The organism is Pseudomonas sp. Pso3, assembly GCF_055393275.1.
Genome location: NZ_AP043687.1, coordinates 781,250 through 837,917 on the forward strand (window position 1 = coordinate 781,250; position 56,668 = coordinate 837,917).

Genomic DNA, 56,668 nt, shown 5'->3' on the forward strand with positions numbered 1-56,668 from the left:
GGCGGTGGCGGATGCCCTCGGCCAGGCGGGCAACCGCACCCTGTACCTCGCTCACGACCGCCAGCTCGATGGCGCCGCTTACGTCACCCTGGTGCCGATGGATGCGACCGGCTGGCAGGTCGGTCTGGTCACGCCCGAAGCTCAGGTCACCGGCCTGGCCACGCGCCTGACCAGCCAGATGCTGCTGTTGCTGTTGCCGCTCCTGGCGCTGCTGCTGGGCATAGCCTGGCTCGCCGGCCGGCGCCTGCTGGCCCAGCTGGAAGAGACCACCCTGCAGATCGAGCGCCTGGGCCAGGACGGTGCCAACGCGAGCGAACTGGACATCCGGCGTGCCGACGAAATCGGCCGCTTGCGCGGCGCGGTCAATCGCTACGCTGGCTCGCTGCGCGAGATGCTCCGCCGGATCGCCGCCGACGCCTCGCTGCTGCAGGGCCAGGCGACCGAGCTGGCGCAACTCTCCCATGGCCTGGCCGATCGGGCGGAAAAGCAGCGCGAAGACAACACCCTGCTGGCGACGGCCATCACCGAGATGTCGGCCAGCGCCGGCGAGGTGGCGCGCAACACCACCGACTGCTCGGACGTGGCCCGCGCTTCGCTCGGCACGGTGCATACCGGCCAGAGCCAGATGGCGCGCAACACCGACTCCATGCAGGGGCTGGCCCAGGAGATCGGTGGCGCTGCCACCGCCATCACCCGTCTGGGCGAGGACATCGAGCGGGTCGGCGGCGTGCTGGACGTGATCAAGTCGATCTCCGAACAGACCAACCTGCTGGCCCTCAACGCCGCCATCGAGGCGGCCCGGGCAGGTGAACAGGGACGCGGCTTCGCCGTGGTCGCCGACGAGGTGCGCACGCTGGCCGGGCGGACCCAGGCGTCCGCCAACGAAATCCAGGGGATGATCGCCAGCCTGCGCCAGGCGTCGAGCGCCGCCGTGGCCACCATGCAGGCCGGGGTGCAGCGTACCGAAGTCGCCGTCCGAGAGGCGACCGTCGTGGCCGGCACCCTGAGCGGGACCGTCGACAGTTTCGATGGCATCGTCGAGCGCGCTCAGCAGATCGCCGTGGCCGCCCAGGAGCAGAGCCACGTGACCCAGGAAATCAATGAACTGGCGGTGCGTATCCATGCGGCGAGCGAAGAGGGCGCCCGCGACGCCGGTGCCCTGCGTCAGCTTGGCCAGGAGATGCAGGGGCTCTCGACCCGCCTCAGCGCCCTCAGTCAGGGCCAGCGCTAGTGCCGACGGCGGGCGTCGGGCCCAGCGCCTTGCGCAGGAAATACCGCGCAAAGCCCGGCGGATAGTCCGCCAGCTCGCCGAATACCTCGTAGCCCAGGCGTTCGTAGAAGCCGCGAGCCTGGAATTCGTGGGTGTCGAGCCAGGCGCCGTGGCAACCGCGGGCCAGGGCTTCGGCCTCGGCGCGCCGCAGCAATTCGCGGCCGGCGCCCTGGCCGCGGGCGGCTTCCTCCACCGCCAGCAACTGCACATAGAGCCAGCCATAGCTGGTGTAGCCCCAGAGGCCGCCGAGGGCTTCGCCGCCGCGGGTCAGGCTGATGACCAGGGCCCGGTAACCGCTCGGGCCCGCCTGGCTGTCGTTGTAGCGCCTCAGCGGCGCGGCGATGGCCTGGCGCAGGTCTTCGCGTGCTTCGTCGGTCAGGTGGTAAACCAGGGGCGCTGCGGACATGGCGAAGGTCTCTGGAAGAGGTCTGTCCGAGCATAGCGCAGCAGCGCCGCGTGACCGCCCGGTTCTGCCGCTTTCGCGGGTACGACCTTGGGGTAGCATGGCCCTTTAGCCATTTCGCGAGGGAGCCATGGACATACGTGAAGGTCGCGCCCGGGTCGGCGCCCTCGAGCTGGCCTATGAGGACTGGGGCGATCCCGCCGATCCGGCGCTGCTGCTGATCATGGGCTTTGGCGCCCAGTTGCTGCTCTGGCCGGAAGGCTTTTGCGAGGCCCTGGTGCGCCGGGGCCTGCGGGTGATTCGTTTCGACAATCGCGACGTCGGCCAGTCCTCGCGGCTGAGCTGGCCGGGTGGACGGCCGCCTTCACTATGGCCGGTGCTGGGGCGGGCGCAACTGGGCAAGCCCAGCGCGGTGCCCTATCGCCTGGAAGCCATGGCCGCCGATGCGGTCGGGCTGCTCGATCACCTGGGGCTGGAACGCGCCTTCGTACTGGGCGGCTCCATGGGCGGCATGATCGCCCAGATCCTCGCCGCCCAATGGCCTCAGCGGGTCGCGCGGCTGGGCATCCTGTTCTCGTCGACCAATCAGCCGCTGTTGCCGCCACCCTCGTTCAAGCTGCTGGGCAGCCTGCTGCTGCGGCCGCCGGCCGATCTGCCGGCGGAGGCGGCGCTCGCCCGGCAGAAGGCCCTGCTGCGCGGTATCGAGAGTCCGAGATATCGCCAGAGCGAGGCCGATCTGGAACGACTGGTGCAGCGTATCCTGGCGCGCGGGGTGGATGTGGAGGGGGTGCAGCGGCAGTTGTTCGCCCTGCTCGGCAGCGGCGATCTGCGGCCCTTTGCCCGCCGCATCCAGGCGCCGACCCTGGTGGTGCACGGCGCGCGGGATCCCTTGCTGCGTCCGGCCTGTGGTCGCGCCGTGGCGCGGGCCATTCCCGGCGCCCGCTTCGAGCTGATACCGGACATGGCCCATGACCTGCCGGCACCGCTCTGGCCGAGGCTGAGCGAGTTGTTCGCCGAGTTCTTCCTGGCGGCCTAGGCCGGGCCGCCGGCGCGGGGCCTGAGCCCGTCGATGATCAGCGTCTCCAGGCCCTGCAGGACCTCGTCGAAGAACAGCGGATCCTTCAGCGAGCGGCCGCACAGGGTCTGCACCTGCACCCGGAAATCCGCATAGTGCTGGGTGATGGCCCAGATGCTGAAGATCAGGTGGTGCGGATCCACCGGCGCCAGCTTGCCGGCGGCGATCCAGGTACGGATCACGCGGGTCTTCTCGTCCATCAGGTCGTGCAGGCTGCCCTGCAATTCAGGCAGCAGCAGCGGTGCGCCCTGAACCATCTCCAGGCAGAACAGCCGGGACTCGGCGGGGTAGTCGCGGGACATCTCCAGCTTCTGGCGCAGATAGCCGCGCAGGGCGTCGAGGGGTTCCTGGTCTTCGCTGAAGGTGCGCAGGGGATTCAGCCAGGTCGCCAGCAGCTGACGCAGCACGGCGACATAGAGCTCTTCCTTGTTGCTGAAATAGTAGAGCAGGTTGGTCTTGGAGACGTCCGCCTGCAGCGCCACCTGATCCAGACTGGCGCCGTGCAGACCGAAGCGGGAAAAGATATCGAGCGCCGCGCTGAGGATCTGGGCGCGCTTGGCTTCTATCTGGCGCTGCCGGCGTTGCTGGGCGGCAGGGCTGGGTTGGCGGGACTTGCGTGGCGGAAGATCACTGGCCTGACTCACGAACTGCTCCTTGGGCCTTCTTGGACATCTGACGCGGGCCGGCTGCAGGCGCGGTCGTTGAGCTTCGCACCGTCCTGGTGACGAATCATCGGCGGACCCCGAAGGGTAGCGCGCCGGTCTCCGAACTCTAGCATGACGCGCCAGCCTGCATGCCCCGGATTCGGGCGCCTTGCACAAACTAGGTGCTCTAATCTGGACCAAATGGTCCAGTTTTATTCTCGAATAGATCCCAAGTGTTTGATTGGCTTGAACTTTCAAGACTTGGCAAGCTTTCTGCTCCGATCCTGCAGCAACGGCGCATCTGGATGCGCTTCGATTCCTGACTGCGGGAGAGTGCGAGCGATGAACATCGGTGTCTTCATTCCCATCGGCAACAACGGCTGGCTGCTGTCGGAAAACGCGCCCCAGTACCGGCCCACCTTCGAGCTGAATCGCGAGATCGTGCAGCGTGCCGAGCACTACGGCTTCGACTTCGCCCTGTCGATGATCAAGCTGCGCGGCTTCGGCGGTAAGACCGAATTCTGGGACCACAACCTGGAGTCCTTCACCCTCATGGCCGGGCTGGCGGCGGTGACCTCGCGCATCAAGCTGTTCGCCACCGCCGCGACCCTGACCCTGCCGCCGGCCATCGTCGCGCGCATGGCCGCCACCATCGACTGCATTTCCGGTGGCCGCTTCGGCGTCAACCTGGTCACCGGCTGGCAAAAGCCCGAATACAGCCAGATGGGGCTCTGGCCAGGCGATGAGTTCTTTGCCAGTCGCTATCAATACCTCGGTGAATACGCCCAGGTGCTGCGCGATCTCTGGGGCACCGGCCAGTCGGACTTCCAGGGCGCGCACTTCCGCATGGAAGACTGCCGGGTCAGTCCGCAGCCCCAGGCACCCATGGAGATCGTCTGCGCCGGGGCGAGCGATGCCGGCCTGGCCTTTGCCGCCGAACACGCCGACTACAGCTTCGTCTTCGGCAAGGGCGTCAACACGCCCAAGGCCTTCGCCCCGGCGGTGGAGCGGCTGCAGGCCGCCACCGCCAAGACCGGGCGCGAGGTCTCCTCCATCGCCCTGTTCATGATCATCGCCGCCGAGACCGACGAGGCCGCTCGCGCCAAGTGGGAGCACTACAAGGCCGGTGCCGACGAGGAGGCCATCGCCTGGCTGGGCGCCCAGGCGGCCGCCGACACCAAGTCCGGCAGCGACACCAATGTGCGGCAGATGGCCGATCCGACCTCGGCGGTGAACATCAACATGGGCACCCTGGTGGGCTCCTTCGCCAGCGTGGCGCGGATGCTCGACGAGATCGCCGAGGTACCCGGGGCCAGCGGGGTGCTGCTGACCTTCGATGACTTCGTCCAGGGCGTGACCGACTTCGGCGAGCGCATCCAGCCGCTGATGCAGAGCCGCCGTCACGTCGATCTGCTCAAGGAGAGTGCCTGATGAACGCTGTGGAAACCCTGGCGGGCTATGCCCTGCCTGCCGACGACGCCGAAGCCGTGACGCTGCCGGCGCGTCCCGAACCGCTGCGGCTCAAGGCCAGCGAGACCGCCCTGATCGTGGTGGACATGCAGAACGCCTATGCCAGCCAGGGCGGCTATCTGGATCTGGCTGGCTTCGACGTCTCGGCCACCGGCCCGGTGATCGAGAACGTCGCCGCCGTGGTGGAGACCGCTCGCGGCGCGGGCATTCAGGTGGTCTGGTTCCAGAATGGCTGGGATCCGGAGTATCGCGAGGCGGGCGGGCCGGGTTCGCCCAACTGGCACAAGTCCAATGCCCTCAAGACCATGCGCAAGCGACCCGAATTGCAGGGGCAGCTGCTGGCCAAGGGTGGCTGGGACTATGCCCTGGTGGATCGGCTGCAGCCGGCGGCCGCCGACCTGGTGGTGCCCAAGACCCGCTACAGCGGCTTCTACAACACCCACCTGGACAGCCTGCTGCGCGCCCGTGGCATCCGCAACCTGGTGTTCGTCGGCGTCGCCACCAACGTCTGCGTGGAGTCGACCCTGAGGGATGGCTTCTTCCTCGAATACTTCGGCGTCTGCCTGCACGACGCCTGCCACCAGGCCGGGCCCCGTTCGGTCCACGAGGCCGCGCTGTTCAACATCGAGACCTTCTTCGGCTGGGTCGCCAGCTGCGCCGATTTCCACACCACCTTCGCCAAGGACTGAGCCACCATGCCCAAGCAAGCCGTGATCCCCGCCGGTACCGGTACCCCCATCGCCCCCTTCGTGCCTGGCAGCCTGGCCGATGGGGTGCTCTATGTCTCCGGCACTCTGCCGTTCGATGCCCAGAACAACGTGGTCCACGTCGGCGACGCCGCGGCCCAGGCACGCCATGTGCTCACCACCATCCAGGGCGTGGTGGAGGCGGCCGGCGGCACCATGGCCGACGTCACCTTCAACATGATCATGCTCACCGACTGGGCGAACTACGCCGCCATCAATGCGGTGTACGCCGAATTCTTTCCCGGCGAGAAGCCGGCGCGCTACTGCATCCAGTGCGGCCTGGTGAAGCCCGACGCCCTGATCGAGATCGCCAGCATCGCCCATGTCGGCTAGGCCGCGCTCCGTCTAGCCCCTCTCCCCTGGGAGAGGGCTGGGGTGAGGGAAGCCTCAACCACCCAACCTTCAAGGACCGCCCATGCACTTCGAACTCCATGGCCGCCAGGATCCGGCGGCCGAGACCCTGCTGCTCAGCTCCGGGCTGGGTGGCGCCGGGGCCTTCTGGGCGCCGCAACTGGCGGCCCTCGGCGAAAGATTCCGGGTGGTGGTCTATGACCAGACCGGCACCGGCAGGAGCCCGGCCGAATTGCCGGCGGACTACCGCATCCAGCATATGGCGGAGGACCTGCTGGCGCTGGCCGATCGCCTGGAACTCGACCGCTGCCTGTTCATGGGCCATGCCCTGGGCGGCCTGGTGGGACTGCAGGCCAGTCTGCTGCGGCCGGGCCTGATCCGTCGCCAGGTGCTGGTCAATGCCTGGAGCCGGCCCAATCCGCACACCGGGCGCTGCTTCGCCCTGCGTCAACGGCTGCTGCGCGACAGCGGCGCCGCGGCCTATGTCCAGGCCCAGGCGATCTTTCTCTATCCGGCCACCTGGATCGCCGAACACGGCGAGCGCCTGGCCGCCGACGAAGCCCATGCCCTGGCGCACTTCCCCGGTGAGGCCAATGTCCTGCGGCGCATCGGTGCCCTGCTGGCTTTCGACGTGGACGCCGAACTGGCGCGGATCGAGGTGCCGACCCTGGTGCTGGCCAACCGCGACGATGTGCTGGTGCCCTGGACCTCGTCCCAGCGCCTGGCCACGGGCCTGCCCCGGGCCAGCTTCGAATTGCTGGAGTGGGGCGGCCATGCCTCCAGCGTCACCGACCCCGCCACTTTCGACCGGGTGGTGCTCGACTATCTCAGCCAATCTTCCGAGGAATAGCGCCATGTCCGTTGCCCATGCCTTGCCGCCTGCCACGACGCCCGCCGCCCCGGTCGAACGCGACCTCTTCCGTGGGGCCATGGCGCGCCTGGGCGCCGCGGTCAATCTGGTCACCACCGATGGTCCGGCCGGCCCGGCCGGCTTTACCGCCACCGCCGTATGCAGCGTCAGCGACAGCCCGGCGACCCTGCTGGTCTGCCTCAACCGCGGCGCCTCGGTGCATCCGGCCTTCAGCGCCAACGGCGTGCTCTGCGTCAACGTCCTGGCCGCCGGCCAGCAGGCGCTGGCCAACCTCTTCGGCGGCAAGACCGCCATGGCCGAACGTTTCGCCGCGGCGCGCTGGACCCGCCTCGCCACCGGTGCGCCGGTGCTGGACGGCGCCCTGGTGGCCTGCGATTGCCGCATCGCCGGGGTGCAGTCGGTGGGCAGCCACGACCTGTTGCTCTGCGAGGTGCTGGGGGTGGCCGAGCCGGGTGGCGAAGGCGGACTGCTGTACTTCGACCGGCGTTATCACGAGCTGGCCTAGCGGGGGCTGTCGGGCTTCGACGAGGGAGCCGTCTCAACCCAACCCATGACCGCCGTAGGTTGGGTTGAGCGCAGCGAAGCCCAACACCGCCACGCCGATCCGACACCCCAAAGCCTTCCCTGTCAGCCCTGACCGCACCCCCAGGCGCCACCCCGGTGCACGCTGACCGTTCGAGGTGCAGCGCACCAGCAGCGGATCCTGACTTTATCCGTTAACCCGCTGTTTTTATTGGCTTTTATAGTTTTTACCAAATGGTCCAAAGATGGCACAACGGTTGCAATTTCCCTGCTGCCGTCCTGCCCGGTGAACGTGCGTCGCGCTGTCTCCTTCCGTCCCACTCGTGAGGTCCGTCATGTCGCTGTCCAGTGTTCCCATCATCGATCTGGCTCCCTACTTCGAAGGTTCTGCCGCCGGCAAGCAGGCGGTGGCCAAGGCCGTCGACCAGGCCTGCCGCGACATCGGCTTTCTGGTCATCACCCACCACCAGGTGTCCGACGAATTGGTCGAGCGCGTCTCGCGCCTGTCGCGGGCTTTCTTTGACCTGCCGCTGGCCGAGAAACGCAAGGCCGATCGACCGCGCCCGGATCAGGTGCGCGGCTACAGCGCGGTGGCCGAGGAAAGCCTGTCCTACAGCCTGGAGGAGGCGGCGCCGGGGGATCTCAAGGAGTCCTTTTCGATCGGACCGCTGGATGTCCCGGAGACGGCCTACTACCGCGGTCCCGAAGCCGGACCGCACTTCGCGCCCAATGTCTGGCCCGCGGCCATTCCCGGCTTTCGCCAGGCCTATGCCGCGTATTTCGCCGCCATGAGCGATCTGGCGCGCACCCTGATGCGGCTCTTCGCCCTGGGGCTGGACTTGCCGGAGACCTACTTCGACAGCCGCATCGATCGCCACATCAGCATGTTCCGCACCCTCTGCTATCCCCACCAGAAGGAGGCGGCGCTGCCTGGCCAGCTGCGCGCCGGGGCCCATACCGACTACGGCAGCCTGACCATCGTCCGTCCCGACGACGCCCCCGGCGGCCTGCAGGTGCGCAATGCCGACGGCGAGTGGGTGGACGTGCCCAAGGTGCCGGGCAGCTTCGTGGTCAACATCGGCGACCTGATGATGCAGTGGACCAACGACCGCTGGGTCTCGACCCTGCACCGGGTGGTGAATCCACCGGCGGATGCCGGTTGCGACACCCGCCGCCAGTCCCTGGTGTTCTTCCATCAGCCCAACTACGACACCCTCATCGAATGCCTGCCCGGTTGCGCCACGCCCGGCACGCCGCCGCGCCATGCGCCCATCACCTCGGGCGACCACCTGAGATCCAAGTTCGTCAAGCAGACGACCTTTGGCGGTACCCAGACCGGCGTGCGGGTGGCCTGATGCCGAGTCTTTCCTACGTCAACGTCTTCGCCCAGGACGTGGTGGCCCTGAGCGGCTTCTACCAGCGGGTGTTCGGCTTCCCGGAGATCGAGGCGATCCGCTCGCCGATCTTCCGTGGCCTGGACACCGGCAAGACCGCCATCGGCTTCAACGCGCCGGAGGCCTATGAACTGCTGGGGCTGGGCGAATTCGCCGGCAGTGAAGGCTGCCGCTTCCTGCTCAATCTGGAGGTGGACAGCCGCGCCGAGGTGGACCGGCTGGTGCCGGTGGCCGAGGCCGCTGGCGCCCGGCTGCTGAAGGCGCCCTACGAAACCTACTACCACTGGTACCAGGCGGTGCTGCTGGACCCGGAAGGCAACGTGTTCCGTATCAACCACATGTTGTAGACCAGACTAAGGACGAGACGATGCTGAGCAGATGGCTGGGAAGAGTGGCGTGCGTGCTGGCGCTGGTAGGGCTGGGCAGCGTGGCGCGGGCGGACGACGAGGGTTTCACCCTCAAGGGCGAGCCGAAGATCGCCATGCTGTATTTCACCGCCAAGAACGACGGCGGCTGGACCCAGGCCATGGACGAGGCGCGGGTCAAGATCGAGAAGGAATTGGGCCTGAAGATCCAGTTCGTGGAAAACGTGCCGGAGACCGCCTCGGCCATCCGCCCGGCAGCCGAGCGCTTCATCAAGCGCGGCGCCAACATCGTCATCGGTACCGCCTTCGGCTATTCCGACACCTTCAAGCAACTGGCCGACCAGTATCCCGAGGTGGCCTTCCTCAACGCCTCGGGCACCACCAACGGCCGTAACCTGGAATCCTTCTACGGCCGTACCTACGAGAGCCAGTACCTCTGCGGCATGGCCGCGGGCGCGGCCTCCAAGACCGGCAAGCTGGGCTTCGTCGCCGCCAATCCCTTCGGCGTGGTGAACTGGACCATCAACGCCTACGAGCTGGGCGCCCGGCAGATGAATCCCAACGCCACCCTCACGGTGATCTATACCGGCAGCTGGAACGATCCGGTCAAGGAGCGCGCCGCGGCCGCTGCCCTGATCGACCAGGGCGCCGACGTCATCGGCCAGCACGTGGACACCCCCACGCCGCAGATCGTCGCCCAGGAGCGCGGCGTCTATGGCACCGGCCACCACCGCGACATGCGCCAGTTCGCGCCCAAGGCCACCCTCTGTTCCTCGGTGTGGGTCTGGGATCGCTTCCTGGTGCCCGAGCTCAAGCGCGTGATCGCCGGCCACTGGAAACCCGCGCCCAACGGTGCCCTGGTGTCCATGGCCGACGGCGGCACCGACATCGCCGGCTTCGGCGATGCCGTGCCCAAGGCGGCCCAGGAGAAGATCCTGGCCGAGCGCGAGGCCCTGCTCAAGGGCAAGCAGATCTACGCCGGTCCTCTGAATGATCGCGACGGCAAGGAGCGCGTCCCCGCCGGCCAGGTGCTGTCCGACCCGGCGCTGTGGCAGATGGACTGGTTCGTCCAGGGCGTGACGACGCAGAAGTAGCGGTTCACCCCTGGGTGCCGGGCCTCTCGAGGCCCGGCACCGGAGCTGATGCCTGAGTAGGGTGGAAAACCGCGCAGCGTTTTCCACGGAGGCGATCCCTGGACAAAGGCCGACCAGCATGAAAAGACACAACGCCCTGCAACTGCGTGGCGTCGGCAAGACCTTCGATGGCTTCCAGGCGCTGCAGCAGGCGGATTTCCTGGTGCGCTGGGGCGAGGTGCATGCGCTGCTCGGCGAGAATGGCGCGGGCAAGTCAACGCTGATGAACATCGCCGCCGGCCTCTATGCGCCGGAGAGCGGTGAGCTCCTGGTGGACGACAACCTGGTGCGGCTACGCGGTCCGGCGGACGCCGCTCGCTTGCACATCGGCATGGTCCACCAGCACTTCAAGCTGGTGCGACCCTTCAGCGTGGCCGAGAACGTCCTGCTTGGCCTGCCGGCGGGGGAGGGTAGCCATCGCCGGCGCCTGGCCGAGATCAGCGAGCGTATTCGCCAGCAGGCCGCCGCCCTGGGCTTCGCCATCCGCCCGGAGCAGCGGGTGGCGGACCTGTCCATCGCCGAGCAGCAGCGGGTGGAAATCCTCAAGGTGCTGCTGGCCGGGGCGCGCATCCTCATCCTCGACGAACCCACCGCGGTGCTTACCGATGGCGAAGGCGAGCGGCTGTTGCAGACCCTGCGCGCCCTGGCGGCGGAGGGCGCGGCGGTGGTGCTGGTGACCCATCGCATGCAGGACGCCCTGACCTACGCCGACCGCCTCACGGTGATGCGCGGCGGTCGCACTCTGCGCAGCCTGGACCCCGCCGAGGTGTCGGTGGACGAACTGGTACGCCTTACCGTGGGGGACGCCCAGCCGCTGGCCGATACCCCGCGCCGTGCTGCCGGGGCACCGCTGCTCAGGGTGCGCGGCCTGCGCACCCCGGAACGCGGCGGGCGGCGCGCCCTGGATGGCATCGATCTGGAACTGCGCGCTGGCGAGATCTATGGCATCGCCGGCGTTGGCGGCAACGGCCAGGGCGAGCTGGCCGATGTGCTGATGGGCCTGCCGCAGCCCTACGAAGGCGAGGTGCGGCTGGAGGGCTTCGGCGACCTGGCCGCGGCTGCCAGCGCCCGCCGCCGCGACCTGCGCATCGCCGCCATTCCCGCCGATCGCTATGGCAGTGCCCTGGCCGGGTCCCTGTCGGTGGCCGACAACTTCGCCATCGGCGCGGTGCACAGCGGTCGCTTCGGCGGCTTCGCCCGCCTGGATAGACGCGCCCAGGAAGCGGCGACCCAGGCGGCGGTGGCGCAATTCGATGTCCAGGGCGTGCGCTCGGTGCGGCAGAAGGCGGCGCTGCTCTCCGGCGGCAACGCCCAGAAGCTGGTGATCGCCCGGGAGTTCGGCCGCGAACCGCGGCTGGTGCTGGCCCACAGCCCCAGCCGTGGCCTCGACGTGCGTGCCGGTGCCGAGGTGCAGGCACGGCTGCTGGCTGCCCGCGAGGCCGGCGCCGCGGTGTTGTTGATCAGCGAAGACCTGGACGAGGTGCTGGCCCTCGCCGATCGCATCGGGGTGATGAGCGCCGGACGCCTCGTCGCCGAATTCCAGCGACCCGCCGATCGCCAGGCGATCGGCCATGCCATGGTGAATCATGCTTGAACCCCTGAGTGCTCCGCTTTCCCCGGTCGATGGCCCGCGACCACGGCAACCGCTGTTCAGCCGGCGCTACACCCTGGAGATCCGCCAGCAGCTGGCCTGGCCCTGGCAGGCGCTGATCCTCGGCCTGGCGCTGCTCTTGGGCCTGGGCCTGTCGGCTGCGATCCTGGTCCTGGCCGGGGTGCCGGCCGGCGAGTTGCTCAACGAATTCGTGGTCGCCACCCTGTTCGATGCCCAGAGTCTGCAGGCCACCCTGTTCCAGGCCGCGCCGGTGATCCTGGTCGGCCTGGCCGGCTGCCTGGCCTTTCGCGCGCGCTTCTGGAACCTGGGCCTGGAAGGCCAGATGATCTGGGGGGCCATCGGCGCCACGGCGGTGTCGCTGTTCGAGATCGGTCCGGAGGCCCTGCGCCTGCCGCTGATGCTGGTGGCGGCGCTGCTCGGCGGTCTGCTCTGGGCACTGGCGCCCTTGCTGCTCAAGCTGCGCCTGGGGGTGAACGAGATCATCGCCTCGCTGATGCTCAACTACATCGCCGCCAACTTCCTGCTGCACCTGGTGTTCGGTCCCTGGAAGGACCCGCGCGACGCCTTTCCCTATTCGCCGCTGTTCCGCCCCTTCGAGCGGCTGCCGGAGTTGCTGCCCGGGCTGAGCCTGGCGGTGCCCCTGGCGCTCTTGGTGGCGGTGCTGGCCTGGTGGTTCGTGGCCCTGAGCCGGGCCGGGCTCTACCTGAGATTCGTCGACGCCAATCCGCGGGTGGCCGGCGCCGTGGGGGTGCCGGTGCGCACCACCATCCTCGCCACGGTGCTGGCCTCCGGCGCCCTGGCCGGGTTGGCCGGCTTCGTGGTGGCGGCCGGGCAGGAGGGGCGGCTGACCCAGTCCTTCTACCAGGGCTATGGCTTCTCCGGGATCCTCATCGCCTTCCTGGCGCGCAACAACCCCCTGGCCGCCGCCGTGGTGGCCTTCCTGGTGGCGACCCTGTTCGTCGCCGGGCGCAATCTGCAGGTGTTCTACCAGATCCCCTTCGCCATGGTGCAGCTGATCCAGGCGCTGATCGTTATCTGCGTGGCGTCCTCGGATTTCTTCATCCGCCATCGGCTCAGACGCAGCCAGGGAGGTGCCGCTTGAACCTGCTCGCCAGCTGGCTGGGTAACGTCCCCGACTTCGCCATACCCTACGCCCTGGCGGCGCTGGGGCTGATCCTCACGGAAAGATCCGGGGTGCTGGCCCTGCATGCCGAGGGCCTGATGCTGGTCGGCGCGCTGTTCGGCATCGGCGCGCAACTAGCCCTGGGCAATGCCGGCCTGGCGCTGCTGGCGGCCATGGGCGCGGCGGCGCTGGTCTCGCTGCTGTTCGCGGTCATGGTGATCTGGCTGCGCATCAACCAGGTGATCGCCGGCCTGACCCTGGTGTTCTTCTGCCAGGGCCTCACCGGCCTGCTCGGCACCCTCTGGGGCTGGACCAACCAGCCGGTGGCCGGGCTGCCGGCGCTGGCGCTCTGGCCGCTGTCCGAGCTGCCGCTGGTGGGACGGCTGTTCCAGCAGAACCTGCTGGTCTACCTGACTCCGTTGATCTTTCTTGCCGTCATCGCCTGGCTCGAACGCACCACCCCCGGCCTGCGCCTGCGGGCGGTGGGCGAGAATCCCCAGGCGGCCGATGCCGCCGGTCTCTCGGTGGCCGGCTATCGACTGCTGGCGATCCTCGCCGGCGCGGCGCTGGTGGGCCTCGCCGGTGGCTACATCGCCGTGCTCAGCACCAAGCTGTGGATCGCCGAGATGACTGGCGGCCGCGGCTGGATCGCCGTCGCCCTGGTGATCTTCGCCCGCTGGTCGCCCTGGCGCGCCCTGGCCGGGGCATTGCTGTTCGGCTGCATCGAGGCGCTGATTCCGCAGCTGGCCGCCGCCGGGGTGCGGCTGTCGCAATACTTCATCCTGATGGCGCCCTATGCCGTCACCCTGGGCGTGATGATCTGGGTCGCCCTGGCCGGGCGTGACCGCCTGAGCCAACCCGGCGCCCTGGGCGAAGCCTATGTCCGCGAGGAGCGTCGATGAATTTGCGTGCTTTCGTCTATGAGGAACCCCGGCTGCTGGCGCGGACGGACTTCGCCGACTACCTGGACCCGAGCACCACGGCGGTGCTGTCCATCGATCTGCACCGCGGCCACCTGGACGCCTCGCCGGATTGCCCCTGCCCGGCGCCCCGCGCCCGCGATCTGGTGGCGCCGGTGGATGCCTTCCACCGCCAGGCCCGCGCCCTGGGCGTACGTATCGTCCATGTGAAGTCGGTACTGCGCGCCAATGGCGCCGATGACCTGGGCGGCATTCCCGCGGCCTGGCGACGGACCTTTCCGCTGCACGTCGGGCCGATTCCCAATGCCGACGCCCATGCCCTGGAAGGCTCGCCTTGGACCGAGTTGCTCACCGAGGTGCTGCCCGAGGATCTGCGGGTGGAAAACAAGCGGCGGCTGTCGGCCTTCTATCCCACCGACCTGGACTTCCTGCTGCGCAACCAGCGCATCACCACCGTGGTGCTGGACGGCGGCTTCACCGACTGCTGCGTGCTCAACACCGCCTTCGATGCCAGCAACCGCACCTATCGCGTCATCGTCCTGCGCGACCTGGTGCGAGGGACCGATGAAAGCCTGGAGCGGGCGGCGCTGAGCATGGTCTCCCTGCACCTCGGACTGGTGATGGAATCCCAGGATCTGCTCGCGGCCTGGGGTGCTGGCAGCGGCTCCTGATCGCGGTCCGTTGGGCTTCGACGATGGAGCCGTCTCGACCCAACCTGCGCGGGGAGCCGCCGTAGGTTGGCTTGAGTATCCAACACCTCAGGGCACCCTCGGCGACACCGTGAAGGCGCGGAAGCGCTCCTTGAGATTGCCGGGGCGGGCGCCCTGCCAGAGCAGCTGCCAGCCCAGCGGTACCGCCACGGCTTCGTGCCATTCGTCCTGCACCACCAGCACCTGGCAGGGCACCTGTCGCAGCGCGGTCAGCTCCAATGGGGGGTAGCCGCCGTAGACATGCAGCATGGAGCGTTCCGACTCGCCCAGGCCGTAGCTGGCCACGCAATCCGTCCGTGGCAGCACCCGCTGCAACTCGGTGAAGGGCCGGGCATAGCTGTTGCCCAGGTCGACCCAGGGCAGCCAGAGGCTGTTGGCCAGACTCCAGCTCACGGTGAGGCCGACGAACCAGAGACTGCCGGGTGCCAGGCGTCTGTGCAGCCCTAGCGCCAGGCCCCAGCCGAGCAGCACCAGCGCGGCGAGGGTCCAGGCCAGCAGGCCGACCGGCAGTCGTTCAGCGAGCAGCAGATGGTCCCGGACCAGCGCTGGCCAGGGTAGCGGCCACCCTAGCGCCAGGCCGAAACCGCCTAGCGCCAGCAAGGCGATGATCGGCGTCCAGAAGGCCAGGCCGAGGGTGCGCCCGAGGGCGGCGAGCGCGGGCGGTGGCTGCAATCGCGCCGCCAGCAGCGCCAGGGCCGGAAACAGCGGCAGCAGATAGAGGCTGCGGAACACCGCCGACTTGAGCAGGACCGCCAGGCAGACGATGGCATAGAGCACCACCGTGGCCAGTCCCGGATGCCGACCCAGGCGCTTCAGCGGGCTGCCGCCGCGGCGATACAGCTGCCAGAGCGTGGCGCCCAGCAGGATCATCCCGGTGGGAAAGGACAGCGCCAGCAGATCCGCCAGGCTGGAGGCCAGGCCATCGGTATCGCTGTTGCGCGCCTCCAGGCCGAAGAAGCGGCCGATGTTGTTGGTCCACAGCCAGGTATGGAACAGCTCCGGCGACCGGTGCCAGAGCAGCGCCGGCCAGACCAGCAGCCAGGGCAGGGCGGCCAGGCTGGCGGCGAGCAGCCAGTGCCGTCCTTCCGGCTCGACCAGCCGCCGCGGCCAGCAGAGCGCACAGAGCAGCCCGGTGAGGCCCAGCACCCCGGGGACCAGCAGGCCCTTGCTCATGAAGGCGATGCCCAGGCCGCTGCCGAACAGTAGGCCACGGCGCCAGGGATGGCGGTTGTCGTGCAGCTGCGCGGCCAGCCCGGCGAGGCCCAGGGTGGCGCCGGCCAGCTGGGGCACGTCGGCGATCAGCAGATGACTGTGCTGCACCACGCCGAGCATGCCCAGCAGGGCGAGCACGGCCTCGCGCCGCCGGCTAGGCAGCAGCCTCTGGGTCAGCCAGGCGAGGGCGGCCAGGGTCACCAGCATCCAGCCCAGCACCGCCAGCCGCGCGCCGTCGGGCGCACTCAGCCAGGGCGTGGCCAGTCGCGCGGTCAAGGCGCCGGTCCAGTACATCAGCGGCGGCTTTTCCATGAAGGGCGCGGTGCCGACTCGGGGCACCAGCCAGTCCGGGGTGGTGAGGAAATTCCACACCATGCCGAAGGAATAGGGTTCGTCGGCCTTCCACAGACCACGACCGAACAGGCCGGCGAGCAGGTAGGCGGCCAGGCAGCCGAGCAGCAAGGCCCGCTCCAGCTGTGCGGCTCTGGGGGAGGCGGTGGAAGAAGAGGGGAGCACGGCAGGAACTCTTGGCGGAATCCTGCCGGTATACGGGAGTTGGCTTAGAGGGGGCTTAAGAGGTTAGCGGGGGATGATTGCCATGGGGCCAATCGCGGCCGCTCCTGCAGGCTCGGATTGGGTCTGTAGGAGCGGCCCATGGCCGCGATTGCTGGTATTGGTGCCAGGGCTGGTTATCGAGCGCTTTGAAGGTTTTTGTTTCGCCCACCCGGGCGACTCACTTTTTTCAGTCGCCAAAAAAGTAAGCAAAAAAGCTTGCCCCGACCATCCGGCCCTCCGCTTCGCTCCGGGTCCGCTCACACCAGCGCCGTTCCGGGGTCGGTCCAGATGGGCCGTCCATGGCCCACTGGACCTCTCGCCGCATCCATGCGGCTCGACCCACTCCACGCCACTGGCGTTCGCCCTCCTGAACGGGGCGATTCGCTAGCCTGATGCCTTGGGTGCAAACCGGTAGGGTGGACAACGGCGCAGCCTTGTCCACGCGATAGGCCTTACTCCCTCAGTGGAAAACGCTGCGCGGTTTTCCACGCTACGAATCGCTCTGACTTTGCCTGTAAACACCGTAGTCTCAGGCTGGCCTCCCGTCCCCGTCAGTGAGGCCGAGTGCAGGTGTTGCGGAGGGAGGTGCGAGGCAGGACACCCCTTCGTGCCGTGCCCCTAGAGCGCCGCCGGAGCGAAGGGCCGAACGTGAGGCATGCGTTTTTGCATACTTTTGTCCGGGGCGCGCAGCCGCGATTGGCAAAAGTGACTCGCCCGGGTGGGCGAAACAAGAGCCATCAGAGCACTCAATAAGCAGCCGGGCACCTATAAAGCCAAGATTGCAGCTCCGTAATGTTGGGCTTCGCTCCGCTCAACCCAACCTACGAAGCCGTCTGCCAAGCCTCAGGCCAGGTGCTGCAACCGCTCCACCAACAGCGCATGCAACTTCGGATCACCGCAGGCGAGGATGGCGCCGCCCTGCTGGGCATCGCCGCCGTCCCAGGCGGTCATGCGGCCGCCGGCGCCTTCGATGATGGGGATCAGCGCCTGGACGTCGTAGGGCTGCAGGCCCGCCTCGATGATGACGTCGACGAAGCCCGAGGCCAGCATGCAGTAGGCGTAGCAGTCGCCGCCGAAGCGGGCCAGCTGTACCTCGGCCGCCACGGCGTCGAAGGCGGCCAGGCGCTCGGGGGTGTCGAAGATATCGCGGCTGGTGCACATCAGCCGGGCCTGGGCCAGGCTGGCGCAGGGACGGGTGCGCAGGACCGCGCCGTTGCGCCAGGCGCCGGCCGGGGTGCCCAGGTAGCGCTCGCCGGTGAAGGGCTGGTTCATCACCCCGATCACCGGGCGGCTGCCGTCGTTGAGCGCCACCAGGGTGCCCCACAGCGGCAGGCCGGTGATGAAGGCGCGGGTGCCGTCGATGGGGTCGAGCACCCAGCTCAGGGGACTGCTGCCGGCGACGTTTTCCTCTTCCTCGCCCAGGATGCCGTGATCCGGGTGCTCGGCCTGGATGAGTTCGCGCATGGCTCGTTCGGCGGCCTTGTCGGCGATGGTCACCGGGTCGTAGCGACGCCCGGCGACGGCGGCGTCGCCCTTGTCGTCCACCGCCAGCTGGGCGCGAAAGTAGGGCTGGATGGCCACGGCGGCGGCATCGGCCAGGCGCTCGGCGAAGCGTTCGTAGTAGGAAATCTCGGCAGCGGTCAGACTCATGCTCATTTCACCAGGCGGGCGTCGAGGCTGTTCTGCGCCAGGCGCCGGGCCTGTTCCTGGGTCATGCCCAGGCCTTCGTGCAGGGCCATGAAGTTCTCGGTGACGTAGCCGCCGAAGTAGGCCGGGTCGTCGGAGTTGACGGTGACCTTGAGGCCGCGGTCGAGCATCTTGAGGATGGTGTGCTGGCTCATGTCGTCGAACACGCAGAGCTTGGTGTTGGACAGCGGGCAGACGGTGAGCGGGATCTGCTGGTCGGCCAGGCGAGCCATCAGGCGCTCGTCCTCGAAGGCGCGCACGCCGTGGTCGATCCGCACCACGCCGAGTTGGTCGAGGGCTTCCCAGATGTACTCCGGCGGACCTTCCTCGCCGGCATGGGCGACGGCCGGAAAGCCTTCGGCACGGGCACGGGCGAAGACGCGCTTGAACTTGCTCGGCGGATGACCCTTTTCCGAACTGTCCAGGCCGACGGCGACGAAGTGGTCGCGGAACGGCAGCGCCTGATCCAGGGTGGCCTGGGCGGCGTCTTCGGACAGGTGCCGCAGGAAGCTCAGGATCAGCCCGCTGGTCACGCCCAGCTGCTTCTCACCGTCGCTCAGCGCCTGGGTGATGCCGCGCACCACCACCTCGAAGGGAATGCCGCGATCGGTGTGGGTCTGGGGATCGAAGAAGGGTTCGGTGTGGATGACGTTCTGTTCCTTGCACTTGAGCAGATAGGCCCAGGTCAGGTCGTAGAAGTCCTGCTCGGTGCGCAGCACGTCGGCACCGGCGTAATAGAGGTCGAGGAATTCCTGCAGATTGCCGAAGTTGTAGGCGGCGCGCAGGGCTTCGACATCGCCCCAGGGCAGGGCGACGCCATGGCGCTCGGCCAGCTTGAACAGCAACTCGGGCTCCAGAGTGCCTTCCAGGTGCAGGTGCAGTTCGGCCTTGGGCAGGGCGTTGAGCCAGTCGTACATGGGATCCTCGGGATAGCTTGAATCAGGAAAAGATGGACGATTGTCGCACGCTTTGCCCGGTTTTCCGCAGCCGTCCGGGTTCCCGCTGACCGATGTACGGTGGCTTCGTCGGTCAGAAATTCCCAGCATTCCACGCTTTGGGCCAGCAAAAGGCCATAACGCCTGCATCGGGTCTGGATCTGACTACAATCGGGACGCATGGCTCCAAACACCACGCGTGAGGTATCCGTGCAGACCGTTCAGGATCATGTTGGCGGCAAGAACAACAATCTCAATCTGATTCGCATGATCGCGGCGCTCGCCGTGGTCTTCAGTCACAGCTTCGCCATCTCCAGTGGCACCCCCACGGCGGAGCCCGGACGCGAGAGCCTGGGCATGACCCTGGGCGACATCGCGGTCGACATCTTCTTCATCACCAGCGGTTTCCTGGTCACCAAGAGCCTGCTCAGCCGGGCCGACATCATCGATTTCGTCTGGGGTCGCGCGCTGCGGGTGGTACCGGGGCTACTGGTGATGCTGGTGCTGACGGTGCTTGGCCTCGGCGCCTGGCTGACCCGGGCGCCCCTGCAGGATTATCTGAGCGATCCCCAGACCTGGTTCTATCTGTTCAAGAACACCGGCCTGATCGCCGGCGCCGAATTCGATCTGCCCGGGCTGTTCGAGGGCAATCCCCTGCAGGCCATCGTCAATGGCTCGCTGTGGACGCTGCCCTTCGAGGTAGGCATGTACGGCGCCCTGGCGTTGCTCTGGCTGGCCGTGCTCTGGCTGCGCCTGGACAGCCGCCACTTCCAGCGCGCCATCCTGCTGTTCGCCGTGGGCGCCGCCCTGTTCAAGCTGTTCGCCCACTACTTCTTCGCCAGCGAATCCCATCTGCTGCGGCTGTTCCAGATGTTCTTTCTCGGTGGCGCCTTCTATGTGCTGCGCGCCTACATCCCGCTATCGCGCGCGCTCTTCGTCGCCGCCGTGGCGCTGCTGGCGGTGGCCACGCCCGACCGTGACAGCTTCTTTCTGGTCTATAACCTGGTGCTGGGCTACGTACTGCTCTATCTCGCCTTCGTGCCGGCCGGGCGCATCCGCGCCTTCAACGAGGTGGGCGACTATTCCTATGGCCTCTACATCTACTCCTTTCCGGTGCAGCAGACCCTGGCGGCGGTGATCCCCGGCATCGAGGCCTGGACCATGGTGATCCTTTCCATCGGCATCACCCTCCCGCTGGCGGTGGTGTCTTGGTACCTGGTCGAGCGTCACGCCCTGGGCTATCGCCAGGCCTGCGCCACCGGCACCAAGGCGGTGTGGAAGCGCCTGGCGCCGCGCGCCCGGGTCGGCTAAGGGGCCGCCGCGCGGGCGATCAGGGCAGGGGCGTATCGAGGTGCGAGCGTTTTGCCGTCTATGGCGGTCGTAACAAGGCATTGCTCAACCAAGGACGCCCCTCTCCATGCTCGCCGCCCTCAAAGACGAAACCCTGCTGCTGGTCGCCATCGGTGCCACGGTGCTGGCCTATGTGTTCGAACACGCGCTGCTCGGCGGTGGCCAGACCCTGGCGCTGATCGCCGCCGGCGGCCTGATCGCCGCCATCATCTGCGCGGCCATGCGCGTCGCCCACCACGCCGAATTGCTCGCGGAAAAGGTCGGCGATCCCTACGGCACCATGATCCTGACCCTTTCCGCCGTGCTGGTGGAGGTGATCATCCTGGCGATCATGATGAGCCACGACCACTCACCGACCCTGGCCCGCGACACCATCTACGCCGCGGTGATGCTGGACATGAACGGCATCATCGGCCTCGCGGCGCTGCTCGGCGGCCTCAAGCACGGCGAGCAGCCCTACAACGACGATTCCAGCCGCAGCTACGGCGTGATGATCATGACCGCGGTGAGCATCTCCATGCTGGTGCCGGAATTCATCCCCACGGCCCAGTGGCATGTCTATTCCTTCTTCACCATCGGCGCCATGGCGCTGCTCTATGCGCTGTTCCTGCGCATGCAGACCGGTCCACACAGCTACTTCTTCAGCTACAACTACCCTGAGAAGAAGCGCAAGCGCCCGGCCGTGGAAGGGCAGGGCGAGGCAGGCGGCCATGGCGAGAGCAGCTCGGCGCTGTCCATCGGCCTCTTGATCGTCGGCATCGTCGCCACCGGGGCCCTGGCCGAGGTGATGTCCAAGTCGCTGGATACCGGCCTGGAAGGCCTGGCCGTGCCGGCCCTGGTGCCTGCCCTGGTGGTGGCGGTGATCTCCGCCAGTCCGGAGATCCTCACGGCCCTGCGCGCGGCCATGGCCAATCGCATGCAGTCGGTGATCAACATCGCCCTGGGCGCCAGTCTGTCCACCGTCATCCTTACCGTACCGGTGGTGGAAGCCATCGCCCTGTTCAATGGCCAGCCCATCCAGATGGCCATGACCCCCGTGCAGACGGTGATGATGGCCGTGACCCTGATCGTCGCCGCCATCAATCTCAACGACGGCGAGACCAACGCCATCGAGGGCATGACCCACTTCGTGCTGTTCGGCACCTTCATCATGCTGACCATCCTCGGTCTCTAGGGACGCGCCATGATCGACAGCGAGGTCATCAGCAACTACGGCTACGGTGCCGCCGTGCTGGGCGCCCTGATCGAGGGCGATGGCGTGGCTATCCTGGCCGGCATCGCCGCCCGCCACGGCTATCTGCTGTTTCCGCTCACGGCGGTCTGCGTGGCCCTGGGCGGCTTCATCGGTGACCAGACGCTGTTCTACCTCGGGCGGCGCTACGGCGATCGCATCCTCGGTCGTTTCAAGCGCCAGCAGGCACGCATCGACTGGCTGCGCAGCCGTATCCATCGCCACGAGGCGCTGTGGATCATCGGCATCCGCTTCGCCTACGGCTTCCGCCTCATCGGCCCGCTGCTGATCGGCGCCAGCGGGGTGCGCCCGCGGCGTTTCCTGATCTTCAACGTCATCGGCGCGCTGCTCTGGGGCTTCGTCATGACCGGCATCGGTTATGCGGTGGGCGAGATCCTGCGGGACTTCTTCGCCGAGCATCATGTGTCGAAGCGCTGGCTGATCGCGGCGGCGATCTGCGTGGCGGTGCTGTTCATCGGCGCCCGCGCCATCCTGCGGCGGCGGGAGGGGGTGTAGGGGAGGGTGGTTGTGTAGGTTGTGTTGAGCGCAGGCGAAGCCCAAGGCTTTGGGGTTGAGCTGTTGTACTGGCTTATTATCGTGGTTTGCTGATGGTTGCTGTTTCGCCCACCCGGGCGAGTCACTTTTTTCAAACGCCAAAAAAGTAACCAAAAACGCTTGTCCCCACGTTTCGGCCCTTCGCTGCGCTCCGGGTCCCCGCGCTCCGGCGCCGCTCCGGGGGCACGGCACGAAGGGGCTTCCTGCCCCTCGCGCCTTGCTCGGCGTCCTGCCTCGCATCCCCCTGCGCAACGCCTGCACTCGGCCTCACTGACGGGGACGGGACGCAAGCCTGATACTTGGGTGTTCACAGGTTGTAGCGTGGAAAACCGCGCAGCGTTTTCCACTGAGGGAGTAACGCTTAACGCGTGGACAAGGCTGCGCCGTTGTCCACCCTACCGGTTTGCACCCAAAGCATCAGGCACGTGAATCGCCCCGTTCAGGAGGGCGAACGCCAGTGTCGTGGAGTGGGTCGAGCCGCATGGATGCGGCGAGAGGCCTAACGGGCCATGGACGGCCCGTGTAGGCCGACCCCGGAGCGGCGCTGGCGTGAGCGGACCCGGAGCGCAGCGGAGGGCCGGATGTCCGGGGCAAGCGTTTTTGGTTACTTTTGTCCGGGGCGCGCAGCCGCGATTGGCAAAAGTGACTCGCCCGGGTGGGCGAAATCAAAACCGTCAACGCACTCGATAAGCAGCCAAGGCACCGACAAAGCCAAGCCTGTAGCACCGTAGCGTTGGGCTTCGCTTGCGCTCAACCCAACCTACCGCCAACCCCTTGTCCAACAAAAAAGGCGCCCTGAGGCGCCTTCTTCAAACCAAGCCAACCGCGAGTCAGACCTTGACGATCCAACCCTCCGGCGCCGGCTTGTCGCCGGTCTGGATGCCGGTCAGTTCTTCGTACAGCTTGCGCGTCACCGGGCCGACTTCGGTCAGGCTGTGGAAGACGTGCAGCTTCTCGCCGTACTGGATGCCGCCGATGGGGGTGATGACCGCCGCGGTGCCGCAGGCGCCGGCTTCGACGAACTGGTCGAGCTGGTCGATATGGACGTCGCCCTCGACCACCTCCAGGTTCAGCCGCTCGCGCGCCAGGTCCATCAGCGACATGCGGGTCACGCCCGGCAGCACCGACTCGGAGCGCGGGGTGACGAACTTGCCGTCGCCGGTGATGGCGAAGAAGTTGGCCGAGCCGACTTCCTCGATCTTGCGATGGGTCAGGGGGTCCAGGTAGATGCAGTCGGCGAAGCCTTCGGCCTTGGCCTGGGCGCCGGGCATCAGGCTGGCGGCGTAGTTGCCACCGACCTTGGCGGCGCCGGTGCCCTGGGGCGCGGCGCGGTCGTAGCTGGAGATGACGAAGTTGTGCGGGGTCATGCCGCCCTTGAAGTAGGCGCCGACCGGGATGCCGAACACCACGAAGTGGAATTCGGGGGCGGTGCGTACGCCGATGTTGTCACCCACGCCGATGACGAAGGGGCGCAGGTAGAAGGCGCCACCGGTGCCGTACGGCGGGATCCAGGCCTCGTTGGCCTTGACCACCTGCTGGCAGGCGTCGATGAACATCTCGGTGGGGACCGGTGGCATCAGCAGGCGGGCGCAGCTCTTGTGCATGCGCGCGGCGTTGCGGTCGGGGCGGAACAGGTTGATGGAGCCGTCCTGGCAGCGATAGGCCTTGAGGCCTTCGAAGCACTGCTGGCCGTAGTGGATGGCCGTGGAGCCTTCGCTGATGTGCAGCTGGTTGTCGCGAGTCAGCTCGCCGGGTCCCCAGCTGCCGTTGCGATAGGTGGCGATATAGCGGAAGTCGGTCTTGATGTAGTCGAAACCGAGGGTCTTCCAATCGATGTCCGCAGCGCTCATAGATCCTCGCAGTGCTCTCCGGCGGCTATGCCGGTCGTTTCGTGGTCGGGCCGTACGCCTCGCCGGCGACGGTTCAAGGGGGTGGACGAGGCGGGCTCGTCGCTAGACTGTGAAAGATACCGCTTATCCGGACCGGCGGGGGCACCTTTCAGCCAATCGGGTCTCCAAAGTCTGAAGCTGGCCCTTTGCCGCCTCGGCCTGCTGCCTCAGGCTAGACGCCAGGGTCATCACCAGGAGCTCGTTTTGAAAACAATGATGGCGTTGCTGGGTGCCTTGACCCTGCCAACGCTCACGGCGCAGGCCGCCGGTATCTTCACCGATGGATTCGACACGGCGCTCAATCGCCGGGTCATCGAATGGCGGGGCGCGCCCTCGCCGGAAGGTATCGTCTTCAGCGTCATCGCCAGCCAGTTCAAGACCAGTGCCGGCAATGCCACCACCGATTTTCGCACCCAGCTCTCCACCTTTGGCGACAAGGTGCGCTTCCATGGCTGCAGCGCCAGTCGCTGGGAGATGAACAACCAGATCTATCTGCCGCTCAAGGGCCAGTACCGCATGGCTGGGCTGGACGAGCGCTATGGCGAATACTTCGTCGCCCAGCCCACCCGCCAGGACCTGGAGTGGGTGGCCATGAACACCCGCGTTCACTATCGCCTCTGCCGCCTGCGCGAGACCCTGTCCGCCGAGGACCTCCAGGGTCTGCGCTGGGTGTTGCAGGCGGCGGAGGCCGACTAGCCCGGACTAGTCGAAGCGGGTGATGACGGTCACCCCGGTGCCTTCGAACTTGTCCATGTGCATCAGCGCCGCGCCGGATTCGGCCAGGCTGATCTCGCGGCCGATCAGTTTCTCCGGCGCCAGGGCGCCCTGGCGCAGCATGGCCATCAGCACGTCGTAGCGATGGGCCTGCATGCCGTGGCTGCCGAGGATCTCTAGTTCCCGGGCGATCACCAGGTTCATCGGCAGCGCCGGGGTCGCCTGGTCACCCAGCAGCAGTCCGACCTGGACGTGCCTGCCGCGCTTGCGCAGGCAGGCGATGGAATTGCAGCAGGTGGTGGGATGGCCGAGGGCGTCGAGGGAGAGGTGCGCACCGCCGCCGGTCAGTTCCTGCACCGCTTCGGGCACGCTGGCCACCTGGGTGGCATCGATCGTCGCCACCGCGCCAAGCCGACGCGCCAGGGCCAGTTTGTCGGCGGTGATGTCGATGGCCACCACCTGGGCGCCCAGGGCGCGGGCGATCATGATCGCCGAGAGGCCGACGCCACCGCAGCCGTGCACCGCGACCCACTGGCCGGCGCTGACCCGGCCCTGATCGACCACCGCGCGAAAGGCCGTCACGAAACGGCAGCCCAGGCTGGCCGCGGTGGCGAAGTCCAGTTGCTCGGGCAGGGCGACCAGATTGAGATCGGCCTGGTGGATGCCGACGTACTGGGCAAAGGATCCCCAGTGAGTGAAGCCGGGCTGGAACTGGTGATCGCAGACCTGCTGGTGGCCGGCATGGCACTGCGGACAGGCGCCGCAGCCACCGACGAAGGGCACCGTCACCCGGTCGCCGACGCGCCAGAGGGTCACGTCCCTGCCCACCGCCTCGACCACGCCGGCCAGTTCGTGGCCCGGCACATGGGGCAATTCGATGTCGCTGTCATGGCCGACCCAGCCGTGCCAGTCGCTGCGGCAGACGCCGGTGGCCATGACCCTGAGCACCACACCATGGGCTTCGGGAGTGGGGTCCGGCACCGTGCACAGGTGGGGTGGCGCGGAAAAGGCTTCGTAGACGACGGCTTTCATGGCGGGGCCTCGGGCGGGATGACGACTCCAGTATGGCAAGTCGCGCAGCGTTAGCCTGTCTGCCAGCCGGTACCTTGCCGCTCGGCTAGCCCGCCAGCGCCTGCAGACCCTGCCAGGTGGCCGGTGCCTCCCCGGCCAGCGCCTGCACCAGGGCGGCCTTGAGTCGGCAATCGGGCAGGGCGCGATGGGTTTCCTGCACCACGACGCCCTGCTGGCGGGCGGCCATGGCCAGGGACTTGCGGCGCCAGCCGTCCTGGCTGCGGCTGTCCAGACTCGGCTCCTGCCAGAAGTGCGCATAGAGCTGCATCAGGCAGTGCAGGCGGGTGCCATCCACCAGTTGCACCGGCGGCGTCTCGCGCTCCAGTTCCGGCGGCAGGGCCTGGCCGTGGAGGCGGGCATTGTGCGCCAGCAGGCGATAGTCGAAGGCCATGCCATAGGCCAGCACGGTGCGGCCCCGCAGCAGCGGCCAGAGGGTGGCGAACACCTCGGGAAAGCGCGGCGCCTGGGCCAGGTGGGCGTCGGTCAGGCCGTGGATCAGGGTCGCCTCGCGCGGTACGGCGATGCCTGGGCGGACCAGGGTATCGAGCAGCACCCGGCCACTGAGGGTCATGACCGCCACCTCGATCAGCTGGGCATCCTCGCCCAGGCCGGTCGCCTCGGTATCCAGCACCAGGACGTCCTGTTCCAGCCAGCGACGCGCCTGCTCGCGCACGCGCGCTTGCTGGGCGTTGTAGCGGGGTGCGGCAGCGGTGGGAAACGACGACGACAACGGATTCATGACACGGCCTGACAACTGAAAGCTAGGGTGCGCCCAGGCGCCGAACAGTCGGCTCTACGACGGATGTGGGCATTCGATGCAAGATCATCGCCACAGGACACAGGCTATTCGGCGGGGGCGACGAGCGGACCACCGGGCGCGCCGAGGTCGCCTGTATCGGCTGGCCTTGCGAGAATGGGTCTTTCATCCATGTCGAGGAGCGCCACCGCTTTGGCCGCCGTCCAGGGTTTCTTGCTGACACGCCTCTGGCGCGAGACTTCCACCGGGATGGAGCTGGTGTTCTGGTTCGCCACCGACAGCGGTCCGCACCAGCTGCGGGTGCCGGGGCAACAGGCGGTGGCCTTTGCCCCGGCCGCACGACGGGCGGACATCGAGCGCCTGCTGCCGGCCGGGGTGGAGATCCGCGAGCTGGCGCTGCAGGACTTCCAGCGGCGCCCCGTCCTGGGGCTCTATGCGCCGCGCTATCGCACCCTACGCGAACTGGAGCAGCGCTTCCCCGCCGCCGGCATCGACGTCTACGAGACGGATATCGCCCCGGCGGATCGCTTTCTCATGGAGCGCTTCATCACCGCGCCGGTGACGCTGCCCACCGCCGACGGCGCGCCCTTGCGGCCGGATCCCGACTACCGCCCCACGCTGCGCACCCTGTCGCTGGATATCGAGACCAGCGAGCGCGGCGAGCTCTACAGCATCGGCCTGCACGGCTGCGGCCAGCGCCAGGTGTACATGCTCGGCCCGCCTACCGGGGAAGATGCCGCGGTGGACTTCGACCTGGAATATGTCGCCGACCGCGCCACCCTGCTCGAACGCCTCAATGCCTGGATGGCGCGTCATGATCCCGACGTCATCATCGGCTGGAGCGTGCTGCAATTCGACATCCGCGTGCTCCACGAGCACGCGCGCAAACTGGGCGTGACCCTGCACCTGGGCCGCGGCGCCGTCGAGGACGATCGCTACGAACCCGGCGGCCAGGGCCGGCCCTTCCACGCCCTACTGGCCGGGCGGCCGATCATCGATGGGGTGGAGGCGCTCAAGTCGGCGACCTGGGTGTTTCCCTCCTACAGCCTGGAGAACGTCAGCCGCACCCTGCTGGGCGAGGGCAAGGCCATCGACAATCCCCACGACCGCATGGCCTCGATCAATCGCATGTTCGCCGGCGAGAAGAGCGCCCTGGCGCGCTACAACCTGGTGGACTGCGAGCTGGTCACCCGCATCTTCGAGAAGACCGGCCTGCTGCGCTTCCTGCTGGAGCGGGCCAGCGTCACCGGCTTGCCGCTGGAGCGGCATGGCGCCTCCATCGCCGCCTTCTACCACCTCTATCTGCCGCTGATGCACCGCCAGGGTTTCGTCGCGCCCAATCTCGGCGCCCAGCCGCCCGAGGCCAGCCCGGGCGGCTTCGTCATGGATTCGCGGCCCGGGCTCTACGACTCGGTGCTGGTGCTGGATTACAAGAGTCTCTATCCCTCGCTGATCCGCACCTTTCTCATCGATCCGGTGGGCCTGGTGGAGGGCCTGGCGCTGCCCGAGGCGGAGACGGTACCGGGCTTTCGCGGCGCGCGCTTCCATCGCACCCGGCACTGCCTGCCGGAGATGGTGGCGCGGGTCTGGGAGGGGCGCGATGCGGCCAAGCGCGCCGGCAATGCGCCCCTGGCCCAGGCGCTGAAGATCATCATGAACAGCTTCTATGGCGTGCTGGGCACCCCGCACTGCCGCTTCTTCGATCACCGCCTGGCCTCGTCCATCACCCTGCGCGGTCATGCGGTGATGCACCAGACCCGCGAGCTGATCGAGGCGCGTGGCCATCGGGTGATCTATGGCGACACCGATTCCACCTTCGTCTGGCTCGGCCGCGCTCACCAAGAGGCCGAGGCCGAGCGCATCGGTCGCGACCTGGTGGCGGCGGTCAACGCCTACTGGCGCGCGCAGCTGCAGACCGAGCTGGGGCTGGAAAGCCACCTGGAGCTGCAATACGAGACCCACTTCAGCCGCTTTCTCATGCCCACCATCCGCGGCGCGGAGGAGGGCAGCAAGAAAAGATACGCCGGGCTGCGACCCGGGACGGACGGTCAGCCGGAACTGGTGTTCAAGGGCCTGGAGACGGTACGCAGTGACTGGTCGCCGCTGGCCCAGCGCTTCCAGCGCGAGCTCTACCTGCGCATCTTCACCGGCGAGCCCCATGAGGACTATGTGCGCGACTTCGTCGCCCGTACCCGCGCCGGCGACTTCGACGACCTGCTGGTCTATCGCAAGCGCCTGCGCCGGCCGCTGGAGGAATACCAGAGCAACCTCTCGCCGCAGGTCCGCGCGGCGCGCCTGCTGGAGGCGGAAGGCGCCCGCCTGGGACGCCGCAGCCGCTTTCGCCGTGGCGGCTGGATCAGCTACCTGATCACCACCGCCGGCGCCGAACCGGTCGAGTTGCCCCATGCGCCGCCGGACTACGACCACTACGTGCAGCGCCAGCTGGCCCCTGTGGCCGACGCCATCCTGCCCTTCGTCGGCGACCGCTTCGACCGGCTGTTGGATCAGCAGATGGGGTTGTTCTAGGGGGGGCTGGAGTGATGTTGCCGCGTAGGGCGGATAACGGCGCAACTCATCCACGCGTAGTTTCCGGTGTGGCCACTCGCGTAGCCTGGAACACCCTTCCTCACCCCAGCCCTCTTTCGCAGGCGGGAGAGGGGGCGGATCGGCGTGGGTGGTGGGTCCTGCGTAGGGTGGATGACGGCGCAGCCTCATCCACGCGTAGTTTCCGGCGGGGCCAATCGCGTAGCTTGGAGCACTCTCACCCCAGCCCTCTCCCGCAGGCGGGAGAGGGGGCGGATCGGCATGGGTAGTGGGTTCGGCGTAGGGTGGATAACGGCGCAGCCTTATCCACGCGTGCTTCCTGACGTGGCCACTCGCGCCGCCTGAAGCACCCTCACCCCCGCCCTCTCCCGCAGGCGGGAGAGGGGGCGAATCGGCGTAGGGTGGGTCCTGTGTAGGGTGGATGACGGCGCAGCCTCATCCACGCGTAGTTTCCGGTGTAGCCATTGGCCGAGCGTGGGACACCCTCACCCCGCCCCTTTCCCGCGTTTCGCTCGCACTTGCCCGACGCTCGTCAGTCCCATTCAGGCGGTACACCCCGATCTACGCCTTCTTGCGGCAGGATGAGGGCCGCCCCTTTGGCGTGCGCTCGTTATACTCAGGCCGGCGGCAGGCCTTTTCCGGGTGAAAGGGAGGAGGGCCTGGCTGGATCGGTGCAGGTGCGGCGATCACGATTTCTTGCGGATTTTCTGACGGCGGATAGATGAGCAACCAGGCAGATGTGGCCAAACCCAATAGTTCCAAGCACCTGACTCCCAGTGATCTGCCGTTTCCGGTGGTGGGGATCGGGGCTTCCGCCGGGGGGATCCAGGCCCTGCTGCGCTTCTTCGAAGCCCTGCCGGCCGACTGCGGCATGGCCTTCGTGGTGGTGATGCACCTGTCGCGGGAACACCAGAGCAACCTTGACCAGATCCTGCAGCGCGCTACCCGCCTGCCGGTGCATCAGGTCACCCAGCCGGTGCCCATCCAGGCCGAGCAGGTCTATGTGATTCCGCCAGGCCATGACCTGACCATGAACGATGGCTATCTGCGCCTGAGTCCAGCGGAACGCCCCCAGGGCGATCATGTGGCGGTGGATCTGTTCTTTCGCACCCTGGCCGATGTGCACCGGACCCATGCCGTGGCCATCGTCCTCTCGGGCAACGGCGCCGATGGTGCCGTGGGCCTGGGGCGGATCAAGGAGCAGGGCGGGGTGACCCTGGCCCAGGCGCCGGAAGATGCCGAATTCGACTCCATGCCCAGCAGCGCCATTGCCGCGGGCGCCGTGGATTTCATCCTGCCCGTGGTGGAGATGCCGCAGAAGCTGCTGGAACTGGCCACCACCATCAGCAGCCTGAGCCAGAGCGAATTGCGCCAGCTGGACTATGAGTCCCGGGTGCCCGGTCCGTCCAGCAAGGCCATGCAGCTGGCGCTACGCGACATCCTCACCCTGCTGCGCACCCGCACCGGACACAATTTCAAGCAGTACAAGACCGCCACGGTGCTGCGCCGGGTGGAGCGGCGCATGCAGGTCAACGCCATCGCCGACATGCCGGCCTATGCCGGCTTTCTCCATGAGCATCCGGAAGAGACGCCGGCGCTGCTCAAGGACATGCTCATCGGCGTGACCAACTTCTTTCGCGATCGCGAGGCCTTCGAGGCCCTGGAACGCGATGTCATTCCGGAGTTGTTCGAGCACCTGCCGGTCAACGAAGACGACCAGGAATTGCGCGTCTGGAGCGCCGCCTGTTCCAGTGGCGAGGAAGCCTATTCGCTGGCCATGCTGCTGACCGAACAGGCCGAGTTGCGCCAGTCCGGCGCCCGGCTGCAGGTGTTCGCCACCGATCTCGACGAGCATGCCCTGGCGGTGGCCCGGCATGGCGTCTATCCGGGCTCCATCGTCACCGACGTCGCCCCCGCGCGCCTGCGCCAGCACCTGCTCAAGGAGCAGAATCAGTACCGGGTGAAAAAGGAGCTGCGCGAGAAGGTGCTGTTCGCCCAGCACAACCTGCTCAGCGATCCGCCGTTTTCCCGCCTGGATCTCATCAGCTGCCGCAACCTGCTGATCTATCTGGATCGCGAGGTGCAGGCCGAGATCCTGCACACCTTCCATTTCGCCCTCAAGCCGGGTGGCTATCTGTTCCTCGGCAGCTCCGAGTCGGCCGACGTGCAGAGCAGCCTGTTCGCCACGGTGGACAAGAAGAACCGCATCTACCGCGCCAAGCACACCACCAGCGTGGTGCGGCCCACGCCGCTGCTCAATCTCAATCCGGGCATGCACAGCGTGCGCCTGCCGCCGCACCAGGTCGGCCGGCGCAAGAAGGTCTCCTTCGCCGAGGTGCATCAGCGGGTGCTGGAGCAGTACGCGCCGCCGAGCATCATCGTCGACCGCGAATCCAATATCGTGCACATGTCCGAGCGGGCCGGGCGCTTTCTGCGCTACGTCGGCGGCGAGCCCAGCTACAGCCTGCCAGCGCTGGTGCTGGAGGAACTGCGCCTGGAGCTGCGTACGGCGCTGTTCCAGGCGTTGCAGAGCAACAAGAGCGTCGAGGCGCGTCGTGTGCATATCCAGCGCGACGACCGCAGCTACTACATCAACATGGTGGTGCGCCCCTTCCGCGACAGCGACACCAGTACCGACTACATGCTGGTGCTCTTCGACGAAGTCGAAGACGTCATGAGCACCGACGCCGGCGGCGATCACACCGAGGCCAAGGACAGCGTGCTCACCCAGCTGGAGGCCGAGCTGCAGCGCACCAAGGAGCAGTTGCAGCTGACCATCGAGCAGTCCGAGACCTCTACCGAGGAGCTCAAGGCGTCCAACGAAGAGCTGCAGGCGATCAACGAGGAATTGCGGTCGGCCACCGAGGAACTGGAGACCAGCAAGGAAGAACTGCAATCGATCAACGAGGAACTGATCACCGTCAACTACGAGCTCAAGTCCAAGATCGAGGAAACCGGCAAGATCAACGACGATCTGCAGAACCTCATCACCTCCACCGACATCGCCACGGTGTTCGTCGATCGCGGCATGCGCATCAAGAGATTCACCCCGCGCGCGGTGAGCATCTTCAACATGATCGTCAGCGATACCGGGCGTTCGCTGCTCGACATCACCCATCGGCTGGACTATCCCGAGCTGGCCGCCGACGCCAACCAGGTCTTCGAATCGCTCCGGCTGATCGAGCGCGAGGTGCGCAGCCAGGACGAGCGCTGGTATTTGGCGCGACTGCTGCCCTATCGCACCGCCGAGGATCGCATCGAGGGCGCGGTGCTGACCTTCATCGACATCACCGACCGGCGCCTGGCCCAGGATCGCGCCCGCGCCGGCGAGGAAAACATGCGCCTGGTGGCGCAGAACATCCAGGACTACGCCATCGTCACCCTGGATGCCGCCGGCATCATCAACAGCTGGAACGGCGGGGCCACCCGGCTGTTCGGCTACAGCGAGCGCGAGGCCCTGGGCCAGCCAATGGGCCTGATCTTCACCCCGGAAGACGTCGCCGCCCAGGTACCGGACGCCGAGATGCGCCAGGCCCGGGAAGCGGGCGTCGCCCACGACGAACGCTGGCTGAGACGCAAGGACGGCAGCCGGCTGTACTGCACCGGGGTGCTCAGCCGTATGAGCAACGCCTCTGGCGGTGAGGGCTACGCCAAGATCGCCCGGGATGCCACCGCCGATCACGTACGCGCCAGTGAAACGGCCAACCACCTGGCCCAGAGTCAGGCGCTGGGCAAGCTCAAGGACGAGTTCTTCGCGGTGATGTCCCACGAACTCAAGCACCCGCTCAATCTCATCCAGCTCAACAGCGAGCTGCTGACCCGTTCGCCGGTGCTGCGCGAGGTACCCCTGGCGCGCCGTGCTACCGAGGCCATCCAGCGCGCGGTGCGCAGCCAGGCGCAGATCATCGATGACCTGCTCGACCTGTCGCGCATCCGTACCGGCAAGCTCAAGCTGGAGCGCCGGAGTCTGGACCTGGCCCAGCAGCTGCGCGAGATCGCCGACGTGATTCGTCCGCTGGCAGGCGAGGTGCAGGTGAGTTGCACCCGGCTGCCGGAGACGCCGCTGCATGTCCAGGCGGATGCCACCCGCATTGGCCAGATCGTCTGGAATCTGCTCAACAACGCCATCAAGTTTACCCCGGCCGGCGGCCAGGTGGAGATCAGCCTGGGGGTGGACGGCGACGAGGCGCGGCTGGACGTCACCGATACCGGGCAGGGCATAGCAGCGGATTTCCTGCCGCGGGTGTTCGACATGTTCGGCCAGGCGGAAATGAAATACACCGCTCGCGCCCAGCATGGCCTGGGCATCGGCCTGGCGCTGGTCAAGCAGCTGGTGGAGGCCCATGGCGGGCGCATCGAAGCCCATTCCGAGGGCCTTGGCCTGGGCGCGCGCTTCAGCGTCTGGCTGCCGCTGTGCCAGGACGACGAACGCCAGCTGGACGAGGCGCAGGCGGAAGGCCAGTCCGTCGTCGGGCTGCGGGTGCTGCTGGTGGACGATTCCCCCGATATCGTCGAGACCCTGCAACTGCTGCTCGAAGAGGAGGGCATCCTGGTCACCGCCGCGACCGACTCCCAGAGCGGCCTGGCGCTGGCCCAGGCGCAGGATTTCGACGTCATCCTCTCCGACATCGGCATGCCGGAGATGGACGGCCACGAATTCCTGCGCCAGATACGGGCGGGCGATCGCAATGTCGGCACGCCGGCGGTGGCGCTGTCCGGCTACGGCACCCGGCTGGACATCGACAAGGCGCGGGCGGCGGGTTTCGCCCGGCATCTGAACAAGCCGGTCAGTTTCGAGGCGCTGATCGCCATCCTGCAGGAGCTGCAGGCGTCCGGTTGAGGGCGCGCGGACGGTAGCTTAGTCAGACGATTCGCGGCACACTCGGGAGCCATCGGGGCGCCCGCCCAACCGGGCCGGCGGCCCCGTTTCCCGCCAGAGGAGCGCCGCGATGACCCGTCTCACCGCCAAGGATTTCTCGCCCGAACTGCTCGAGCTCTACGACTTCTATGTGCACGGTCGCATCAGCCGCCGCGACTTCCTCGACCGCGCCGGCGCCTGCGCCGCGGTGCTGGGGCTGTCGGCCACCGGGGTGCTGGCGGCCCTGACGCCCAACTATGCCCTGGCCACCCAGGTCGAGTTCACCGATCCGGACATCGTCGCCGAATACGTCTACTACCCCTCGCCCAAGGGCCATGGCCGCGTCCGTGGCTATCTGGTGCGCCCGGCCAAGGCCAGCGGCAAGGTGCCGGCGGTGGTGGTGGTCCACGAGAATCGCGGCCTCAATCCCTATATCGAAGACGTCGCCCGGCGCCTGGCCAAGGCCGGCTACCTGGCCCTGGCGCCGGATGGCCTGACCGCCATGGGCGGCTATCCCGGCAACGACGACAAGGGTCGCGAACTGCAGCAGCAGGTCGATCCGGAAAAGCTGATGAACGATTTCTTCGCCGCCGTGGAAACCCTGATGGGCCACGAATTCAGCACCGGCAAGGTCGGTATCACCGGCTTCTGCTATGGCGGCGGGGTGGCCAACGCGGCCGCCGTGGCCTACCCGGAACTGGCTGCGGCCGTGCCCTTCTATGGACGTCAGCCGCGCGCCGAGGAGGTGGCCGCGATCAAGGCGCCGCTGCTGATCCACTACGCCGAGAACGATCCGCGCATCAACGAGGGCGCCGCCGCCTACGAAGCGGCGCTCCAGGCGGCCGGCAAGACCTACGAGGTGCATCGCTATGCCGGCACCAACCATGGCTTCCACAACGATTCCACCCCGCGCTACGACGAAGCCGCCGCGCGCCTGGCCTGGGACCGCACCCTGGGCTGGTTCGGCCGCTATCTCGCCTAGGCACCTGACGGAGACCTCTGATGCCGCAACTGCGTATCCCCGCCGTCTACATGCGTGGCGGTTCCAGCAAGGGCGTGTTCTTTCATGCCCGCGACCTGCCGCCGGCCGGTCCGGCGCGCGATGCGCTGCTGCTGCGGGTGATCGGCAGCCCCGATCCCTACGGCAAGCAGATCGATGGCCTGGGCGGGGCCACCTCCAGCACCAGCAAGGTGGTGGTGATCGCGCCCTCCTGCCGCCCGGACTGTGACGTCGACTATCTGTTCGGCGCCCCGGCGATTGAGGTACCGGTGATCGACTGGTCGGGCAACTGTGGCAATCTCAGCGCCGCCGTGGGCCCCTTCGCCATCAGCGAGGGCCTGGTCCAGGCCTCGCGCGACGGCTTGGCCAGGGTGCGCATCTGGCAGGCCAATCTGGGCAAGCGCATCCTCGCCCACGTTCCCATGGCCAATGGCGAGGTGCAGGAGGAGGGCGATTTTCGCTTCGACGGCGTGGCCTTTCCGGCCGCCGAGGTGGTGCTCGACTTTCTCGATCCGGCGGGCAGCGACGGCAGTGTGCTGCCCACCGGGCGGGCGGTCGACGAACTGGACGTCCCGGGACTGGGCCGGCTGCCGGTGACCCTGCTCAATGCCGGCAATCCCACCGTCTTCGTGCGCGCCGAGACCCTGGGCCTGAGCGGCACCGAAACCCAGGCGCAGGTCAACGGCGATGGGCCGCTGCTGGCGCGCCTGGAGGCCCTGCGCGCGGCGGGCGCGGTGGCCATGGGGCTGGCCGCGACCGCCGCCCAGGCCACGGCGGAGCGGCCGCATACGCCCAAGCTGTGCCTGATCGCCCCACCCCAGACCTACCGGGTGGCGGGTGGCAAGCAGGTCCAGGCCGAGGAACTCGACGTCATCGCGCGGATGATCTCCATGGGTAAGCTGCACCACGCCATCCCGGGCACCGGCGCGGTCGCCGTGGCGGTGGCCGCGGCACTGCCGGGGACCCTGGTCCACACCCTGAGCGGCGACCTGGACGGCCGCCAGGTCCGCATAGGCCATACCGCCGGCACTGTGGCGGTCGGCGCCCGGGCGCGCGAGGTCGGCGGCGTCTGGCAGGTGGAAAAGGCCAGCATGAGCCGCAGCGCCCGGCGCCTGATGGAAGGCTGGGTACGGGTACCGGCAGAGTAGGTTGGGTTGAGCGCAGCGAAGGCCAACAGCGGGGATACCTCCGCGCTGGAGCGCCCTCACCCCAACCCTCTCCCAGGGGAGAGGGGCGGTCGAGCCTGGCGCGACCGCTTCCCGTAGGAGCGCCCCATGGCCGCGATCCAGCCGATGTCCTGGCGTAGCGTGGAAAACCGCGCAGCGTTTTCCACTGGGCAAGCCCCGGCTCCATTCGTGGATAAGGCTGCGCCGTTATCCACCCTACGGCCGCGTAGGTTGGATTGAGCGCAGCGAAGCCCAAGAGCGGGGATACCTCTGCGCTGGAGCGCCCTCACCCCAGCCCTCTCCCAGAGGGAGAGGGGGCGGTCAAGCCTGGCGCGACCGCTTCCCGTAGGAGCGGCCCATGGCCGCGATCCAGCCGATGTCCTGGCGTAGCGTGGAAAACCGCGCAGCGATTTCCACTGGGCAAGCCCCGGCTCCATTCGTGGATAAGGCTGCGCCATTATCCACACTACGGCCACGTAGGTTGGGTTGAGCGCAGCGAAGCCCAACGGAGGGGATACCTCTGCGCTGGAGCGCCTTCACCCCAGCCCTCTCCCAGGGGAGAGAGGCGGTCGAGCCTGGCGCGACCGCTTCCCGTAGGAGCGGCCCATGGCCGCGATCCAGCCGATGTCCTGGCGTAGCGTGGAAAACCGCGCAGCGTTTTCCACTGGGCAAGCCCCGGCTCCATCCGTGGATAAGGCTGCGCCGTTATCCACACTACGGCCGAGATCGGCCGCGTAGGTTGGGTTGAGCGCAGCGAAGCCCAAGAGCGGGGATACCTCCGCGCTGGAGCGCCTTCACCCCAGCCCTCCTCCAGGGGGAGAGGGGGCGGTCGAGCCTGGCGCGATCGCTTCCCGTAGGAGCGGCCCATGGCCGCGATCCAGCCGATGTCCTGGCGTAGCGTGGAAAACCGCGCAGCGTTTTCCACTGGGCGAACCTTCCCGCCATTCGTAGATAAGGCTGCGCCGCTATCCACCCTACGCCTCTCAACCGCCCCCTCTCCCTCCGGGAGAGGGCTGGGGTGAGGGATGATCCACTCCGACGCTGACCTCAGGTCCCTTCGATCAGATCGCGGATGCGCACCGCCAGGGCGTCCATGGCGAAGGGCTTGGTCATCACGTGCATGCCGGGCTCCAGGTGGCCGTTGCCGACTACGGCGTTCTCGGCGTAGCCGGTGATGAACAGCACCTTGAGGCCCGGGCGGCGCTGGCGGGCGGCGTCGGCCATCTGGCGGCCGTTCATGCCGCCGGGCAGGCCGACGTCGCTGATCAGCAGATCGATGCGCACGTCGGATTCCAGCAGGCGCAAGCCGGAGCTGGCATCCGCCGCTTCCAGGGCGGCGTAGCCCAGTTCCTCCAGCACCTCCACCACCAGCATCCGTACCGTGGGTTCGTCATCCACCACCAGCACCGTCTCGCCGTGGCCCTGGCGTGGCAGGGTCGGCTGGCTGGCGGCGAGGTCGACGCCGGTGGCCGCTTCGCGATGACGCGGCAGGAAGAGGGTGACGCTGGTGCCCTGATCGACCTGGGAATGGATGCGCGCCTGGCCGCCGGACTGGCGCACGAAGCCGTAGATCATCGACAGGCCCAGCCCCGTGCCCACCCCGATCGGCTTGGTGGTGAAGAAGGGATCGAAGGCCTTGGCGATCACCTCGGGCGGCATGCCGCAGCCGTTGTCGGTCACCGAGAGGGCGATGTATTCGCCCGCTTCCAGGTCGCGGACCCGGGCCATGCGCGCATCCAGCGCCCGGTTGGCGGTCTCGATGAAGATGCGACCGCCCTCGGGCATGGCGTCGCGGGCATTGATGCAGAGGTTGAGCAGGGCGTTTTCCAGTTGCGGCGGATCGACCAGGGTCGACCACAGCTCGCTGCTGGCCACCACTTCGATCTGGATCGCCGGACCCACCGTGCGACGGATCAGGTCTTCCATGCCGGCCACCAGGCGATTGACGTCGGTGGGCTTGGGATCCAGCGTCTGCCGGCGGGAAAAGGCCAGCAGCCGGTGGGTCAGGGCGGCGGCGCGGATGGCGGCGCCCTGGGCGGCGGTGGTGTAGCGCTCGAGATTGTTCAGCCGGCCCTGGCCGATGCGTACCGTGAGCAGGTCCAGACTGCCGACGATGCCGGCGAGCAGGTTGTTGAAATCGTGGGCCAGGCCGCCGGTGAGCTGGCCGACCGCTTCCATCTTTTGCGACTGGCGCAACTGCTCTTCCAGCAGCGCCTGGGTCTCCGCGGCGTCCCTTTCCCGGGTGATGTCGCGCCCGGCGCCGGTGAGGCGATCCTGTTCGGTGTCCATCGACAGCGTCCAGGACAGCCAGCGCCAGCTGCCGTCCGCCGCCAGCACGCGATTTTCCACCCGCGCCGGCAGGCCGCTGCGGCGCAGTTCGTCCAGCGCCACCAGCACCCCCGGCAGATCGTCGGGATGGATGAGTTCCCGGTAGGGGCGGCTGAGCAACTCGGCTTCGGAATAGCCCAGGCCGCGCGACCAGGAGGGACTCACCCGTAGCAGCTGCCCGTTGAAATCGGCGGTCAGCAGCAGATCCTCGCTGAGCGCCCAGAGCCGGTCGCGCTCGGCGGTGCGCGCCTGGACCTCCTGGCTGAGGCTGAGATTCTGCGCCTGGATCAGCGTCTGGGCGTCGCGCTGGGCGGTGACGTCCTGGGCGAAGACATAGAAGCCATCCACCGCCCCGCGCGCATCGCGCCGCGGACGATAGTGGATGTCGGCGATGCGTCGGCGGCCGTCCGGCCAGGCCCAGGGCAGGTCCAGCCGCGCCGGGGTGCCGTCCAGGGCGGCCTGGATGGCCGGACGCCGGGCCGCGAACAGCTCCGGCGCGAAGACCTCGGCCATGCTGCGACCCAGGATGCTTTCCGGAGCGTCCTTGAACCACTTGGGCGCCTCGATGTTGGCGAAGCGATAGACAAGCTCGCGATCGACGAAGGCGATCAGGCAGGGCAGGGTGTCGGCCACCAGCCGCAGATTGAGTTCGCTATCGCGCAGGGCGCGCTCAGCGGTCAGCCGCGCCGTCGCCGAGCGGGTTCGATTGGCGACCTCGCGGATGAATTGCACTTCGGCCGGCGTCCAGCACCGCGCTTGGCTGGCGCTGACATAGAGCAGGGCGACGAAATGGCCGTGCTCGAACAGCGGGGTGCTGACGAAGGCGCGGGTGTCCAGCCGTTGCATGGCGGCGAGGTTGTGGCAGGTGCGGGCATCCTCGCGCACATCTTCGATGGCCACGGTCTCGCCGCGCTTGAAGTCCTCGATGCAGCTGCCATAGTCGCGGAAATTCAGGGTGCCCATCAGGCTGCCGGCGGCCGGGATCGTCCAGTCGCGTTCCACGCTGATGGTCTCGGCGTCGGCGTCCACCAGGCCGTAGCCCACCCGCTGGGCGTCCAGCAGGGTGCCCAGCACTGTGCAGGCCAGCTCGGTGACCGCCTCGATGTCGTTGAGGTGGCTGAAGCCTTCGCCCAGTTCTGCCAGGGCGCGGCGATAGCGCTCTTCGTCGCGGGTCGCCTGGGCGGCCTGCTCGCGTTCGGTGACATCCAGGAACAGCACCAGGAAGCTCTCCGCGCCGGCCTTGTGCGCATGACCTTCGTACCAGCGCCCGTTGGCCTGGAATTGCCGCACGTAGCTGAACGACTGGCCGGTATCCACCACCCGGGTGAAGTCCTCCACCCAGAGGTCTTCGAGTTCGGGAAACAGGGTCCGGGCGGTCTGGCCGATCGCCTGCTCCGCGCTCAGGCCGAAGTGCGTGCACCAGGCTCGGTTGACCTGGTCATAGCGCCAGTCGCAGCCGCGACCTTGCTCATCGCGCAGAATGGTGCCGAGGATGAAGCCCTCGTCCAGTTGCTCGAACAGACCGCGCCAATAGCGCTCGCTTTCCGCCAGTTTCTGCTGCACCTCGCCCACGTGGCGCTGGCTGTCACGCAGGGCCTGGCCGGCCAGATGCTGGGGCGTACGGTCGCGCAGGATCTTGACGAAGCCGGTATGGCGGCCGGCGTCGTCGTGCAGCGGATGCATCTCGCCGCTGGCCCAGAAGCGGGTGCCGTCGCGTCGCAGGTGCCAGCGTTCGTCTTCGGCGCGACCCTCCTGCAGCGCCAGCCGCATTTCCAGCGCGGCCCGGCCGATCTGGTTGTCCTCGGGGGTGAAGAAGCGCTCGACCGGCGCGCCGCGAATCTCTGCGGCGGTCCAGCCCAGCAGGCGTTCGGCGCCGCTGTTCCAGTCGGTGATCACCCCGGCCGGATCGAGCACGATCATGGCGAAATCGATGGCACCATCAAAGATCGCCAGACGCCGCTGGGCGTCCTGGGGCGGCAGCGCGGTGCACTGGTCGAGCGCGGCGCGGAGGCGACGGACTTCGGCCTGGAGTTCAGCGTGGGAGAGAGCGGATTCAGCCATGGGGTCGTTCGAACGCGTGAGCAGCGGAAGCGGACGGCGGTGACGTCCGGCGAGAGCCTTAGAGTAAGAGAGTCGGGCGATGGCTAGCGATCTGCCAGCACCTTTTTCCGACAGACAGGGAATTAAGTAGCCGTTACGGCATCAGACAAGTGCCGGCACCCGGCTGCCAGCCGCCCATCCGAGCCTTGTGATCCAATTCGAGAAATTTCGGTCTATTTAGTCGTACTAATGAAGTAGCGTTGCCATGACCGATGTAGTTTCTTCCGCTGCTGTTACCACCGTGCTGGTCGTCGAAGACGATCCGGTGCTGAGATCGCTGGCGACGGAGGTATTCGAGATGGAAGGTTATGCCGTCCAGTCCTTCGATACCGCCGACGCCGCCTGGGGTTGGCTCGAGTCCGATCCCTTACCGCCCGATCTCCTGTTCACCGACGTGCGCATGCCGGGTCGGCTGGACGGACTCGCCCTGGCCAAGCAGGTGCGTCAGCGCTTTCCACAATTGCCGATCCTGGTGTCCTCCGGCTATACCGGCCAGCAGTACGCCGAGCGCGAGGAGCGGGCGCTGTTCCTGCCCAAGCCCTGGACCATCGACCAGTTGCTCAAGGCCTGCGGCCAGCTGGGTGTCTAGCCCGCCGCCTGGCGCGCCCGTGCCAGGCGTACCGCCGAATCCACCTCGTCCAGCGTCCAGGGCTTCTGCAGGAAGATCACCTGCTCGGGCAGCGCCGTGGTGATCTCGTAGCCGTAGCCCGAGGTGATCACCATGGGCAGCGCGGGCCAGCGCTGCAACAGCATCTCCGCCAGTTCGCCGCCACGCAGCTGGCCGGGCATCAGGTGGTCGGTGATCACCAGCCCGGGGCTTTGCTGCTGCTGGAGCAGATGCACCAGGGCGTCGTCGGCGTTGTCGAAGCGAACACAGGTCCAGCCCAGTCGCTCTTCGAGGTGATTGCTCAGCAGTTCGGCGAGCAGCCCGTTGTCTTCGATGACGACGAGATAGGGGAGGGGATCAGGCGAGGTCATCGGGACTTCCGGAACGCGATGAGACGATTCCGGAAGTCTAGCAGAGGCCTGCTGGGCTCAGTCTGGCTTTCGTCTGACCATTATCAGAACTCCAGGACGATCTTGCCGAAATGGCTGCCGTCCTTCTGGAAGGCGAAGGCCGCGGCGATCTCGTTCAGCGGGTAGCTGCGATCGATGACCGGCTTAATCCCGGTGCTTTCCAGGGCGCGAATCATCTCCTGCTGATGGCGACGACTGCCGACGATCAAACCCTGCAGTCGCTGGTGGCGGCGCATCAGGTTGGCGGTGGGGACCTGGCCCTCGACGCCGGTGAGCACCCCGATCAGCGCCAGGTGCCCATGGATGCGCGCGGCCTGGATGGACTGCGCCAGGGTCGCCGGACCGCCCACCTCCACCACGATGTCGACGCCACGGCCGCCGGTGATGGCCTGTACCTTGGCGCCCCATTCCGGCTCTTCACGGTAGTTGATCAGGTGATCGGCGCCCAGGGCATAGGCGCGCTGCAGCTTTTCGTCCGACGATGAGGTGGCGATCACCGTGGCGCCCATGGCCTTGGCCATCTGCAGGGCGAAGATGGAGACGCCGCCGGTCCCCATGACCAGCACGCTGTCACCGGCCTTGAGGCCACCGTCCACCACCAGGGCGCGCCAGGCGGTGAGTCCGGCCGTGGTCAGGGTCGCCGCCTCGGCATGGCTGTAGCCCTTGGGCGCGCGGGTGAAGGCGGTGGCTGGACGTACCACCACCTCGCAGGCGAAGCCGTCGACGCCATCGCCGGGCGTGGTGGAAAAGTCATCGATGGGCGGCGCGCCGTCCAGCCAGTGGGGAAAGAAGGTCGAGACCACGTGATCGCCCACGGCGAATTCGCTGACCCCCGCGCCCACCGCCTCGACCACCCCGGCGCCATCGGACATGGGAATGCGCCCATCGGCGGTCGGCATCTTGCCCAGCACCACGCCCAGGTCATGGAAATTCAGCGAGCTGGCCTTGATCCGCACCCGGATCTCGCCAGCCCCCGGCTGCCCGGGATCGGGCAGTTCGCAGGGCTCCAGCTGGTCCAGACCACCGGGTTTGCGTAGGCGTATGGCGTGCATGAGAAATCCTCCGGACTGTGGCGAGCAGGACGCTCGCGGGTCAGTAGAGGACCACGGCAGGGGGCGCAGGATTCCCGCCAGGGGACCTGCGCCCTGGACCTTACTTGATCGCCTTCTGCAGTTGCTGCAGCTGCTGGGTGCGGGTGTTGAGGCGGGCTTCGCCGCGTTCGGCGTCGACCTTCTTCAGCTCGGCTTCGGCCATGCGCAGCTTGATGGTCTGCATGGCGGTCTGGATGCGTTGCTGGGTCAGGTAGGCCAGCTGGTCGACGGTGCGCTCGTTCTCACCGTCCTTGTAGGCCTTGTCGGCCTTGGCCAGCCAGGTGCCGGCGTCCTTGGTTTCCAACGCCGCCAGCTGGGTGGCCTGGGGCTGGGATTCGAGGGCGGCGTAGTCGTTGCGCGCCTTTTCCAGGTTGGGGTTGGGCGGCGTGGCGCAGGCGGCCAGGGTGAGGGTCAGCGCCGACATCAGCGGGAGCAGAAAACGTTTACGCATGGTTTCGTCCTTCAAGAGAGCGGGCAGCCTTACTGCTGCACCTTTTTCTGTAGATTCTGTTGCAGCTGGAGGTTGATCTGACCTTCCTCACGGATCTGCTGGATGCTGTTCTGGGCATCCTGCAGCGCCGCCTGGGCCTTGGCGGCCTGGGTCTTGCGGGTCGCCAGACGGGCATCCCACTCGGCCTGCTCGGCCAGGCGCTTGGCCTCGTCGTATTTCTCGTTGGACAGGGCGGCCTGGGCCTGGGTCCACTTGTCCTGGGCCGCCTTGGTCTCGATGGGGGCGAACTGGTTGCCGCCGCCGCTCACGGCTTCGTTGACGGCGGACTGGGTCACGGCCATCTGCGCGGTCGGCGGGTTGCCGGCGCAGCCCGCGAGCAGCAGACCGCCGCCCAGGACCAGGCTGGCGAGCAGCGCACGAGGCGCGGAGAACGAAGAGGCACGAGCGGGACCGGTTTTCATCCGAACATTCCTGGCAGGTCGCCCGGAATGGGCGACAGTGCCTTTGAGACGACGAAAACGCGGCGAGGTTCGCTGCAGAACCCCAGCCGAGGGCGGCTCGCTGCGGTCAGGCCCGTACCGCCTGGTACAGCGCGCGGATCAGATCCGACTGGGTGATGATGCCCACCAGGCGGCGCGAGCCGTCGATGATGGGGATGTGGCGGTGGCCGTTCTCGGAAAACACCGGCACCAGATCGATCAGCAGGCGGTCGGCGCTGGCCACCCGCACGGTACGGGTCATGATGTGACCGACGCTGTTTTCCTCCTGGCGCGTGCGCGGGCGGACCAGCGATCTCAGGCGCCAGCCGAGGCCTTCGTGGACGTCCAGATCGATCTGCCGCATGAAGTCGGCGACGGTGACGATACCCAGCAGATGACCCTGGCGATCCACCACCGGCAGCGCCTTGATGCGCCGGGCGCGCATCAGCGCCCAGGCTTGCTGCAGCGGCATCTCGGCGCGGGCCGTCACCGGTTCGTGGCTCATGACGTCGGCGCAGCGCAACTCGCCCATCTTGCGCTGGTAGGCGCGCGCCTCCACCTGTTCGAGCAATTCGGCGAGGTCGTCGCGGCTGATGTCCAGCACCTGGTTGTAGCGTGCCAGCACGGCGTCGAGGTCGGCGCGCTGCAGGCGCGTCTCGCCACTCGGCTCGGCCGGGCGTGGCACATGGGGCCAGGGGCGGCGGGTCAGGTTGTTGTAGAGCAGGCCGGCGCTCACCAGCAGCAGCGAATCCAGCGCCACCGGACTCCAGGCGTAGCTGAAGTCCTGGGCGCCGATCAGCACCATCAGCAGCGCCGAGGCGCCACCCGGCGGGTGCAGGCAGCGCAGGGTGAACATGGCGGCGATGGCGAGGGCGACCGCCACGGCGGCGGCCAGGTTAGCCTCGGGAATCCACAGGGCGCAGGCGATGCCGATCAGCGCCGACAGGGTGTTGCCGCCCACCACCGACCAGGGCTGCGCCAGCGGACTGGAGGGCAGGGCGAACACCAGTACGGCGCTGGCGCCCAGCGGAGCTACCAGCGCCAATGCCAGGGCGCCATGCTGATGCACCGGCTGGCCTTCCAGCCACCAGGCGGCGAGCAGGGCCGCGAGCAGGATGCCGAGGCCGGCGCCGAGGCTGGCGCGCAGCCGCTCGCGTCCGTCGATGGGCAGCGGCGCCGGCCAGAAGGCGCGCAGGCCCTGGGCCAGGCGGGCGAAGAGAGACGGCGAAGGCGAGGGCGTAAGGGGTTCCTGGGACATGGGAGAGGCAGCTGCTGGGCAGAACGAGGGCGCTGATGGTCCCTCCTGGACGCAGCCCTGGCAAGACCGGCGCGGCGCGCTCGGCGCCCGGGTCGACGGCCAGGCGGCGACCCAGAGCGGCTGCCGTCTCCAGGCGATTTTCTGCTGCGACCGCCGCGGCCGTCGTAGTAGGATCATCGGCTGGGTGTCGCCGCAGCCACGCGGTAGGACAGGTTGAATCGAGCGCAGGTCGGGCCGCCGCGCGGAGTACGGCTGCCCATGAACTCTCCCCTTTCTCCGGCCAGGGCCCTGGCCTATCTCAATCGCTTCGTCGCGGCCGAAGCGGCCGGTGGTGTCGTGCTGATGGTGGCCGCCGCCATCGCCCTGATCGTCGCCAACTCGCCGCTGGCCGAGGGCTATTTCGCCAGTCTGCACTGGTATGTGGGTGGTCTGTCCCTCGGTCACTGGATCAACGACGGCCTGATGGCCATCTTCTTCCTGCTGGTGGGGCTGGAGATCAAGCGCGAGATGGCGGTCGGCCAACTCGCCAGCTGGGGCGATCGCGCCCTGCCGGGGCTCGCCGCCCTGGGCGGCATGCTGGTGCCGGCGCTGCTCTATGCCCTGGTCAATCGCCACGATCCCCAGACCCTCTCGGGTTGGGCGATTCCCGCCGCCACCGACATCGCCTTCGCCCTGGGCGTGCTGTCGCTGCTGGGTTCGCGGGTGCCGGTGTCGCTCAAGGTGTTTCTCTCCGCCCTGGCGATCCTCGATGACCTCGGCGCCGTGCTGATCATCGCGCTGTTCTACACCAGCGACCTCTCCAGCAGCATGCTGCTGGCCGCGGCCGGTCTGGTGGCGGTGCTGTTCGTGCTCAATCGCCTCAAGGTCACCGCCCTGTTGCCCTATCTGCTGGTGGGGGCGCTGCTATGGTTCTGCATGCTGCGTTCGGGCATCCATGCGACCCTGGCCGGGGTTATCCTGGCGCTGTTCATTCCCCTGGGCGACACCGAGGCCGACGACGCCTCGCCGCTGCTGCGGCTGGAGTCCGCGCTGCATCCCTGGGTGGCCTTCCTGATCGTGCCGCTGTTCGGCTTCGCCAATGCCGGGGTCTCCCTGGCCGGGATGTCACCGGCCAATCTGCTGGATCCGGTGCCCCTGGGCGTGACCCTGGGGCTGTTCCTTGGCAAGCAGATCGGGATTTCCCTGATGGCGGTGCTGGCCATCCGCAGCGGTCTGGCGCGGCTGCCCGAGGGTGCCAGCTGGCTGCAGCTCTACGGCGTGGCGCTGCTCTGCGGCATTGGCTTTACCATGAGTCTGTTCATCGGCGCCCTGGCCTTTCCGGGGGCGCCCTTCCTGGTCGACGAGGTCAAGATCGGTGTGCTGCTGGGGTCGCTGTTGTCCGCCCTGGCGGGCGTTGCCGTCCTGCTCCTCGCCGCCCCTCGTCGTTGAGAGGAGTCTGAGATGCCCTATGCGCTGTTCGCGGTGATGTTTGGCGGTGCCCTCGGCAGCGCCTGTCGCTGGTGGGTCGGTCTGCGGCTGAATGCGCTGTTTCCGCTGCTGCCCCTGGGCACGCTGCTGGTCAATCTGGTCGGCGGCTTCGTGATCGGCCTGGCGCTGGGGCTGTTCTCCCGTTATCCGGGGCTGGAAGCCCAGTGGCGCCTGCTGCTGGTGACCGGCTTCTGCGGCGGCTTCACCACCTTCTCGACCTTTTCCGCCGAGGTGGTGGGACTGCTGCAGAGCGGCCGCCTGGGCTGGGCGGCGCTCACCGTGACCATCCATGTGCTGGGCTCGCTACTGCTGACCCTGGCCGGTTTCGCCCTGGCCGGTCGCCTCGGCTGAGACGCCCGGCCAGCTGGCCTCAGGCCGGCGCCACCGGGGCCTGGCGCCGCGGCTTGAATCTCAGCGCCGGCGCCTCGATCAGGTGCCAGGAGAGCACCGCGAACCCCAGGGTCAGGACATAGCTCACCAGCAGGAAACCAGGCAGCGAGAAGCTGTCGGGAAACCAGTGCATGAGCAGTTGCTGGACCGGGAAGTTGAACAGGTAGAGGCCGTAGGAATAGTCGCCGAAGCGGCCGAAGCCATGCAGCAGCGGTACCTGCACCTGGGCCAGGTAGATGATCACATAGGCCAGCGACACCAGGTGGATCACCGGCAGGACATGCCAGACGATGGCCGCCAGCGACAGCAGGCAGAGCGCCAGGGCGATCTCCAGGCGCCAGGGGATGCGCGGTCCCGCGAGTTGCAGCAGGGCGCCGGCGAAAAAGAACATGCCCAGGCTGAACACCTTGTGCAGCACGAAGCTGGCGATGCCCATCTGCGGCAGCAGCAGGAAGTTGCCCAGCACCAGCACCACCAGGGTGGCCATGACCACCGAGCGGGTCAGCAGCCCCAGCACCCCGATGATCAGCAGCGACAGGTACATGAACACCTCGTAGGGCAGGGTCCAGTAGCTGCCGTTCACCGTGTCCGGAAAGGGATTGCCGGTGAAGACGCCGGGCAGTTCGAAGCGCGTCATCAAGAGGATGTTCTTGAAGAAGCCCAGGGTCTGACGATCGCTGAAGTAGGCGCTCGTTTCCCGGCTGGTGGCCAGCCAGCCCACCACCAGCACCGAGAACAGCACCGAGACGATCAGCGCCGGAAAGATCCGCAGGGCGCGCTTGAGCAGAAAGTCCAGGGGATTGCGACTGCGCTGGAAGGACGCCGTGATCAGGAAGCCGCTGATCACGAAGAACACATAGACGGCGATGTTGGCCGCGTCGGTGAAGCCGGTGAAGTTGAGGATCGGCTCGGCGCCGATATGCCCCGAGAGCCAGAAGCCGTGGCCGATCACCACGGTGGAGGCCGCGGCGAATCTCAGGAAATCGAAGTTGTTGCGTCCCTGGGGGACGTGGGCGGTAGTCATGTCTGCTCCTCGCAGCCGTGGCCCATGCCGCGGCCACCCTCCGGGAGCGGACTCCGGCTGGACGGCGACGCGAACGGCATCGGCAGAGACGCTCGTCATGAGACGCGCGCAGGCAAAGGCCGCTGCCGGCTGGGCCGGCAACGAAAGGACGACAGCCGACGCGATCAGCGAGATCGGCCGGCCGGCGAGGGCAGGGGTGCTATGGGGGGCTGAGCGGCGCGAAAGCGGGCGTCATGCGCCAGGACTCCGGAAAAGCGGTACCGCACGCGGGAACGGGGGCGGCGAGACGCGCGCAGGCGAGCGGGGTCTGGGGCCTCCCGGCCGCCCCGGTCATTGCGTGCGCCTCGCTCATCAGGCGCTGGCCTGCAGCGGCTGGTCGTGCACGTCTTGCGACGGTTCCAGGGCGAAGGGTTCCTGGGCGAAGTAGAGGGCAGCGCTCTGGCGGGCGTGATCGCCGAATTCATGGGGATGGCGCATGACGATCCGCTCGAAGGCGCCCGGCTCCAGGCCGTCTTCATAGAAGCCGTTGTGGCACTGCAGGATGCCCGAGGCGCAGACGCTGCGCTCGACCGCGGCGATCAGGCCGCCGGCCCTGAGGCTCTTGACGATGTTGTGCGGCAGCCGCTGGCGGCGGCGCAGACTGGCGGCGGTGTCGCTGAGGGTGTCGAGGATCTCGGTCTCGGCGGGCGTCAGCTTGCGTACGTCCAGCTTGGACTTCTGCACCAGGTAGCGACGGGAGAGCAGGCGGGCCTGGTCATTGAGGGCCTTGAGCACCGCGCCGCTGAGTTCACCCCGGGTGAACAGGCCGGTTTCCAGGGCGATCAGGTAGGACCAATCGTTGATGAGCGGAATCTTGCTGATGTCACGTTCCATGTGAGTGCCTGCGTCCATTTAAGTTGGCTAATTGAGGATAGGACACCCTCAATGGTTCCAGATGGCCAGTATAAGGTGACGAGTGGCATGGAATTTGACGCTCCTGACAAGAATTGTCGGTTTTTTGTCGAAGTGGGTCACGCCTTGGGGATGCAACCTCAACGTTGCGCTTGGGGTCCCTTGCTGGAGACCTGGCGCGAGTCGGGTAACCCTTCACAACGTCAGGTGATGAGATGAGTGACCCTGCAGCCGCTACGACCCCCGCCGATCTCGAATGTGATGTCGCCGTGATCGGGGCCGGAACCGCCGGCCTCGCCGCCGAACGCGCCGCCCGCCGCCAGGGCGCGCGCACCCTGCTGATCGACGACCGCTGGGCCGGCACCACCTGTGCCTCCGTGGGCTGCATGCCCTCCAAGCTGCTGATCGTCGCCGGGGAGGCTCATCATGCCGTCCGCCGCGCCGGCAACTTCGGCATCGAGGTGGGCAGCGTCAGCGTCGATGGCGCGGCGGTCATGGCGCGGGTGCGGCGCGAGCGCGATCATTTCGTCGCCGCCACCAAGGAGGGTTTCGCCAAGTTGCCCGAGGGCGTGGCCCAGCGCGCGACGGCGCGCTTCGTGGCGCCGGATCGCCTGCAGCTCAGCGATGGTAAGACGATAAGCGCCCGTAGCGTGATCATCGCCACCGGCTCCTACCCCCTGGTGCCGGAACCCTTCGACGCCCTCGGCGAGCGGGCGCTGACCAACGAGACGATCTTCGAACTCCCCGATCTGCCGCGTTCGCTGGCGGTGATCGGCACCGGTCCGGTGGGCCTGGAACTGGCCCAGGCCATGGCCCGCCTCGGTGTGGCCGTCACCCTGTTCGGTCAGGACGATGGCCTGGGCGCGCTGGAGGACCTGGAGGTCAAGGCCGAGTTGCGCAAGATCCTGGAACAGGACCTGACCCTGTACCTGAACGTCGAGGTGGATGCCCGGCGGGAGGGCGAGGGCGTGCGACTGTCCTGGTCCGGCGCGGCGAGCGGCGAGGGCGACTTCGACTACGTGCTGGTGGCCGCCGGACGACCGCCGCGGCTGAAGGGCCTGGGGCTGGAGACCACCGGCATCGAGCTGGACGACCATGGCACCCCGGTCTACGACCCCGAGACGATGCAGTGTGGCTCCTCGTCGATCTTTATCGCCGGCGATGCCGACCATGACCGGCCGATCCTCCACGAGGCCTCCGACGAGGGGGCCATCGCCGGGCACAATGCCGCCTGCTATCCCGAGGTCCGACCGACCCCGAGATCGCCGCTGTTTTCGCTGATCTTCACCGATCCGCCGGTGGCCGTGCTGGGCAGTCCGCCCGACCGGGGCAGTCTGATCGGCACCTCTTCCTACCACGACCAGGGCCGCGCCCGGGTCGAGGCGCGCAACCAGGGCATCGCCCGTTTCTATGCCGAACCGGGCACTGGCAAATTGACCGGCGCGGCCATGGTCGGACCGGGCATGGACCATATTGGCCATCTGCTGGTGCTGGCGCTGATCCACGGTGAGACCGCCAGCTCGCTGCTGGACATGCCCTTCTACCACCCCACCCTCGAAGAAGGCCTCAAGAGCGGCCTGCGCGAGATCTGCCAGGCCGCCCACAGCAACCTGCGCGGCGATCGCGACCAGGGTCTGCCGTCCGGGGCTTGAGGGGGGCTGTTGGGCTCGATCCGCCAGTGGAAAAGGCTGCGCCGTTTTCCACGCTACGGTTTGGCTGAAGGCACCCTCACCCCAACCCTCTCCCAGGGGGAGAGGGGGCTGTCTTGCGCAGCAGGGAGGTTCAACGTCCGTAGGGTGGATAACGGCGCAGCCTTATCCACGCGCTCCCGAACGCCCGGTCTACAAAGAGTCCCGCTGGAGTAACCCGAGCGGCGTCTGCTACCACCAGTCCCGTAGGTTGGGTTGAGCGCAGCGAAGCCCAACGGGGTGCTCGACCAGCCAGTGGAAAAGGCTGCGCCGTTTTTCACGCTACGGCTTGGCTGAAGGCACCCTCACCCCAACCCTCTTCCAGGGGGAGAGGGGCTGTCCTGCGCAGCGGGGAGGTTCAGCGCCGTAGGGTGGATAACGGCGCAGCCTTATCCACGTGTTCCCGAAATCCCAGCCAACAAAAAGCCCCGGGGGATCACCCGCGGGGCTTCTGCTACCGCCAAACAGTCATCAGGCCTTGAAGCGCCGCACCAGGCCGTCCAGTTCGCCCGACAGTTGCGACAGGCGCGAGGAGTCGCGGGTGGTGGACTGGGCCAGGCCTTCCACCTGCTGGGCGTCGTCGTGGATCTGGGCGATGTGGCGGTTGATGTCCTCGGCCACCTGGTGCTGTTCCTCGGCTGCCGCGGCGATCTGCAGGGCCTGGTCGCGGATCTCGTCCACCGACTGGCGGATGCCTTCGAAGCTGCCACGCGCCTCGCTGATGGAGGCCACGCTGGTCTGCGACAGCTCCAGGCTGGTCTCGATCTGGCGGGTGACCTCCTGGGTGCGCCGCGCCAGGCTGCCAAGCAGGCCGTCGATCTCGCCGGTGGAGTCGGCGGTGCGCTTGGCCAGGGCCCGCACCTCGTCGGCCACCACGGCGAAGCCACGCCCCTGCTCACCGGCCCGCGCCGCTTCGATGGCGGCGTTGAGCGCCAGCAGGTTGGTCTGTTCGGCGATGCCGCGGATGGTGTCGAGGATGGTGTTGATGTTGTGGCTGTCCTGTTCCAGCACCGCCATGGCCTGGGCCGACTGGGCCAGGCTGCCGCTGAGCTGGTTGACGTTGCCGGTGGCCTTCTCGATCTGGCCGTAGCCTTCCTGCACCTTGTGATGACCGGCGTCGGCGGAGGCCGCGGCCTGGCTGCAGGAACGCGCGACCTCGTTGGAGGTAGCGACCATCTCGTTGAAGGCGGTGGACACCAGCTCCACGGCTTCGCGCTGGCGCCCGGCCACTTCATTCATGCTGGCCGCCGCCTGGGTGGTGGTCTGCGAGGCCTGCTGGAGGTCGTTGGAGGCCTGGCCGATGCGCTGCACCAGCTGGCGGATGCTGGCGAGGAACTGGTTGAACCAGCCGGCCAGGGTGGCGGTTTCGTCCTTGCCCTGCACGGTCAGGCTCTTGGTCAGGTCGCCTTCGCCCTGGGCGATGGATTCGAGGCCGGCGGAGACACCGCGGATCGGCCGCACGATCATGCCGGCGAAGGCGGCGCCGAGCACGGCGAACAGCAGCGCCAGCACCGCGGTGATGCCGGCGATCTGCCAAGTCAGGGCGGTGGCCTTGCCCATGACTTCGCTGCGCTCGATCAGGCCGATGAATTTCCAGCCCAGATCCTTGGCCGGATAGACGTTGACCATGTAGTCGGTGCCGTTGAGATTGACCTCACCCAGGCCGCTCTGGATGCCGCTGAGGGTCTGGTAGGCGTCACCCAGCTCCTTGAGCTGCTTGAAGTTGTGCTTGGGGTCGCGCGGGTCGACCAGTACGTTGCCGCTGTCTTCCACCAGCAGCAGGTAGCCGCTCTGACCCAGGGTGATGCTCTTGACCAGATCGGTGAGCTGCTTGAGCGAGATGTCCAGGCCCACCACGCCGCGGACCTTGCCGCTGGCATCTTCCATGGTCCGCACCACACCCATCAGCGAGACGTCGTCGGTGGCCCAGTAGTAGGCCGGGGTGCGCACCACCTTGCCGGGATTGTTCATGGCCGCCTGGTACCAGGGGCGCACGCGCGGATCGTAGTTGGCCAGCTTGGCGTCGTCCGGCCAGCTGACATAGCCGCCATCGGCCAGACCGACCGACAGGTAGGCGGTGGTGGGGTGGGTCTTGGCGAAGCGGGTGAAATAGGCCAGCGCCTGCTGGCCGGCTTCCGGCTGCGGCAACTGGGCGGCGTCGGCGCCGCTGTAGTTCTTCAGGCCTTGCAGCGCGACGATGTTCGGTTCCTTGGCGAGGAAGTCGACGTTCTGCTGGATGCCGGAGAAGAACTGCTGGATGTTGCGGTCGATCTGGCGGATTTCGCGCCCGCTGCCGTCGAGGAAGTCGCCGGTGGCCTGACTGCGCACGTTCATGATGACCACGCCCGCCACCAGGATCACCGGGAGGCAGGCGGTTACCGCGAAAAGCGAGGTGAGTTTTTGCTTGATGTTCATCGAAAGCCCCGGTCGCGCCCTGGCGCGAAGAATGACGGCGACATGCCTTCACTCTGCATCGGCCCAGAAAAGTCCGACTTGATACGGGATGAGAAATTATTCCATCTGGTCCGTAACAAGCCGGAAAATCGCCGATCGGTCGGCTAACGACCCGCTATAACTCTTTCTTCAGATGACGTTCGATTTCTTCCAGGGACTTGCCGCGCGTCTCCGGCAGGCAGAAATAGACGAACAGCAGCGAGCCCAGGTTGATGGCGGCGAAGACATAGAAGGTGTAGTTGCCGATGGCTTCCAGGGCCACCGGAAAGCTGAAGGCCACGGTGGCGTTGCACAGCCACTGCACGGCCACCGCCACCCCGGTCAGCAGGCCACGGACCTGGTTGGGAAACAGCTCGGACATCAGCAGCCAGTAGACCGGCGCGATGCACATCTGCATGAACAGCAGGAACACCAGGATACAGGCCAGCGCCAGGTAGCTCTGGGTGAGGTCCTGCGGCAGCCACAGCAGCACGCTGCCCAGCGCCAGTTGCGCGACGACCACGATCACCAGGCCGATCAGCAGCAGGGTACGGCGTCCGGCGCGGCCGATGGCCCAGATGCCGAGCAGGGTGGCGATCACCGAGACCACGCCGTTGCCGATGGTGGCGGTCAGGGCCGCGCTGGTGCCCATGCCGGTGCTCTTGAGGATGATCGGCGTGTAGTACATGAAGGCGTTGACCCCGGTGAACTGGGCGACGAAGCCCAGGCCGATGCCCAGCAGGAGCAACTTGACCACCCAGCCCTGGCTCAGCAATTCGCGCAATGGCGGGCGATGCTTAGCCTGCTCCTCGCTCTCGCGCATCTCCTCGACCTCGCGCTGCACCTCCTCGGGGGTGTCGCGCAGGCGTTCCAGCACGGCCTCGGCTTCTTCGATCCGACCCTTGGCCGCCAGCCAGCGCGGCGAGGTGGGCAAGAGAAAGGTGCCGGCGAACAGCAGGATGCCCGGCACCATGGCGATGGCCAGCATGTAGCGCCAGATGCCGTTGTCGTGCACCAGCCAGGCGAGCAGGGCGCTGAGCACATAGGCCAGCAGCTGGCCGCTGACGATCATCAGTTCGTTGCGACTCACCAGGCGACCGCGGCGCTTGGGGCCGGCGATCTCGGCGATGAACACCGGCACCGTGGCCGAACCGCCGCCCACCGCCAGGCCGAGCACGAAGCGCGCGACCACCATCAGTTCCACCGAGGGCGCCACCGCGGTGCCCAGGGCGCCGACGACGAAGAGGATCGACAACAGGCGCAGGGTGGTGCGGCGGCCATAGCGATCGGCGAGATAACCCGCAGCCAGCGAGCCGAAGGCCGCGCCGACGATCAGGGCGGCGGTGACCAGCCCCTCGGTATAGGCATTGAGGCCCAGGCCACCCTGGTCGGGCGGCAGGGTCATGAAGGGCAGGGCGCCGGCGATGATGCCGGTGTCGTAGCCGAAGGCCAGGGCGCCCATTGTGGCGACCAGCACGGTGATGAAGATCAGCCGGCGGGCCGAAGCCTTCTGGTCGGGGTCGACGGCGGGGGAAGCGGAAGCGGACATGGCAGAGCGGGATCCTGGCAAGACACGAAGGGGGCCGGCAGCGGGCGCCCCAGGCCAGCGAAGCGAACGAATGCAACGTTTCGAGTCAGCGAAGGGGCGCCACGAGTGCAGGCGTGGGGGATTAGGGCGGGGATGCCGGCTGGAGTTCCCCAGGGCGCGCGGCAGTCCCGTTCCGACCAACGGGCCGCGCCGCAGGCGCGGCGCGAGGGGTTTTCGCGAAGGGCCCGCCTTGAGCCCCGCAAGCCCACCGGCGCTGGGCGTGCAGCCCGGCACGGGTGCAGCGGGCAGCCGTTTTGCGGCGCCGCTTCGACTGGAACTCGGGCGGCCGGCGCTGGCTCAGCTACCTCGAAGCCCACCTGAGAAACGACCATGGATGCACCCTGCGCCGTCACCTACCAGCTCTTTCCGGAAATCGAGCAGCCCAACCGCAGTGGTCGGCTGCGGGTGAGCGCGTTGCACGAACTCTACTGGGAGGAATGCGGCAATCCCCGGGGCGTGCCGGTGGTCTACCTGCACGGCGGACCGGGCGAGGGGGCCGAGCCCAGCAAGAGGCGCTTCTGGGATCCGGATCACTACCGCATCGTGCTGTTCGATCAGCGCGGCGCCCTGAGATCCACCCCCCTGGCCGAAACCCGCGACAACACCACCCAGCACCTCATCGATGACCTCGAACGGTTGCGTGAGCACCTGGGTATCGAGCGCTGGCTGCTCACCGCCGGCTCCTGGGGCACCACCCTGGCGCTGGCCTATGGCGAGGCCCATCCCGAGCGCTGCCTGAGTTTCCTGCTGCGCGGCATCTTTCTCGGCACCGCCGACGAGGTGCACTGGTACCTGCACGGCATGCGGCGCTTCTTTCCCCGCGCCTACGAGGATTTCGTCAGCTGGATTCCGGAAGACCGGCGCGATGCGGCTCTGGACGCCTACCTCGAACGTCTGCTCGGCGAAGATCCGCAGGCGCGCCTGGACGCCGCCCGGGCCTGGGTACGTTATTCAGCCAGCTGTTCCCTGCTGCGCCACGATCCGGAAGGCGTGGAGGCTCAGGCCGCCGATGAGCAGACCACCCTGGGCATGGCCGTGCTCGACGCCTGGTACTTCAAGCATCAGCTGTTTCTCGAAGAAGACCAGTTGATCCAGGGCCTGGCGCCCATCCGCCAACTGCCCTGCTACCTGGTCCAGGGCGGTCACGACATGATCGCCACACCCAATTCTGCCTACCGGCTGCACAAGGCCTGGCCCGGCTCGGTGCTCAAGATCGTCAACGACGCCGGCCATGCGCCCACGGAGCCCGGCACTACCAGTGCCCTGATCGAAGCCACGGAGCGTTTCAAGCGGGACGGGCGCTTTGCCTGAGGGCGTCAGTGGCCCAGCCGCTCCACCAGGAAATCCACGAACACCCGTACCCGCGCCGGCATGGTCGAGCCGCCGACGAAGACCGCGTGGATGGGTTCCAGATCGCCCGGATTCCAGGCCTCCAGCAGCGGCACCAGGGCGCCGCTGCGCAGGTCTTCGGCCACGCTGAATTCCCCGATGCGGGCGATGCCGGCGCCTTCGCGGGCCAGCAGCGCCAGGGCCTCGCCACTGTTGCATTCGATGTTGCCGCTGATTTTCAGGGCGAAGGCCTGGCCGTCGCGGACGAAGGGCCAGTCGGGCAGAGCGCGGCGAAAGTTGAATCTCAGGCAATTGTGCTCGAGCAGGTCTTCCGGCACCTGGGGCGTACCGTGGCGGGCGAGATAGGCCGGCGAGGCCACCACCACCTGCCCGGTGACGCCGATGGGGCGGGCGCTCAGGGGGCTGTCGGCCAGTTGGCCGAAGCGGATCGCCACGTCGGCCTGGCCGGCGAGGATGTCCACCACCTCGTCGCCCAGCGCCAGGTCCACCACGATGTCCGGATAGCGGGCGCTAAAGGCCGCCACCAGCGGCACCAGGGTCATGCGGCCATGACCGAGGGCGGCGCTGACCCTCAGCCGTCCTCGGGGCACGCCCTGGTCGGCGATGGCGTCTTCCACCTCGGCCAGATCCGCCAGGATGCGTCGCGCCGCGCGCAGATAGGCCTCGCCCTCGGCCGTGAGGGTGATGGCCCGGGTGGTGCGCAACAGCAGTCGCGTGCCGAGGCGCTGCTCGGTACGGGCGATGGAGCGACTCACCGCCGAAGGCGTCAGGCGCAGGGCTCTAGCGGCGGCGGACAGGCTGCCGGCCTCCACAACCTGGGCGAACACCGCCATCTCTCCCGAGCGACCATTCAGATCCACTTGTGACTCCAGGGCAAAGGTGCATGCCAAAACCGCCGTCTACCGGCGCTTGAGCGGGGAGCTTAGCATTCGCAGCATAGATAAGGAGCCTTTCCCATGCGTATCAATCCACCCCTGCTGG

46 protein-coding genes and 3 pseudogenes (2 of these 49 cut by a window edge) are annotated in these 56,668 nt (G+C 67.6%); 29 read left to right on the forward strand and 20 right to left on the reverse strand.

Features of this window, described 5'->3' with window-relative positions; translation table 11 throughout:
• Positions 1-64, forward strand: a pseudogene (locus ACZ5R1_RS03660) (cache domain-containing protein); its annotated part reaches 674 nt to the left of the window's first position; the annotation flags it as partial.
• The gene (locus ACZ5R1_RS03665; protein ID WP_464713262.1) at positions 41-1,231 is read left to right on the forward strand and encodes a methyl-accepting chemotaxis protein; all 1,191 of its coding nucleotides are present in this window, start codon (positions 41-43) and stop codon (positions 1,229-1,231) included. The pseudogene ACZ5R1_RS03660 and the gene ACZ5R1_RS03665, both read left to right, overlap by 24 nt.
• Here ACZ5R1_RS03665 and ACZ5R1_RS03670 read toward each other — a convergent pair.
• Positions 1,212-1,676, reverse strand: coding sequence for a GNAT family N-acetyltransferase (locus tag ACZ5R1_RS03670; protein WP_108582415.1), 465 nt, complete (start codon positions 1,674-1,676; stop codon positions 1,212-1,214). The two genes, ACZ5R1_RS03665 and ACZ5R1_RS03670, sit on opposite strands and share 20 nt — an antisense overlap.
• Before the next feature lie 127 nt (positions 1,677-1,803).
• Between ACZ5R1_RS03670 and ACZ5R1_RS03675 the strand changes: the two genes are divergently transcribed.
• The gene (locus ACZ5R1_RS03675; protein ID WP_027600946.1) at positions 1,804-2,709 is read left to right on the forward strand and encodes an alpha/beta fold hydrolase; all 906 of its coding nucleotides are present in this window, start codon (positions 1,804-1,806) and stop codon (positions 2,707-2,709) included.
• Here the strand turns inward: ACZ5R1_RS03675 and rutR are convergent.
• Positions 2,706-3,392: an HTH-type transcriptional regulator RutR gene (gene rutR / locus ACZ5R1_RS03680; RefSeq protein ID WP_042138500.1), complete on the reverse strand. Its 687-nt coding sequence runs from the start codon at positions 3,390-3,392 to the stop codon at positions 2,706-2,708. The two genes, ACZ5R1_RS03675 and rutR, sit on opposite strands and share 4 nt — an antisense overlap.
• A gap of 342 nt (positions 3,393-3,734) precedes the next feature.
• On the opposite strand from rutR, the gene rutA reads away from it, so the two are divergent.
• From rutA to ACZ5R1_RS03740, 12 genes are all read left to right on the forward strand, one after another.
• A complete protein-coding gene (rutA, locus tag ACZ5R1_RS03685; RefSeq protein WP_027600944.1) occupies positions 3,735-4,823 on the forward strand; it encodes a pyrimidine utilization protein A in 1,089 nt (362 codons plus the stop codon).
• Complete coding sequence (rutB, locus tag ACZ5R1_RS03690; RefSeq protein ID WP_115945264.1) at positions 4,823-5,551, forward strand: pyrimidine utilization protein B; 729 nt, start codon at positions 4,823-4,825, stop codon at positions 5,549-5,551. Before rutA ends, rutB begins: the two co-directional genes overlap by 1 nt.
• A gap of 6 nt (positions 5,552-5,557) precedes the next feature.
• Entirely contained in the window at positions 5,558-5,941 is a 384-nt protein-coding gene (gene rutC / locus ACZ5R1_RS03695) for a pyrimidine utilization protein C (protein ID WP_027600052.1), read from the forward strand.
• Positions 5,942-6,023: 82 nt separating this feature from the next.
• Positions 6,024-6,809 carry a pyrimidine utilization protein D gene (gene rutD / locus ACZ5R1_RS03700; protein WP_115945265.1) on the forward strand — a complete coding sequence of 262 codons (786 nt, stop codon included), beginning with the start codon at positions 6,024-6,026 and terminating at the stop codon, positions 6,807-6,809.
• Positions 6,810-6,813: 4 nt separating this feature from the next.
• Positions 6,814-7,335, forward strand: coding sequence for a flavin reductase (locus ACZ5R1_RS03705; protein ID WP_042138494.1), 522 nt, complete (start codon positions 6,814-6,816; stop codon positions 7,333-7,335).
• 352 nt (positions 7,336-7,687) lie between these two features.
• A complete protein-coding gene (locus ACZ5R1_RS03710; protein WP_115945266.1) occupies positions 7,688-8,707 on the forward strand; it encodes an isopenicillin N synthase family dioxygenase in 1,020 nt (339 codons plus the stop codon).
• The gene (locus ACZ5R1_RS03715) at positions 8,707-9,093 is read left to right on the forward strand and encodes a VOC family protein (protein ID WP_027600056.1); all 387 of its coding nucleotides are present in this window, start codon (positions 8,707-8,709) and stop codon (positions 9,091-9,093) included. Before ACZ5R1_RS03710 ends, ACZ5R1_RS03715 begins: the two co-directional genes overlap by 1 nt.
• A gap of 20 nt (positions 9,094-9,113) precedes the next feature.
• The gene (locus tag ACZ5R1_RS03720) at positions 9,114-10,205 is read left to right on the forward strand and encodes a BMP family ABC transporter substrate-binding protein (protein ID WP_108582418.1); all 1,092 of its coding nucleotides are present in this window, start codon (positions 9,114-9,116) and stop codon (positions 10,203-10,205) included.
• A 118-nt stretch (positions 10,206-10,323) separates the two neighbouring features.
• Entirely contained in the window at positions 10,324-11,838 is a 1,515-nt protein-coding gene (locus tag ACZ5R1_RS03725; RefSeq protein ID WP_115945267.1) for an ABC transporter ATP-binding protein, read from the forward strand.
• Positions 11,831-12,958, forward strand: a complete 1,128-nt coding sequence (locus tag ACZ5R1_RS03730) for an ABC transporter permease (protein ID WP_027600938.1) — start codon at positions 11,831-11,833, stop codon at positions 12,956-12,958. The genes ACZ5R1_RS03725 and ACZ5R1_RS03730 overlap by 8 nt, the downstream gene beginning before the upstream one ends.
• Positions 12,955-13,881: an ABC transporter permease gene (locus ACZ5R1_RS03735; RefSeq protein WP_027600937.1), complete on the forward strand. Its 927-nt coding sequence runs from the start codon at positions 12,955-12,957 to the stop codon at positions 13,879-13,881. The genes ACZ5R1_RS03730 and ACZ5R1_RS03735 overlap by 4 nt, the downstream gene beginning before the upstream one ends.
• Positions 13,878-14,570: a cysteine hydrolase family protein gene (locus tag ACZ5R1_RS03740; protein ID WP_220376254.1), complete on the forward strand. Its 693-nt coding sequence runs from the start codon at positions 13,878-13,880 to the stop codon at positions 14,568-14,570. The genes ACZ5R1_RS03735 and ACZ5R1_RS03740 overlap by 4 nt, the downstream gene beginning before the upstream one ends.
• Positions 14,571-14,657: 87 nt before the next feature.
• Here the strand turns inward: ACZ5R1_RS03740 and ACZ5R1_RS03745 are convergent, their stop codons facing one another.
• From ACZ5R1_RS03745 to ACZ5R1_RS03755, 3 genes are all read right to left on the reverse strand, one after another.
• Positions 14,658-16,337: an ArnT family glycosyltransferase gene (locus tag ACZ5R1_RS03745; RefSeq protein ID WP_288504821.1), complete on the reverse strand. Its 1,680-nt coding sequence runs from the start codon at positions 16,335-16,337 to the stop codon at positions 14,658-14,660.
• Between the two features lie 882 nt (positions 16,338-17,219).
• On the reverse strand, positions 17,220-18,026 hold the full coding sequence (gene hisN / locus ACZ5R1_RS03750; protein WP_077171510.1) for a histidinol-phosphatase: 807 nt from the start codon (positions 18,024-18,026) through the stop codon (positions 17,220-17,222).
• A 2-nt stretch (positions 18,027-18,028) separates the two neighbouring features.
• Positions 18,029-18,979 (reverse strand): adenosine deaminase, encoded by a 951-nt coding sequence (locus ACZ5R1_RS03755; RefSeq protein ID WP_007163099.1) that lies wholly within the window; start codon positions 18,977-18,979, stop codon positions 18,029-18,031.
• Between the two features lie 228 nt (positions 18,980-19,207).
• Between ACZ5R1_RS03755 and ACZ5R1_RS03760 the strand changes: the two genes are divergently transcribed.
• From ACZ5R1_RS03760 to ACZ5R1_RS03770, 3 genes are all read left to right on the forward strand, one after another.
• Positions 19,208-20,308 (forward strand): acyltransferase family protein, encoded by a 1,101-nt coding sequence (locus tag ACZ5R1_RS03760; RefSeq protein ID WP_100169021.1) that lies wholly within the window; start codon positions 19,208-19,210, stop codon positions 20,306-20,308.
• A 106-nt stretch (positions 20,309-20,414) separates the two neighbouring features.
• Positions 20,415-21,521 (forward strand): calcium:cation antiporter, encoded by a 1,107-nt coding sequence (locus ACZ5R1_RS03765; RefSeq protein WP_058791548.1) that lies wholly within the window; start codon positions 20,415-20,417, stop codon positions 21,519-21,521.
• Positions 21,522-21,530: 9 nt separating this feature from the next.
• Positions 21,531-22,094, forward strand: coding sequence for a DedA family protein (locus ACZ5R1_RS03770; protein WP_115945271.1), 564 nt, complete (start codon positions 21,531-21,533; stop codon positions 22,092-22,094).
• A gap of 869 nt (positions 22,095-22,963) precedes the next feature.
• Here the strand turns inward: ACZ5R1_RS03770 and ACZ5R1_RS03775 are convergent.
• Positions 22,964-23,983: a branched-chain amino acid aminotransferase gene (locus ACZ5R1_RS03775; protein ID WP_027600068.1), complete on the reverse strand. Its 1,020-nt coding sequence runs from the start codon at positions 23,981-23,983 to the stop codon at positions 22,964-22,966.
• A 243-nt stretch (positions 23,984-24,226) separates the two neighbouring features.
• Between ACZ5R1_RS03775 and ACZ5R1_RS03780 the strand changes: the two genes are divergently transcribed.
• Positions 24,227-24,718 carry a hypothetical protein gene (locus ACZ5R1_RS03780; protein ID WP_169742435.1) on the forward strand — a complete coding sequence of 164 codons (492 nt, stop codon included), beginning with the start codon at positions 24,227-24,229 and terminating at the stop codon, positions 24,716-24,718.
• Positions 24,719-24,724: 6 nt separating this feature from the next.
• Here the strand turns inward: ACZ5R1_RS03780 and ACZ5R1_RS03785 are convergent, their stop codons facing one another.
• Positions 24,725-25,768, reverse strand: a complete 1,044-nt coding sequence (locus ACZ5R1_RS03785; protein ID WP_115945272.1) for a zinc-dependent alcohol dehydrogenase family protein — start codon at positions 25,766-25,768, stop codon at positions 24,725-24,727.
• 85 nt (positions 25,769-25,853) lie between these two features.
• The gene (locus ACZ5R1_RS03790) at positions 25,854-26,546 is read right to left on the reverse strand and encodes a 3'-5' exonuclease (RefSeq protein WP_027600071.1); all 693 of its coding nucleotides are present in this window, start codon (positions 26,544-26,546) and stop codon (positions 25,854-25,856) included.
• A gap of 189 nt (positions 26,547-26,735) precedes the next feature.
• On the opposite strand from ACZ5R1_RS03790, the gene ACZ5R1_RS03795 reads away from it, so the two are divergent.
• The 4 genes from ACZ5R1_RS03795 (at position 26,736) to prpF (ending at position 36,114) form a co-directional block, all read left to right on the forward strand.
• Positions 26,736-29,090 carry a DNA polymerase II gene (locus ACZ5R1_RS03795; protein ID WP_464712819.1) on the forward strand — a complete coding sequence of 785 codons (2,355 nt, stop codon included), beginning with the start codon at positions 26,736-26,738 and terminating at the stop codon, positions 29,088-29,090.
• A 739-nt stretch (positions 29,091-29,829) separates the two neighbouring features.
• Positions 29,830-33,948 carry a CheR family methyltransferase gene (locus tag ACZ5R1_RS03800; RefSeq protein WP_115945274.1) on the forward strand — a complete coding sequence of 1,373 codons (4,119 nt, stop codon included), beginning with the start codon at positions 29,830-29,832 and terminating at the stop codon, positions 33,946-33,948.
• Between the two features lie 109 nt (positions 33,949-34,057).
• The gene (gene yghX / locus ACZ5R1_RS03805) at positions 34,058-34,948 is read left to right on the forward strand and encodes a YghX family hydrolase (protein ID WP_007163110.1); all 891 of its coding nucleotides are present in this window, start codon (positions 34,058-34,060) and stop codon (positions 34,946-34,948) included.
• A 20-nt stretch (positions 34,949-34,968) separates the two neighbouring features.
• Complete coding sequence (prpF, locus tag ACZ5R1_RS03810) at positions 34,969-36,114, forward strand: 2-methylaconitate cis-trans isomerase PrpF (protein WP_288472991.1); 1,146 nt, start codon at positions 34,969-34,971, stop codon at positions 36,112-36,114.
• Between the two features lie 1,065 nt (positions 36,115-37,179).
• On the opposite strand, the gene ACZ5R1_RS03815 is transcribed toward prpF, so the two are convergent.
• The gene (locus ACZ5R1_RS03815; RefSeq protein WP_288471922.1) at positions 37,180-40,521 is read right to left on the reverse strand and encodes a PAS domain S-box protein; all 3,342 of its coding nucleotides are present in this window, start codon (positions 40,519-40,521) and stop codon (positions 37,180-37,182) included.
• Positions 40,522-40,765: 244 nt separating this feature from the next.
• Between ACZ5R1_RS03815 and ACZ5R1_RS03820 the strand changes: the two genes are divergently transcribed.
• Positions 40,766-41,149 (forward strand): response regulator, encoded by a 384-nt coding sequence (locus ACZ5R1_RS03820; RefSeq protein WP_007160682.1) that lies wholly within the window; start codon positions 40,766-40,768, stop codon positions 41,147-41,149.
• Here the strand turns inward: ACZ5R1_RS03820 and ACZ5R1_RS03825 are convergent.
• From ACZ5R1_RS03825 to ACZ5R1_RS03845, 5 genes and pseudogenes are all read right to left on the reverse strand, one after another.
• Complete coding sequence (locus ACZ5R1_RS03825) at positions 41,146-41,538, reverse strand: response regulator (RefSeq protein ID WP_007160683.1); 393 nt, start codon at positions 41,536-41,538, stop codon at positions 41,146-41,148. The genes ACZ5R1_RS03820 and ACZ5R1_RS03825 overlap by 4 nt on opposite strands.
• Before the next feature lie 83 nt (positions 41,539-41,621).
• Positions 41,622-42,629, reverse strand: coding sequence for a zinc-dependent alcohol dehydrogenase family protein (locus ACZ5R1_RS03830; protein WP_115945277.1), 1,008 nt, complete (start codon positions 42,627-42,629; stop codon positions 41,622-41,624).
• Between the two features lie 106 nt (positions 42,630-42,735).
• Positions 42,736-43,119, reverse strand: a pseudogene (locus ACZ5R1_RS03835) (DUF4398 domain-containing protein); the annotation flags it as partial.
• A gap of 29 nt (positions 43,120-43,148) precedes the next feature.
• Complete coding sequence (locus ACZ5R1_RS03840) at positions 43,149-43,580, reverse strand: DUF4398 domain-containing protein (RefSeq protein ID WP_115945278.1); 432 nt, start codon at positions 43,578-43,580, stop codon at positions 43,149-43,151.
• Between the two features lie 106 nt (positions 43,581-43,686).
• On the reverse strand, positions 43,687-44,856 hold the full coding sequence (locus tag ACZ5R1_RS03845; protein WP_181902003.1) for an HPP family protein: 1,170 nt from the start codon (positions 44,854-44,856) through the stop codon (positions 43,687-43,689).
• 258 nt (positions 44,857-45,114) lie between these two features.
• Here ACZ5R1_RS03845 and nhaA point away from each other — a divergent pair, with 258 nt between their 5' ends.
• Positions 45,115-46,284, forward strand: a complete 1,170-nt coding sequence (nhaA, locus tag ACZ5R1_RS03850; protein WP_115945279.1) for a Na+/H+ antiporter NhaA — start codon at positions 45,115-45,117, stop codon at positions 46,282-46,284.
• A gap of 12 nt (positions 46,285-46,296) precedes the next feature.
• Positions 46,297-46,674 (forward strand): fluoride efflux transporter CrcB, encoded by a 378-nt coding sequence (gene crcB / locus ACZ5R1_RS03855; RefSeq protein WP_027600082.1) that lies wholly within the window; start codon positions 46,297-46,299, stop codon positions 46,672-46,674.
• 19 nt (positions 46,675-46,693) lie between these two features.
• On the opposite strand, the gene ACZ5R1_RS03860 is transcribed toward crcB, so the two are convergent.
• Together ACZ5R1_RS03860 and ACZ5R1_RS03865 are read right to left on the reverse strand one after the other, a co-directional pair.
• Positions 46,694-47,737, reverse strand: a complete 1,044-nt coding sequence (locus tag ACZ5R1_RS03860; protein WP_115945280.1) for an acyltransferase family protein — start codon at positions 47,735-47,737, stop codon at positions 46,694-46,696.
• 351 nt (positions 47,738-48,088) lie between these two features.
• Positions 48,089-48,610: a hypothetical protein gene (locus ACZ5R1_RS03865; protein ID WP_044341642.1), complete on the reverse strand. Its 522-nt coding sequence runs from the start codon at positions 48,608-48,610 to the stop codon at positions 48,089-48,091.
• A gap of 233 nt (positions 48,611-48,843) precedes the next feature.
• On the opposite strand from ACZ5R1_RS03865, the gene ACZ5R1_RS03870 reads away from it, so the two are divergent.
• A complete protein-coding gene (locus ACZ5R1_RS03870) occupies positions 48,844-50,280 on the forward strand; it encodes a dihydrolipoyl dehydrogenase (protein WP_115945281.1) in 1,437 nt (478 codons plus the stop codon).
• 507 nt (positions 50,281-50,787) lie between these two features.
• Here the strand turns inward: ACZ5R1_RS03870 and ACZ5R1_RS03875 are convergent.
• From ACZ5R1_RS03875 to ACZ5R1_RS03885, 3 genes and pseudogenes are all read right to left on the reverse strand, one after another.
• The gene (locus tag ACZ5R1_RS03875; RefSeq protein WP_371099676.1) at positions 50,788-51,555 is read right to left on the reverse strand and encodes a methyl-accepting chemotaxis protein; all 768 of its coding nucleotides are present in this window, start codon (positions 51,553-51,555) and stop codon (positions 50,788-50,790) included.
• 135 nt (positions 51,556-51,690) lie between these two features.
• A pseudogene (locus ACZ5R1_RS03880) lies at positions 51,691-52,731 on the reverse strand (cache domain-containing protein); the annotation flags it as partial.
• A gap of 154 nt (positions 52,732-52,885) precedes the next feature.
• The gene (locus ACZ5R1_RS03885) at positions 52,886-54,298 is read right to left on the reverse strand and encodes a sugar porter family MFS transporter (protein WP_027600087.1); all 1,413 of its coding nucleotides are present in this window, start codon (positions 54,296-54,298) and stop codon (positions 52,886-52,888) included.
• Between the two features lie 369 nt (positions 54,299-54,667).
• On the opposite strand from ACZ5R1_RS03885, the gene pip reads away from it, so the two are divergent.
• The gene (gene pip / locus ACZ5R1_RS03890) at positions 54,668-55,648 is read left to right on the forward strand and encodes a prolyl aminopeptidase (protein ID WP_115945282.1); all 981 of its coding nucleotides are present in this window, start codon (positions 54,668-54,670) and stop codon (positions 55,646-55,648) included.
• A gap of 5 nt (positions 55,649-55,653) precedes the next feature.
• Here pip and ACZ5R1_RS03895 read toward each other — a convergent pair whose 3' ends face one another.
• Entirely contained in the window at positions 55,654-56,547 is an 894-nt protein-coding gene (locus tag ACZ5R1_RS03895; RefSeq protein WP_115945283.1) for a LysR family transcriptional regulator, read from the reverse strand.
• 96 nt (positions 56,548-56,643) lie between these two features.
• Here ACZ5R1_RS03895 and ACZ5R1_RS03900 point away from each other — a divergent pair, with 96 nt between their 5' ends.
• Positions 56,644-56,668: the 5' end (the start) of an MFS transporter gene (locus ACZ5R1_RS03900; protein ID WP_288473938.1), read on the forward strand. Its footprint extends 1,145 nt past the window's final position; the window shows 25 of its 1,170 coding nt (coding positions 1-25); the start codon lies at positions 56,644-56,646; its stop codon lies beyond the right edge, outside the window.

Excerpts from the sequence above, each read along its gene's own strand:
- ACZ5R1_RS03775 (WP_027600068.1), bottom strand. The coding sequence starts at position 23,983 with ATGAGCGCTGCGGACATCGATTGGAAGACCCTCGGTTTCGACTACATC.
- ACZ5R1_RS03740 (WP_220376254.1), top strand. The coding sequence starts at position 13,878 with ATGAATTTGCGTGCTTTCGTCTATGAGGAACCCCGGCTGCTGGCGCGG.
- ACZ5R1_RS03800 (WP_115945274.1), top strand. The coding sequence starts at position 29,830 with ATGAGCAACCAGGCAGATGTGGCCAAACCCAATAGTTCCAAGCACCTG.
- ACZ5R1_RS03770 (WP_115945271.1), top strand. The coding sequence starts at position 21,531 with ATGATCGACAGCGAGGTCATCAGCAACTACGGCTACGGTGCCGCCGTG.
- yghX (WP_007163110.1), top strand. The coding sequence starts at position 34,058 with ATGACCCGTCTCACCGCCAAGGATTTCTCGCCCGAACTGCTCGAGCTC.
- ACZ5R1_RS03705 (WP_042138494.1), top strand. The coding sequence starts at position 6,814 with ATGTCCGTTGCCCATGCCTTGCCGCCTGCCACGACGCCCGCCGCCCCG.
- ACZ5R1_RS03840 (WP_115945278.1), bottom strand. The coding sequence starts at position 43,580 with ATGAAAACCGGTCCCGCTCGTGCCTCTTCGTTCTCCGCGCCTCGTGCG.
- ACZ5R1_RS03670 (WP_108582415.1), bottom strand. The coding sequence starts at position 1,676 with ATGTCCGCAGCGCCCCTGGTTTACCACCTGACCGACGAAGCACGCGAA.
- pip (WP_115945282.1), top strand. The coding sequence starts at position 54,668 with ATGGATGCACCCTGCGCCGTCACCTACCAGCTCTTTCCGGAAATCGAG.
- ACZ5R1_RS03785 (WP_115945272.1), bottom strand. The coding sequence starts at position 25,768 with ATGAAAGCCGTCGTCTACGAAGCCTTTTCCGCGCCACCCCACCTGTGC.
- ACZ5R1_RS03820 (WP_007160682.1), top strand. The coding sequence starts at position 40,766 with ATGACCGATGTAGTTTCTTCCGCTGCTGTTACCACCGTGCTGGTCGTC.
- ACZ5R1_RS03845 (WP_181902003.1), bottom strand. The coding sequence starts at position 44,856 with ATGTCCCAGGAACCCCTTACGCCCTCGCCTTCGCCGTCTCTCTTCGCC.
- ACZ5R1_RS03825 (WP_007160683.1), bottom strand. The coding sequence starts at position 41,538 with ATGACCTCGCCTGATCCCCTCCCCTATCTCGTCGTCATCGAAGACAAC.
- ACZ5R1_RS03815 (WP_288471922.1), bottom strand. The coding sequence starts at position 40,521 with ATGGCTGAATCCGCTCTCTCCCACGCTGAACTCCAGGCCGAAGTCCGT.
- ACZ5R1_RS03730 (WP_027600938.1), top strand. The coding sequence starts at position 11,831 with ATGCTTGAACCCCTGAGTGCTCCGCTTTCCCCGGTCGATGGCCCGCGA.
- ACZ5R1_RS03875 (WP_371099676.1), bottom strand. The coding sequence starts at position 51,555 with ATGAATGAAGTGGCCGGGCGCCAGCGCGAAGCCGTGGAGCTGGTGTCC.
- ACZ5R1_RS03865 (WP_044341642.1), bottom strand. The coding sequence starts at position 48,610 with ATGGAACGTGACATCAGCAAGATTCCGCTCATCAACGATTGGTCCTAC.
- prpF (WP_288472991.1), top strand. The coding sequence starts at position 34,969 with ATGCCGCAACTGCGTATCCCCGCCGTCTACATGCGTGGCGGTTCCAGC.
- ACZ5R1_RS03755 (WP_007163099.1), bottom strand. The coding sequence starts at position 18,979 with ATGTACGACTGGCTCAACGCCCTGCCCAAGGCCGAACTGCACCTGCAC.
- ACZ5R1_RS03765 (WP_058791548.1), top strand. The coding sequence starts at position 20,415 with ATGCTCGCCGCCCTCAAAGACGAAACCCTGCTGCTGGTCGCCATCGGT.
- hisN (WP_077171510.1), bottom strand. The coding sequence starts at position 18,026 with ATGAGTCTGACCGCTGCCGAGATTTCCTACTACGAACGCTTCGCCGAG.
- ACZ5R1_RS03885 (WP_027600087.1), bottom strand. The coding sequence starts at position 54,298 with ATGTCCGCTTCCGCTTCCCCCGCCGTCGACCCCGACCAGAAGGCTTCG.
- rutB (WP_115945264.1), top strand. The coding sequence starts at position 4,823 with ATGAACGCTGTGGAAACCCTGGCGGGCTATGCCCTGCCTGCCGACGAC.
- ACZ5R1_RS03725 (WP_115945267.1), top strand. The coding sequence starts at position 10,324 with ATGAAAAGACACAACGCCCTGCAACTGCGTGGCGTCGGCAAGACCTTC.
- crcB (WP_027600082.1), top strand. The coding sequence starts at position 46,297 with ATGCCCTATGCGCTGTTCGCGGTGATGTTTGGCGGTGCCCTCGGCAGC.
- ACZ5R1_RS03720 (WP_108582418.1), top strand. The coding sequence starts at position 9,114 with ATGCTGAGCAGATGGCTGGGAAGAGTGGCGTGCGTGCTGGCGCTGGTA.
- ACZ5R1_RS03790 (WP_027600071.1), bottom strand. The coding sequence starts at position 26,546 with ATGAATCCGTTGTCGTCGTCGTTTCCCACCGCTGCCGCACCCCGCTAC.
- rutC (WP_027600052.1), top strand. The coding sequence starts at position 5,558 with ATGCCCAAGCAAGCCGTGATCCCCGCCGGTACCGGTACCCCCATCGCC.
- ACZ5R1_RS03870 (WP_115945281.1), top strand. The coding sequence starts at position 48,844 with ATGAGTGACCCTGCAGCCGCTACGACCCCCGCCGATCTCGAATGTGAT.
- ACZ5R1_RS03675 (WP_027600946.1), top strand. The coding sequence starts at position 1,804 with ATGGACATACGTGAAGGTCGCGCCCGGGTCGGCGCCCTCGAGCTGGCC.
- ACZ5R1_RS03860 (WP_115945280.1), bottom strand. The coding sequence starts at position 47,737 with ATGACTACCGCCCACGTCCCCCAGGGACGCAACAACTTCGATTTCCTG.
- ACZ5R1_RS03795 (WP_464712819.1), top strand. The coding sequence starts at position 26,736 with ATGTCGAGGAGCGCCACCGCTTTGGCCGCCGTCCAGGGTTTCTTGCTG.
- ACZ5R1_RS03715 (WP_027600056.1), top strand. The coding sequence starts at position 8,707 with ATGCCGAGTCTTTCCTACGTCAACGTCTTCGCCCAGGACGTGGTGGCC.
- nhaA (WP_115945279.1), top strand. The coding sequence starts at position 45,115 with ATGAACTCTCCCCTTTCTCCGGCCAGGGCCCTGGCCTATCTCAATCGC.
- ACZ5R1_RS03710 (WP_115945266.1), top strand. The coding sequence starts at position 7,688 with ATGTCGCTGTCCAGTGTTCCCATCATCGATCTGGCTCCCTACTTCGAA.
- rutA (WP_027600944.1), top strand. The coding sequence starts at position 3,735 with ATGAACATCGGTGTCTTCATTCCCATCGGCAACAACGGCTGGCTGCTG.
- rutD (WP_115945265.1), top strand. The coding sequence starts at position 6,024 with ATGCACTTCGAACTCCATGGCCGCCAGGATCCGGCGGCCGAGACCCTG.
- ACZ5R1_RS03830 (WP_115945277.1), bottom strand. The coding sequence starts at position 42,629 with ATGCACGCCATACGCCTACGCAAACCCGGTGGTCTGGACCAGCTGGAG.